The sequence below is a fragment of the Loigolactobacillus jiayinensis genome, from assembly GCF_003946445.1.
Taxonomy (GTDB): Bacteria; Bacillota; Bacilli; order Lactobacillales; family Lactobacillaceae; genus Loigolactobacillus; species Loigolactobacillus jiayinensis.
In genome coordinates, this window is record NZ_RHOF01000007.1 from 1 (window position 1) to 57671 (window position 57671).

Genomic DNA, 57671 nt, shown 5'->3' on the forward strand with positions numbered 1-57671 from the left:
CCGCAGTGCCATTTTCCAAGGCCGCAACTCGTTTTTCAAAAACGTCAGTGGTCGGGTTGGTCAGGCGAGTATAAATATTGCCAGCATCGGTTAAGGCAAAACGGCCAGCAGCTTGAGCAGCGTCCTTGAAGACGTATGACGTCGTTTGATAAATTGGCACAGCGCGGGCACCAGTTTCATCAACGGTTTGTCCGGCGGTAACTTGCAATGTTTCAAAATTTAGTTTTTTACTCATGATAAAGCCTCCAGTTTATTTTTAAAGTTATGTAACGTGGTATCTCAATTCTGGTGCCGCTCGCCTCCTTTTAGATTGTTTTTTAGTGGGCTTTTGCAACAACGCTGTAAATAAAAAGCCGTCGTCCCTATGCTGAATCAGCATAAGGGACGACGGCTATCGCGTTACCACCCAAATTTATATCGACCTCACGATCAATACCTTAAAAAGTACAGTTATATACTCTGCAATGTATCGCTTGCTAACGGTGCGTACGCACTGGCTCCAAGTTCATCTTCATCTGGGCGGTGTTGTTTCTTTCCACCAATCGAAACTCGCTGTAAGCACGTTCCAGACTACTCTTCTTTTCGTTGCCATATATATTAACTTGTGTCTTAAACTATCATCATCTTTTTTTAATGTCAAGCTCATTTTTAAAATTTGTTATTTTATATTAAACTGGTATATCAGACTAATAATGCTGATATAATGGTAATGGTTGGTCTTGATTACGAATGTAACTGTAATTACCAATTTGGCGACCCTTTATGGTAAGAAAAAAGTTTTTTAATTTTTTTTACACTTGACAACAGTAGCTACTTTCTCGTATGCTAACGCTTAATTAATAGTGACGTTGAACAGAAGAGTAGTGACGCTGAGTGAGAACAGTGACCCTTGTTAAGTGGAAAAAGGGCTCGATCGTGTCATGAAGATGAGCTGGGAGTCATCGCTAGGTTAACGCCTGGTGGTCGGTAGCAACCGTTATTTTGCTAGGTATCAACTGGTACTGATCAAGGTATTTTGGCGTGAGTCAGATACGAAATAGGGTGGTAACACGATAAGCGTCCCTTTGTGAATCAATTATGGTTCATAAAGGGACGTTTTTGTATTCAATAATACAGAAACTTTTCCAGGGGAGGATGAGTTGATATGAATCTACAACAAATGCGCTATGTTTTAGCGGTCGCTGCTAATGGTAGCTTCCATGAGGCTGCTAAAGCCTTGTATATTTCGCAACCGAGTTTGTCTCATGGGATTAAACAATTAGAACAAGAATTAGAAGCGCCATTATTTGAACGAACGCGGCAAGGGACCAGCTTAACGACGGCAGGCCAAGATTTTGTTACAAGCGCACAGAAAATCATTCAGCAGGTTGATCATTTGCAGCAGCATTTCGACACTAGTACAACGGAACAACATTATTTTTCTGTGGCTGGACAACATTATGATTTTATTGCGATTGCTTTATGTCGGTGCTGACACAGTACAGTGATTATCGCTATATTCGTGTTTTTGAAAGTACAGCTTTAGAGGTGATCAAGGATGTGGAGCATGAACATAGTGAGCTGGGGATCCTTTTCTTAAATGATTACAATCAGTCGACCTTATTACGGTTATTTGAACAAGATGAACTGGTTTATGAGGAATTGGGTGTGTTCCAAACGCATATTTTTGTCCGAACGGGCCATCCATTAGCCAAAAAAACAGCCATTAGTTTGGCAGACTTAGCACCGTACCCGCAAGTACGTTTTACTCAAGAAGCGTCATATCCAGATCTAGCGGAAGATCCCTTGGAGCCACCTGTAACTGGCGCCGTGATTGCTATTAATGATCGGGCAACGATGAGCCGCATTGTCGCACGGACGGATGCCTATGGTTCTGGTTCGGGTATTTTAGAGGCACCAGGGGAACAAGGCTTGATCATGCGGCCATTGCAACATTCGCCACGCAATCGAATGATTATTTTACGTCGTAAAGGGCACGAATTATCTGAGATCGGACAATACTTTATTACGGCCTTACGAACCTATTTTGCCACGCAACATTCTGGATTATTTAAATAGCGTGATAGAAAATAACTATCCTGCTGCTAAACCGCTAGTGGCCATGGCTACAGCATACTTTTGATCAGCTGTTAACGATATTTTTAGGAACTAAGATAAAAATTAACTATTAGCAAGGCTTTGACACTGTGGTTGAAATTGACTAGCATAACTGGTAATCAAACAGCAACGCAATGCCAAGATGAGTACAACTGAATCAGCGTACAGCGAGTTTCAATCAGTGTAAGGAAACCGGTGATCAGTTGGAAGATGGTCTTGATGCGCGTTTGCTTGTGAGCTTTTTAGTTAGCAAGCAACGGTGACAGTCGTTATTTTGTCGACACTTATTTCATTCAGTGTCCTAAGGTTTTAACTGTGAAGTTAGAACAAACTAAGGTGGTACCACGTGCAGGCGTCCTTTCCGATTTTCGGGAAGGGCGCTTTTTGATTAGCGTGTGTTCGAAAAAAGCGTAAACAGTGCGTATTTCTATTTAACACTGCTAGTTGCAGCGTATTAAGCTATGCGGCAACGTAAGGGAGGTGACCAAATGTATTGGCAAAAGTCCAAATGGTGGTGGCGCTTGGGTATTGGCCTGTTATTGTTGGGTGCTTATATTGGGCTGTACCAACTACGTTTAGCCCAAGCAGCGCCGACTAGTGGCAGCGGGGCCACGGTCACATTAACCAATGTTTCCTATGATTCGACGCGGGAATTCTATCAAGCCTATAACCAAAATTTTCAGAAATATTGGCAGCGTAAAAGCGGCGAAAAAGTAGCTGTAGCAATTTCAAATGGTGGTAGTGGTAAACAAGCCAATACAGTGATCGAGGGTAATCAAGCTGATGTGGTCACTTTAGCCTTGGCGCCGGATATTACCAGCATTCAGCAGGCCGGCTTACTTAAAGCTAATTGGCAGCAACGTTACCCAGATAATGCCGCACCTTATACGTCTACCGTTGTCTTTTTGGTTCGTAAGGGCAACCCGCAGCAGATTCGCGATTGGCCTGATCTACTTAAGCCGGCGGTTAATATCGTCACACCAAATCCAAAAACATCGGGTGGCGCACGGTGGAATTATTTAGCAGCTTGGGCCTATGCCAGTAAAAAATATCACAGTACAGAAAAAGCCCGCCAATTTGTCCGGAAATTATACCAAAATGTGACCGTCCTCGATTCTGGTTCCCGTGACGCCACCACAACTTTTGCTGAAAATGGTCAAGGCAATGTGTTATTAACTTGGGAAAACGAGGCTAAGCTAGTGTGCCAGCAACATCCCGGCGAGTACGAGATTATTACACCTAGCATCAGTATTAAGGCTGAACCTAGTGTTGCAGTGGTTGATTCAGTCGTTGCTCAGCGCAATACAGCAACGGTGGCACAGGCCTACATTCAGCATTTGTATTCAGTTAAAGCGCAAAAAATAGCGGCACAAAACTTTTATCGGCCCACCAATCAAAAGGTAGCGCAAGCATACCGCAAAGAATTTCCGGCGTTGCAATTAGTCACTATCAACGATCCATTATTCGGTGGCTGGGCGAAAGTACAGAAGCAACATTTTGCCAATGGTGGTATTTTTGATCAAATCTACGGAGGGGGCTGACAGCATGCAGCAAACAAGTAAGCGATTAATTCCAGGTTACTATTTTAGCTTGGTGATTACGCTGTTAGGTGTGAGCTTGATCGTTTTATTACCCTTCGCTGCACTGGTCATTTCCGGTTGGCAAGTGGGTGCGCAACAATTCTGGCAGGAAGCAACCAATAGTCGCGTACTTGCTAGTTACTTAGTCAGTATAAAAGGGGCGCTGGTGGCGGCAATTATCAATACTGGCTTTGGTTTGTTGTTGGCTTGGGTATTGACCCAATATGAATTTCCAGGCAAATGGTTGCTGGATAGCTTACTGGATCTACCGTTTGCTTTGCCAACTGCTGTTGCCGGAATTGCGTTGGCTTACTTGTTCTCTGATCAAGGCTGGTTAGGACGTTTGGTCGTGCCCTTAGGCTGGAAAATTTCTTACACTTTTAACGGTATTGTGATTGCAATGATTTTTGTTACCTTACCGTTTGTGGTGCGCGAAATTCAACCAGTATTGGAACAGTTGGATTTCAGCGTTCAAGAAGCAGCCTATACCCTTGGCGGCGGGACTAGTACCATTTTACGGCGCTTAGTTTTACCAGAGATTTTACCAGCGTTAGTTTCCGGCTTTGGCCTGGTGTTTGCTCGTTGTCTTGGTGAATATGGCAGTATTGTTTTCATTGCTGGCAATCAGCCCTATCACACTGAGATCACGCCGCTACTGATCATGTTCAAATTAGAAGCACATGATTATAGTGGCGCTACCGTTTTAGCGTTAGTGATGTTGCTTTTCTCATTTACGTTTAGTTTTATCATTCATAGTTGGCAACGCTGGTTATTACAGCGAAAGGGGTGAGTCAATGCAGTTATTACAAACTAAACCAATAAAATGGCTGCTCTTGGTGTTAGCCTGGCTGTTTATCGGCATCGTATTGGTGTTACCAGTTGGCTTGGTTCTTGTACAAGCTTTCGCCAGCGGCTGGCATACATATCTGACCACAATCAGCAGTCTGGTCACTTTGCAAGCTATTAATTTGACGGTGACGGCTACCTTGATCTCGATCGTATTTAATTTAGTTTTTGGTGTCAGTGCGGCTTGGTTGATTGCCTTTTATGACTTTCCGGGCAAACGACTACTAAATGCGCTGATCGACTTGCCCTTTTCCGTTTCACCAGTTATTGCTGGACTGATTTTTATTTTAACGTTTGGGCGAGGCGGTTGGCTGGCGCCGTTGTTCAGTGCAATTCATGTTCAAATTGTTTTCGCACCGCCAGCTATTTTCTTAACCACTGTTTTTGTCACCTTTCCGTTTGTTGCCCGCGAAGTGATTCCAGTGTTAGAAGCTAAAGGCCGTGAAGAAGAGCAAACGGCCGCCTTACTTGGTGCTAGTTTTAGTCAGATTCTGTGGCAGATTACTTTTCCAGCCATTAAAGCGCCAGTAGCTGGCGGTTTGGTACTGGCGACGGCACGAGCGCTCGGTGAATTTGGCGCCGTGGCCGTAGTTTCCGGCAATATTCAAGGTAAGACGCTGACATTATCGTTGCTGGTGCAAAACTTATATAACGATTTTAAGTTCAACGAAGCTTTTGCAGTGGCAACGATTTTACTGGGTTCAACGATATTAGTGGTTTTGCTGAAACAGCGGTTACTCAAAAATTAGCCGTTTTCGCGATTATTTTGAAGGAGGTCAACCATGTATATTGAATTTAAAGGGATCACCAAACAATTTCAGCAACGACAAGTTTTAAATGATATTAATTTTGGTGTCAAAGAAGGAAGTATCACCGCACTATTAGGTCCTAGTGGTAGTGGGAAGACAACAATCTTGCGCATTCTCGCTGGCTTAGAAACGGCTACAAAGGGCTCGGTGTCAGTGGCGGGACAAGTGGTTGATGAATTAGCACCCCAAGCGCGCGGTATTGGCTTTGGTTTTCAGAATTATGCGTTATTCCGCTATTTAACCGTTTATGAAAATATCGCTTTTGGTTTAAAAACGCAGCATTGGCCAGCAACAAAAATTAAACAACGAGTAACTGAATTATTGGCGCTAACTGAATTAACAGCGTTAGCCCAGCATTATCCGCAACAACTATCTGGCGGTCAAAAACAACGGGTCGCCTTTGCTCGTGCGATTGCGCCGCACCCAAAAGTTTTATTGTTGGATGAGCCATTCGCTGCATTAGATACGCAAATTCGGCGTGAATTGCGTAGTTGGCTGAAACAATTGATTCATCGTGTGGGGATCACCAGTATTTTTGTCACACATGATCATGAAGAAGCGATTGAAACAGCTGACGAAATTGTGGTGATCAATCAAGGTGCTATCGAACAAATCGGTGCACCGACCACAATATATAATCAACCAACTAGCTTGTTTGTTGCTCAATTCATCGGCCATTCAAGTCAGTTATTATCGCCTAACTTACAAGGTTTTAAATTACCGGTTCGGCAGAGTTTTAAAGCTTATATTCGACCTGAACAGGTACAAGTTTTTCGACAAAATGAGCAGCCACCGACTACGGGTACATTAGAGCGGGCGTTCGTTGTCAATACAACCTTCAGCGGCGCAGTTGTCAGCGTGGCATTAAAGTGGCACGGGCAAGCTTTAATGGCTAATCGTTCTCCGTTGCAAGCACCGCTACATCACGGGGAAGCAGTTTTAATTTTTATTCAACAAGCTTTAATTTTTACAGATGGTAAAAGTGAATTACAACGTAACCTACAGCCAGCAGCGGCGTATGCCTTATAAACGGAGATGAAGCGTGTGGAAGAAAAAGTCGTTGAAACGGACTTACTAGTGATTGGTGGCGGTGCGGCTGGTTGTTACGCTGCTCGACACGCCGCCCAATTAAATCCTAAATTACACATCACAATTGTTGAAAAGGCTGATATTCGGCGTAGTGGTTGTTTGGCAGCAGGGGTCAATGCCTTGAATGCCTACATCACTAAAGGCAAAACGCCTGACTTTTACGTAGATTATGCTAAAAATGATGCGGCGGGAATTGTTCGGGAAGATTTATTATTAACGCTAAGTCAGCGGCTAAACAAGGTTACTGCTGAGCTGGAAAAAATCGGCTTAGTGATTTTAAAAGATGAGCATGGCGAGTATGTGGCTCGTGGTGATCGCAATATTAAAATCAATGGCGAAAATATCAAACCACTATTAGCTCGAGCTGTCCGCAAACAACGGCAAATTAAAATCATTAATCATGTGAATATGGTCGATTATTTAGTGGCGGACCAACGAATTTATGGTGCAGTGGGTTTTAGTGTTATCGCGGAACAAGCTTATATTTTCCACGCTAAAGCCGTGATCATTGCCACAGGTGGTGCGAGTGGTTTGTATCGGCCTAACAATCCAGGCTTTTCTAAACATAAAATGTGGTATCCGCCTTTTAACACTGGCGCCGGTTACGCCATGGGGTTACGTGCTGGTGCTGAAATGACCACCTTTGAGATGCGGTTTATCGCCTTACGTTGCAAGGATACGATTGCACCAGTTGGCACAATCGCTCAGGGGGTCGGTGCTAAGCAGGTCAACGCATTAGGCGAAGTTTACGAGCAAAAATATGGGTTGCGGACCTCTGAGCGAGTTTACGGCACTGTGCAAGAAATGCAAGCCGGCCGTGGTCCCTGTTATTTACAAACGGATCAAATTAGTACCGTGCAAGAGCAGGATCTCTATCACGCCTACTTAAATATGTCGCCAGCGCAAACATTGAAATGGTTGGAAGCTAAACGTGGTCCCCGACAGCAGAATGTGGAAATTGAAGGCACTGAGCCTTATATAGTTGGCGGGCATGCCGCTAGTGGCTATTGGGTCAGTACGGAACGAGAGACCACGATCCATGGGTTATTTGCGGCTGGGGATGTTGCCGGTGGGGCACCACAAAAATATGTGACGGGTGCGTTGGCCGAAGGTGAGATTGCAGCAGAAGCAGCAGTCCAGCAATTAGCCCAAACTGATATATCAGAGCCGGACTGTATTGCTCCTCAAGTGACGACAATTTTACAACAGGCACAACGGTATCTACAGCGAACCAGTAGCTTTTACCAGATTCGTGAAATCGAAGAAGGTATGCAAAAAGTAATGGATAGTTACGCTGGTGGGATTGCTACGCACTACGAATATAATGGCCAACAATTAGCTTTAGCTCAAGAAAAAATCATGCAATTGCAGCAATTGATTGAACAAGTAGCCGCAGCTGATATGCATGAATTAATGAGCCTATACGAAGTGCGGGAACGGTTATTGATCTGTCAGTGCGTCATTGCCCATTTAGCCGCCCGTAAGGAAACCCGCTGGCACAGTTTTGCCGAGAATCTTGATTATCCACAACAAGATCCACGGTTTAATAAATACGTTAATTCGGTTTATCAAAATGGTGCGATCCACATTATTTACCGCGATTTAGTCAAAAGGGGGCAACACTATGAGCATCAAAATTGATCGTGACTTGTGCATTGGTTGCGGCCGCTGTGTTGACATTTGCCCCGGTAACTTAATTCAAATGGTTGGCGAGGGCAAGGACCGAAAAGCTGAAATGATGTACCCCGATGAGTGCTGGGGCTGTATTTCTTGTATCAAAGTTTGTCCGGTACAGGCGATTAAGTTTTATCTGGGCGCTGATATCGGTGGTAATGGCGGTGCGTTAATTGCCAAACCAGAACGAACTGTGATCCATTGGTCGATTTATGATCAAGAAAAAGTCACGCAAGAAATCGATATTGATCGACGCAACGCGAATAAGTATTAGCTTGTTTGATTTTTTGGCCTAGTTGAATTAGTAACTATTATAGATACACAAAGGAGCATAAAATATGGATCATTTAGACGAACTAGAAGCGGAGAGTATTTATATTTTCCGTGAAGCTTATAAAAATTTAGGTAAACTCGGCCTGCTGTGGTCGATTGGTAAAGATTCCACGGTATTACTTTGGTTAGTGCGCAAGGCCTTTTACGGGCACACACCGTTTCCGTTTATTCATGTTGATACTAGTTTCGAAATGCCTGAAGTGCTGGAATACCGTGATCGCGTAGCTGGTGAATTAGGGCTAGATTTGATTGTGTACACGAATCAAGATGCCGTTGATCAAGGGATGAATCCAAAATTAGGGCGGTTAATGTGCTGTGGTGCTTTAAAAACCGTTGCTTTGAACCAAGTTGTCAAAAAGTACGGTTTTGACGGTTTGATCGTCGGTGTTCGTCAAGACGAGGAAGGTTCACGCTCCAAGGAACGAATTTTCTCTGAACGGAATCAGCAGGATAAATGGGATTATACCAATCAACCGCCAGAATTATGGGACGAGTTTAAAACTGATTTTCCCAAGGGGAATCATATCCGCGTCCATCCCTTACTGCACTGGACGGAGCTAGACATTTGGGAATATATTCAACGTGAAGGAATTCCGATCATCGATTTATATTTTGCCAAAGATCACTAGCGCTATCGCAGTCTCGGATGTGCACCTTGTACCGGGACCATTGAATCTGACGCCAGCAACGTTAGCGAAATCATTGCTGAATTGAAGCAAACCAAGATCAGTGAACGAGCTGGTCGTGCCCAAGATCAAGAAGACGCCTACGCTATGCAGAAACTACGGCAGTCAGGTTATATGTAACCCAAGCTTAACTTAAAAATTGATGAAAGCAGGATGTTTATGGATAATTCAGAATTACACATCGTTATGGTCGGCCACGTTGACCACGGTAAGTCGACGGTGATTGGTCGGTTACTTTACGATACGAAGTCATTACCTGAAGGGACGATCGATAAAGTTAAACAGATTGCTAAAGAGACCGGTAAGCCATTTGAATATGCTTATTTACTCGATGCCTTTGAAGAGGAACAGAAACAAGGCATTACTATTGACACAACACAACTTAAATTTCACACAGACAGTCGTGAATACGTCATTATTGACGCGCCTGGGCATAAAGAGTTTTTAAAAAACATGATTTCCGGTGCTTCGGACGCTGAAGTTGCTTTTTTGATCGTTGACGCCGCCCGCGGAGTCGAAGAACAAACAAAACGGCACGCCTATATTTTACGTTTACTGGGTATTCGACAGATTTATGTTTTGATCAATAAAATGGATCTAGTTGATTATGAGCAGACACGCTTCACCGCAGTTAAAGCAGAGGTTTCGGCCTTTTTAGCTACGTTACAATTACAAGCTGCTGGGTTTATTCCAGTCTCCGCTTACTATGGTGAGAATTTACTGCAGCGTTCAGCCAAAATGCCTTGGTACACTGGTAAAAGTTTTATCACTACTTTGGACAGTATCCAAGCAAAGCCAACGCCAGTTGATCAGCCGTTACGCTTGCCAATTCAAGATGTATTCAAATTTGACGATCGGCGGATCATTGCTGGCCGAATTGAAGCTGGCGCGCTACAGGTGGACGATAAAATTAAGCTATACCCCAGTGGCCGCGAAACCGTGGTAACTGAGTTTGCCAATTGGGCCCCCGGGATGCGAAAGTTGACGCCAAAGTCGGTCAATCGGTTGGCATTCAGCTACAAGATGAATTTTTCAATCAGCGTGGCGAAATTATCACACGCAGTAGCGACACACAGCAGCCAACAGTCGCTAATGTAGTTCAAACCAATCTATTTTGGATGGGCCAAGCGCCATTAGTTGCGGGTAAAAGTTATAAATTGAAAATTGCCACCCAACAAGTGATCGCGCGCGTATTGAAAATTTTAAAAGTGACTGATGCTAGTACTTTAGCAACGCGTGAAGATGCCACAAAAGTACAATTGAATGACGTGGCGGAAGTTGTTTTTCAAACGGAAACGCCGCTGGTTTATGACTTGTTTACCCAGCAGCAAGTGACTGGACGATTTGTGCTGGTAGATGGTTACGATGTTACCGGTGGCGGAACAATTACGGAACATTACCAAGGCGATACTGAACTAGATGGCGCAATTTTCAGCACGGCTAAGACGGATTATCAATTGAATTTATTTGATCAATATTGCTTAACCGCTGGTGGTCAAGTGGTGACCCGTGAGCATCAGGGTCATTATCAAATTGGTGCTGAATTGCCCCTTAAAGGATCTGGTTATACGTATCCAACTGATTTTGCGATTTTGTTGACTCGTCAAGATCGTGTGTTGATCGTGAATGATGGGCGCTTTAGTGGTGTGCGCGCCTTAAGCAACTACCATGAACAACTGCCGCTGGTCAATCAACGCGGTGCGCGGTTAAATTTATTCACTAAGACAGATTTACCGCAATATTTGATGGAACGTGAAACGCTTAATGACAAAACTAAACCAGCTTTTTATCAAAAATGGCTTGATTTTGACGCCTATCATCAAATTGTGATCGAGGATATCTAGGGAGGCTTTAATAATGGGCTATCAGATAACGTGGGCGGATGCTAAGCTCAACAAAAATGAACTAAGTAAATTAAAGAAAGATGGCTTAGATGTTTTTCAGGATCTACCTGAATTGGTCAAAAAGCCATTTACTGAGATTGATAAAAGCTATTATATGTATTTTAAATTTGCTGGTTTAACCGTACAAAAGCCGCAGGAACAAGGTAACTTTATGCTGCGCGTAAAGATCCCAGGCGGCACGATCAACTTGAAGCAAGCCCGACATTTGGCTGGTATTGCAACTGAATATGGCCATGGCTATCTAGATTTAACCACGCGCCAAGCCGTGCAGTATCATTGGATTCCTTTTGCAAAGCTACCAGAGGTTTTCGCAGGGATCAATGCAGTTGGTTTAACGACACAAGGGGCAGAAGGCGATATTACCCGGAATGTGATCGACAATCCATTATCCGGGATCGACCCTAACGAATTATTCGATACGCGGCCAGCTGTTCAACGGGTGCATCACTTATTCCAAGGAAACCGCGACTATTCTAATTTACCGCGGAAGTTTAAGATTTCAATTAATAGTAATATCTATAATGCCGGTAATGCGGAAATTAACGACCTAGCATTTGTCCCAGCAACAAAAAGGATTAATGGCCGCACAGTTAAGGGCTTCAATCTAAAAGTTGGTGGCGGCTTAGGGATGCGGCCGTACCTTGGCTTGGGGCTTAATATTTTTGTGACGCGTTCGCAGGTTGCCGCAGTCGCTGAAGCTGTGGTCAAGCTTTACCGTGATAACGGGTATCGGCGCAGTCGTACCAAAGCGCGGTTGAAATTTTTGATTCAAGATTGGGGCGTTGCTGAGTTTGAAGCCAAATTACGTGAGCAACTACCTAAACTTGCCACGGCTGGTGATAGTGCAGTGGTTGGTTGGTCCAACGGTACTGCGCTAGGCATTCATCCGCAAAAGCAAGCTGGGTATTATTATGTCGGTGTTAGTGTACCCGCTGGCCGAATCAGCGCTGCGGATTTCAGGGCTTTTGTTGATTTGGCGGCTAAGTATGGCCGCGATGAGCTACGTTTTGATCATGGTCAAAATCTATTGATCCCTTGGATTGCAGCTGCGGATTTAGCAGCAGTTAAGGCGGCGCCAATTTTCAATAAATTTTCTTATCAGCCACACAATTTAGTTGATTTTGGCACAACTTGTACGGGTGCTGAGTATTGTAACCTAGCCTATACCCATACTAAAGAAATTTTTACCCCGCTGTTGGCGCAGTTAGACCAGAAATTTAGTTTTAGTCAACCAGTCCATATTACCTTGACTGGTTGCGGCAACGGTTGCGCGCATCGCAGTATTGCGGATATTGGCATTGAAGGCTTAACGGCAAAGACTAAGGACGGTCAGCGTGCAGAAGCTTTTAAAATTGCCGTCGGTGGCAGCTTATTGGATGGTGGTCACTTTACCGAGGTTTTAAAAGGTAAATTATTCACGACTCAATTATATGGTGCCTTAGCAGCGTTATTAGCTGACTATCAAACTCAGCAATTACCGGACGAAACTTATTACGCTTACTTTCAGCGCTTAGGTGTGGCCCATTTTCAAGCAATTTTAGATACTTATTTAGCCCAAGCTGCTTAAAGGAGAACTAGATGAAAATTAAAATAATTTATACCAGCTTAACTGGTAACACCCAAGAAGCAGTGGAAGTTTTAAGTGATGCGTTAACGGCTAAAAAAATCGAAGTTGAAACTTTTGATAGTGAAGATGGTATCGAAGTAGCTGATTTTTTCACTGAGGCGGACGCCTATGTGTTAGCCACATTTACCGACGAAGATGGCGTTGTGCCGGATGGCATTATTGATTTCTATGATGATATCGCTGATTTTGATCTGACCGAAGTACCCATTGCTGTTTTAGGTACTGGTGATACTAGTTACGTTGATTTCTGCCGTGCAGTCGAGTTATTAGCCGAACAATGTCAGGCCAGTGGCGCACAAATTACCGTGCCATTATTAAAAATTGAATTAGCCCCAGAAGCTGAAGATGTTGCGGCAATAGAAAAATTTGCCGAACAGTTAACACAGCAGGTGGCCGCAAGATAGGGGGATGTAGGGATGACCCAAGGTATTCTTTATGTATTACATGGTCGGCGCAATAAAGTGCCACAAGCTAACCTAGCATTATTGCGAACGTTGCGGCAAGAATTACCATTGCCACAAGCACTAGGATTTTTAGAAGGCGAGCAGCAAACCCTAGAAGCTGCGTTTACTCAATTACAACAGCAAGTTGATGAGGTGATCGTAGTGCCCGTTTTGCTATTTGCTGCAACCCATGTGCGGCAAGACTTACCACAACGCTTGCAAGCTATTCAACAACCTAATGTGACGGTGACGCTACTGGAACCGTTGGCGACGACTAACGCAATTTTTGAGCACTTACAACGACAATTAATTGGCGCCTGTCAGCAAGCACCGCAGCGGCCGGTTCTATTAATTGCCCACGGGACACCGCATTTTGCGGAACCTTACCGGCAATTGCGCCAGCTCGCTAGTAAATTACAAGCGACGGTAGCAGTACCAGTGAATGCCGCTAATTATATTGGTGATCACCGTTTCACTGAATTATTAGCAACACAAGGTGAGCCGCCAATCGTGCAGCGTTTATTTTTAACTGATGGCCGCATTGCCGGCAAAATCAAACAAGCGATCCAGCAACAGGTTCCGACAGCACTATTTTTACCAACGTTAGAAAATCAAGCTGCTGTGAAGCAGGCAATTTTAGAACGATTGACGGCAGTCCGTGTGCTGGAAAAAGTTTAAGCAAAACAAAAAAGAATCCGTTTTTGGATTCTTTTTTGTTTGCTGCATATTAATCTGTGGCTTTAGCGCTGAAACGACTCTTAATGACACCGACAATTGCGGGAATTAATGAAATAACCACGATGCCGATGATGATTGCTGAAAAGTGAGCTTTAACAACCGGAATATTGCCGAAGAAGTAACCTGCACCGCAGCAAAGTGCAACCCAAGCGATGCAAGCGATGAGGTTATAGCGAATGAAGCGCCGATAGGAAAAGCCAGAACCAGCAGCAACAAAAGGAACAAAGGTACGAATAATCGGCATGAAGCGCGCCAAGATAATCGAAACGGCGCCATGTTTGTCGAAGAATTCTTGGCCTTTGGCGAGGCTATCCTCGTTAATGAAGCGACGGAACCAACGAAAACGGGAAAGAATTCGTTCAGCATTATGGCCAATCCAATAATTAGATGAGTCACCGCCGACACAGGCGATTAAAAAGATAGCAACAAAGAACCAAATATTTAGATGATATTCTGGATTAGCAGCTAAGGCACTGGCCGCAAACAACAAGGAATCACCTGGTAGAAACGGTAAAATAACGGCACCAGTTTCGATGAAGATAATTGCAAATAAAATAAAATAAGTTGAGTTACCAAAAGTATTAACAATTGTAATTAAATGACTATCGATATGCAAAATAAAATCGATCAACATGCTCATAACTTCGTTTTCCCCCAATTTTAGGTCAAATCTGTTATGAGTGTAGCAGAAAAAACTTAGACTGTCTGCATTTTTTGAATTTATTTAACTTTTCGCAAGTGAAAACTTGCAAAAATATTTTTTAGGGAACATAATAAAAAATAAGGTAAGCGATTAGTAGGATTTAAATTAACTTGTTACAATTAGCGACTTATAAAGAAGGTAGAGCAAATGAATTATATTGTTGTTGGATTATTTGCATTTTTTGGTGGCGGGTGCCGGTATTTACTAAGTAGTTGGTCGACGACATTTCCCTGGGGAACACTAATTGTTAATTTAGTTGGTTGTTTTGTGCTGGTGTGGTTGACGCAGTACTTAGCGCAAATCTTACCATTATCGGAACGTTTGGTATTAGGCGCCGGGACTGGCTTTGTTGGTGCTTTTACCACTTTTTCAACATTTAGTTTAGAAACGATTAAGTTTATTCAAACCCAGCAATACTTGGCGGCAGCACTTTATGTCGGTATCAGTCTGGTTGGTGGCCTGGCGTGTGCGAGTGCTGGTTTGTTGGTTGGTCAGCTAGCACATCGACGGGAGGGTGCTCATGATTAATTTTGTTTTAGTTGGTGGCGGCGCTGCATTAGGTGCTTGTGCACGATATCATTTAGGTGAACTGGGTAAACGCTATCTCTCAGTTAACTTTCCGATAGTGACCTTATTTTTAAATATCAGTGGTAGTTTTATTTTAGCCTATCTTTTCGGCCACAACCTAGCGACACCGCTGTATTTATTTTTAGGGACAGGAATTTTAGGTGGGTACACAACTTTCTCAACCTTTAATTCAGAAATGGTTTTGCTGTGGCAGCAACATCGCTATCAAACAATGCTATTGTATTGCGGCAGCAGCTATTTATGCGGATTGTTGGCGGCAATTGCCGGGTTATGGTTGGCAACAATTAAATGAGCAAGCTCTCATCTGATTTTTACTAGAATATTATCTGAATTTGTTATGATATCCCTTACAATAGGAGCTTGGGGGGCTTATCCATGTTTAATCGACATAATATCTTATTCATTTACTTAATATTTCTCGGCTTACAGTTTGTCGCTATCGATTCATTTTGTCCAAATGTACCAGTCGGCGATAGTTCAATCGCAATCGTCGGAGAAAGTGATGATGGTAAGGCCGGTAATAGTGGCAGCAGTGGTAAAGCTGGAAATAGTGGTCGGCGTGGTCGTTCAGGCCATTCGGCAGCAGTCATTCAGGCGGCTAAGCAGCACACTAATGAATTGCAACAACAAGTGGCTGAACTGGATAAAAGGCAACTATCAGTTAAGGGGCTGGCGATGATGGTCTTTGGCTTAGAGGCGATCTTGACTTTACCGTTAGTTGTTTTTGGGGTGATGAGTCTCAACTTAGAGGCCAAACAAGCCCGGCGACGTGAACAAAAGGCATTGACGGCAACTGATTTTGAAAAAGCATATATGTGATCATTTTGCAGAAAAGTTTGGCTATAGGAGTCAAACTTTTTTTATTAAGTTAGGCGAACGTACGTTTAAAAATAAGTCGTTTTGTGCTATGCTTTGTACAACTATTTTAGCGGACAGTATTATGTGTAGGAAGGTGCGGCTTTGACAACAATTAAAATTTTAGCGCTGGCTTTAGCGGCAGATCAGCCCAATACATTTACATTGACACAATCCTTTTGGCAGCATCGCTATCGGGTACAAACACAGGGCTGGTTAGCTAAATTTGAACAAGCCGGCTTGTTACAACAAGCGACTGCGCCTATGCTGAGTTTACAGCAAAAAACAGTAGCCCAATTAAAACAATTATTACGAACCTATCATTTAAAAGTTAGTGGCCGTAAAGTTGACCTACTAAACCGGCTACAAACAGAATTAACGGCAGCTGAGTTGGTTAGACAATGCCCGCAACAATTTTACCGCTTAACTCCAGCTGGAATTGAGTTAGTACAACAGCATCGATCTGTTCAGTGGCTACATGACTATTATGTGGCTGGAATCATCGATTTTACGGCAGCAAAGCGGACTCAGTTACCAACTGATTTGACCCTTGATGCCACCTTGGCCTGGTTACTTGATGCGGCACAGGTGCAAGCGCAGCAACAAAGCAATTGGCCGCAAATTTACTATGTCGCTCATATACGGTTTCAAATTGCTTGGCAAAGACAGCATGTTGGAACAGCGTTGAATGCGCTGTTAGATTGTATTTATTTAAAGCTGGCTGGTGTTACACAGGTAGAAAAAGCAACGCGTGCAACATTAGATTGGCAGACGACGGCCTATAAAGTTGAGCCTTTTTATAATTACATTCTGCAACAGATCATGCATGACTATCATATGACGACTGATGATATCAGCAGCGCTTTTGCTCAACGTTGTCAACACTTAGCCGTACCCCACAAATTATTTAGCGATAGTGAGATGCAACAATTGCTACTGTGGGCTTTAACTGGACAAGATCAGTTAAGTCAACAATTGTACCAGACTAAAAAAGCTAGGTATGAGGGCGCTGTCAGTTAGGCGCAGAACATGGTACAATAAATGTAGTTACAAACCGGTTTTTTGGTCATTTAATTGTATAGAAGGGGCGAAGCATATGTTTAAAGAAAAGTCGACTAAGTCACAGGTACCTGCTTGTCATGCCATGCATGGTCATCATTATTTATTAGAACATCCCCAATTATTGTTGCCATTAGCGGTTATTCATGTGGTTCCGTTAGCACTTTTTATTCATGGTGCTTTTAAATATGCGACCTTGCGTGAAAAGCGTAAACTAGAACAAGAACGGACTAAACAAGCCAAATATGAGGCAGAAAATGCTTAGTCAGCAAAGTGAGGCCGGTGCGTGTGAAAAGTAGAGCCAATAAGTTTGTCGTTTATTTTTTTATGTATCTATTACCGCTAGCATTGTTTGATTTTTTTTGGATCGTAATGTTACAAAAGGCAGTGCGTTTAGGCTATCGCAATGATTTGTTGCAGATTCAAATGAATAGCTTTGAAATGTTACTTACGGCTTTGATCGTTGCAGTAGTTTTTAATTATCTATGGCAGTATGTGGTTAAGGGCGTCGCTAAGCAACATCAGGATCAGACACCTGATCATCTTGGTGGACTGTTGAAGGGGTTCTTAGGTGTGCCCGGGTGGCTTAATTTATTGGTGGCAGTGATGATTGCCTTTGTTTTAACAATTATTGTGCCACGTCATTTAGTTATTATTGAGATTCGTAGTTGGTTAGTCTTATTGTGTGCTTATGGTGCTATCGGATCGTTTTATAATGGCCAAGATGATTTGATCCATATTGTGAATGGGGTCGAACGTTGGCCTGGTGACAATCATAACGTCTAAATTCAGGTAAGTAAGGGGAAAATATTGTGAATAAATACTATCAAATCAGCTTTTATTTTAATGGTGGCGTTCGCGCTAGCTATCATCAGCAATACGATTCAGTTGAATTAGCGCAACAGGCAATCAACTCGGTTTTTAAACAAAAAGAATTATTACAGATCGATGGTAGCGTCATTGATACTGGCAAAGCGCTTGGTTATGCCATTACACCGGCTAATACGGTGACGCCAGATGAAGTAGTTATCTGGGATATGCTTTAATTAAAAAAGCTCAGGTAAAACTGGGCTTTTTTATTTGCTTCATTATTAAAAGTAAACGTTTTACATGCACGCGAATACGTGTTACAGTCATACTGTAACACTATTAGTTACAATATAAAAATGATTTTGAAAAGAGGTTAAAAGGTTGGCAAATTATACTTTTTTACAGCCGTATACTTTTCGCTCTGGTGTGACATTAAAAAATCGCATCGTGATTCCACCAATGACAGAAACAATGAGTTTTCATGATGGTAATGTGACCAGCGATGAGTTGAATTATTTTAGTATTCATACTGGTGGGGCGGGAATGTTCATCACGCCAGTAGCTAACGTTAATGCACGGGGCAAAGGCTTTGAGGGCCAATTAAGTGTTGCTGGCGATGAGTTTATTCCCAGCTTGACACGAGTTGCGCATACTATTCAGCAAAATGGCACCAAAGCCATTCTACAAATATTTTCGGCTGGGCGGATGAGCAATAGTCAAATTTTGCGTGGTCAACAACCAGTTAGTGCCAGTGCAATCCCCGCACCGCGACCACATTCAGAAACACCACATGCGTTGACTGAAAGTGAAATTGAACAAACTATTAGTGATTTTGGTAATGCCGTACGGCGCGCAATCAGTGCTGGTTTTGATGGCGTTGAATTACATGGCGCGAATACTTATTTATTACAACAGTTTTTCTCACCACATTCTAATCAACGGACTGACCGTTGGGGTGGTAGCTTGGAACATAGAATGCTTTTTCCGATTGCTGTTATTCAGTGTGCACAACAAGTTATTGCTAAATATGCCACTAAGCCATTTTTACTAGGCTATCGTATTTCGCCGGAAGAAGTTGAAAAACCAGGTATTCGAATTGCGGATACGTTAGCTTTTATCCATGTTTTACGGGAACAAAAGCTAGATTACTTACATGTTTCCATGGGGAACGCTTGGCGCACATCACTAAATGATAAAAGTGACCCGCAACCCTTGATTGAAAAAATCAAGGCTGTCACTGGGACACAGTTACCCTTGATTTCAGTCGGTAATTTACAAACGCCAGCGGATGTTGAGAAGGTCATGGCTGCTGGTATTCCGTTAGCGGCGCTTGGTCGTGAAAGTTTAGCCGAACCACACTGGGTTCAGAAAGTACAAGCTGGTGAAATTGATCAGCTACGCTACGAAATCAGTGCAGCTGATTGTGCTGAACTTGGAATTCAGCCGCCATTCTGGGCTTTTTTAGCAAAATTGATGGGGCATAGTGGCCATAGTACTAGTCAACGCCAACAGGATGCAAAGCATTTAGATAAAATGTTTAGTTGATGTTTCCACTAGCTTTTACCGTGGCTTTCTTGTATGATAATACACATAAGGTGGCGATGAAATGCTTAGAAAAACAAAGAATTTTCTTAAAGCAAATGGGTACCATTATAAGAAAAAATATCTTTCGCCCTTAGTCGCGCCGGAAAACTATTACGTTTTGAAGTTCGGCAAGAATCATTTGAATAATCGTTATATCGTTCAATACAGTTATACTTGGACCGGACGAATGAAAGTAACTCAGATCGATTTGCGCTTGCACGGGCAAAAACGGCCACGAGTTTTCGCAAACGAGGCGCAGCTATTAAGTTATCTAAGGAAACATTTGAAATGATAACTGAGGGCACCCAAACTTTAGATGAAGAAGTCAGCGTTGAATTAGTCGCTGGCTTTTTTATTAGCGCTTTTAAGTAATTGAGTAACTAATTTAACAATTTTTTTGTTATTTTTTGGATTATAAAGGATAAAAAGGTCAATTTTGAAAAGCCATTAGCTATGGTTAAGTAAGTGTTTTCTTTTACTTGCTCAGATTGTAATAAAGTTGTCATACACGGGTAATTGCGTTGTAATTTCAATGCTTTATGATAGGGATTGGTGAAAGTGATAAAAAAATATTAAGGGGTACACAAATGACAACAATCAGCAAACAAAAATTAGTTAAGGGTGTCACTGCCGGCATCATTGGTATCGCAGGTGCAACTCTGCTTAGCGTTGCCACAACTTCAGATGTAGAAGCCGCTACAACGGGAACCGTTACATACGAACCCGGCGCAACGACTGTTTGGGATAATTCAAATACACCATCACCAATTCGTTATTTGGTGAAGGATCAAACAGTTAATATAGAAGGCCAAAAACAACAAGCTGGCGAAACTTGGTATAATATTGGAAATAATGAATGGGTACCAGGCAAGTATTTAAATGTGACTGAAGATGGCAACACAGCTCAGGCACAGGCTTCACAGGCGCAAGCACAACAAGCTGCTGCGGCAACGACAACAACGACTGCTGCTGCAGCAACAACTGCTCCGGCTGCGACAACAACAACGACAACTTCAAGCAGTAGTGCTGTTCAAACAGCAATTAATGCTGCTAAGTCACAAATTGGGGTCCCTTACGTTTGGGGTGGTGCAACGGCAGGTGTTGGGCTGGATTGCTCTGGGTTAACACAATATGCATTAGCACAAGCTGGTGTTCAAGTTGGACATAATACTGTTGCTCAGGAAAGTGCTGGCCAAAAAGTATCCGTTAGCCAATTACAAGCTGGCGACCTTGTATTCTGGGGTAGTGCTGGAGCCACATATCACGTTGCCCTTTATATTGGGAACAATCAATATGTAGCTGCACCACAACCTGGTCAAAGTGTTGAAATTGAAAGTATTAGCAGTTACTACATGCCATCATTTGGTGTACGTGCCCTTTAAGTAACTGATTAAAAACGTGTATGGCGTACTTAGCTTCTTTTTGGCTTTGTATTAATTCTAAGTTAATCTAGGTACACGTTGAAAAAAAGCATTCGAAAATAAAGAAGGCCATGACATGATCCACTTATGCCATGGCCTTCTTTTATTGCACTTATATTTCAATTTGCGAGTTATTTTGTTATTTTTGTAATATTTTTGTAACGTTTTCGTCATTTTTATGGCATAATGGAGCTAACCTAAAATAGCAGGTACTAATTTAGGTAATATTAGTGATAACTTACTTTCCGTTAGTTGAAGTAGAGTGGAGGAATTAACATGCTGACGCAGCGGCGTGAATTGAAAAATAAGCAACATAAATTATTGGTTTATTTAGCGGATCTATATACGCAGCACAGCACAAGTGGCGCTGATCAAGCGCATCAAGTGGGGGCTGCGGTCGCAACCTGCCAGATCTGTCACGAAATAAAAGTACTACACGAAATCATTGATGAGATCACTGCGGAGTTAAAGCAGACAGAAGCACCGCAGCCACGGCGTAAGCGCCGGCGTACGGTGAAGGTTGATAGCCGCTTCTCGGTTTTTTGTTTATCAACTAAAAATGGTAGTAATTATTTTGTCCGCGCGGCTAACTTAGCAGCGGCAATGGATTTAATTGTGCGGCAAGGCAAGCAGGTTGTTGCGTACACAACGGTTGGGGCTAATTTCTATACTGCAATTGCTTTAACTAATCATGGTGAACTGAAAAATATTGCGCAATTATTGCAAAAAAAGCCTGACTTTCTCGGCATTATTGCGGTCCGCTCATTACAAGAAACACCAGCAATGACTTATTGAGACTTGACAAACATGAAAATACAAGTAGAATTAAGCTAATTATCCGGTAAAACAATGAAAAGATGAGTAAGTCGATAACTGATTTTTTAGCGAGTCTCAGTGAGTGTGAGGAGACAAATCTGGCCGACTGAAGATGGTCTTTTTAAAAAGCGTCAGCGAGTGGTAACACAAGGTGACGATGGGTGCGCCCATTATAGCGCCAGGGTATTAGTTTTTGGTACCTGATAAGGCCATCACTATGAAGTGGTGGTAAAACTAGGTGGTAACACGAATGCATTGGCGTCCGTCCTAGAATCGTATAACGATTCAGGCGGGCGTCTTTTTTTGTCTAGAGATATTGAGCAAACCAGTGGCTAAAGTAATAAACAGGAGGAATTTTTATGAGTGCAGTTATTAAATTAGAGCATATTGATGTGACCTTTAAAAGTAAAACACGGACGGTGCAAGCCGTTCATGATGTTTCATTATCGGTTGAAAAAGGTGAAGTTTACGGTATTGTTGGTTATTCTGGTGCCGGTAAGAGTACATTGGTCCGTGTGATCAACTTATTGCAGCGGCCAACTAAGGGCCAAGTTGAAGTTAACCAGCAAGATTTATTAGCTTTAAAACCAAAAGCCTTACGTCAGGCACGCAAAAAGATTGGTATGATTTTCCAGCATTTTAATTTAATGAATGCACGGACAATTGCTGACAACGTAGATTATCCATTGAAAAGTTCAAAATTAACTAAGGCGCAGCGCCGGGCTAAGGTTGCTGAATTATTGGACCTAGTTGGGTTATCCGATAAGAAGAATGCCTACCCAGCACAACTTTCCGGTGGGCAAAAGCAGCGGGTCGCGATTGCCCGTGCCTTAGCTAATGACCCCGAAATTCTGATTTCTGATGAGGCAACCAGTGCATTAGATCCTAAAACCACATTATCTATTTTGGAGTTATTGCGTAGTCTTAACCAACGCCTAGGGTTAACTGTTGTTTTGATTACGCATGAAATGCAGGCGGTTAAAGAAATCTGTCAAAAAGTAGCAGTGATGGAAAATGGCCAGATCATTGAGCGTGGGGACTTGCTACATGTTTTCAGTCAACCACAAAAACAATTGACCAAAGACTTTATTAATACGGCAACACAAATTGAACAAGCTTTAGGCAAGGTGTTACAACAACCGGCAATCAAGCACTTACGATCAAATGAGCGCTTGGTCCAGCTTTCTTATATTGGTGATAGCACAGATCAACCGATTATTACTGAATTGTACAAACGTTATTTAGTTACTGCCAATATTTTATTTGGCAATGTGGAAATCTTACAAAACACACCTGTAGGCAACTTGATTGTAACGTTAAGTGGGACGGAGAAAAATCTAAATGCGGCCACTAGTTATTTGCGTCAAGCTCAGGTCAATGTACGTGAAATTAAGGTTGGCCGTGATGTAATTCCATTAACGAAAAAAGAACACGCATAGAATTTAAAAGTAGAAAAGGAGTCTTTGTTATGGTAGCTATTTTTGCGCATTATTTCCCCAATGTGGTTGGTATTAGTGATGAATTTGTTCAAAGTACTTGGGAGACTATTTATATGGTTGTTGCAACCGCAATTATTGCTGGTATTATTGGTATGTTTCTCGGCGTTGCTTTGACCGTGACGGAGCCAGGACATATTTTGGCACAACGAACGGTTTACAGTGTTCTAGATAAATTAGTCAATTTATTCCGTTCAATTCCATTTATTATTTTGTTGGCCGTCATTGTGCCCTTTACTCGATTATTAGTTGGTACTTCGATTGGGACCACAGCCGCAATTGTGCCACTAGTTTTAGGTTCAGCACCGTTTTATGCACGCCAGATTCAGAATGCGTTGGTTGAAGTTGACCCTGGTATTATTGAAGCTGCTGAATCGGTTGGTTCAAGCCCACTAGAAATTATCTTTCGTGTCTATTTAAAAGAAGGTTTATCCGAAATTATTCGTGTTTCAGTAGTGACACTGATCAGTGTGATTGGCTTAACCGCGATGGCTGGCGCAGTTGGTGGTGGCGGCTTAGGTAATTTAGCCATCAGTGTCGGCTACAATCGTTTTCAAAATGATGTGACCTTTATTTCGATGATCATTATTTTGTTAATGGTTTTCATCGTACAAGTCGTCGGCGACTTTTTTGCCCGTAAAACGGCCCATTAAAAATACTGATATCAAAAGCAGGTATTGCCAATTATTTCAAAGGCGATATCTGTTTTTTTGGTCGAATGATGTTGGCGCTATTTGTTATACTAAAGGCAATGATAATGTAGCTTAGCGAATGATAAAATTAGTAACACCGATTGCGAACGTATGTTTATTTTTTGCTAAATGTGCTAAAATTAAGACATTAATCAATCAATGATGGGAGTGCTTTTTTTGAGCCTAAAATTTGTCTATGGACCAGCGAGTACAAATCGACGAGCGGCTTTGGTTAGTCAGTTAGCACAACAAATGCAAGCTGATCCAGAAGGTCATTTTTTTTATATCGTACCCAATCATATTAAATTCAGTTCTGAAGTTGATATTTTAACCGCGCTAAAGCAACAACAAAATAGTGCGGATCCAATTTTTGCAGCTAGTCGCTTACAGGTTTTCTCGTTTACGCGTTTGGCGTGGTACTTTATGAAAAATACCCCCTATTATCAAATTCCGCGGATTGGAACGGCGGGCCTGAATATGTTGGTCTACCAAATTATGGCGGATTTAGGGGACCAGTTAACCATTTACCGTGGTGAATTGGCGCAACCTGGTTTTGTTGCGCAATTAGTCAGACAATTATTGGCTTTAAAGTCTGGTTGTGTGACGGCCAGTGATTTACAAGAAATTGCGACTCAATTAAGTGAAGAAACAGATCTAAGTGCTAAAACCCATGACTTAGCGTTGATCTATGAAAAGTTTGAGCAGACGTTACAGGGAAGCTATATTGAGAATACTGATTTGTTGAATGAGTTAAGCCAATATTTGGAACGTCAAGATTTAAGCCACACTTATTTCTACATTGAAGGTTTTACACAATTATCAGCACAAGAAAATCGCCTATTGTTAACGTTAATGCAAAAGGCAACGCAGCTGACGCTTAGTTTGACCTTAGATCAGCCTTATCGACAAAAAGCACCGGAAAAACAAAATCTCTTTTTTCAATCTGGCCAACTTTATCATCAGCTTTATCAGGTGGCACGGGGCTTGCGAGTGGCTGTGCTTAAGGATGAACTGGTGACGCAAACGCGGGTGGTGCCGGATTTAATTCATTTAGAGACTTATTGGCGGCGTTCCAATGCTGGTAGCAGTAAGCTGCAAGCAGAAGCGCTACAAAATACTAAAAGTATTCAAGTGATCCAGGCAGATACGCGGCAAACCGAAATTCGGCAAGTGGCCACACAAATTCGGCGAATGGTTGCGTTGCAGGGCTATCGTTATCAGGACTTTTTAGTATTGACACGCCATTTAGATGCTTATGAAACAATTTTAGCACCGACGTTTAAGGAATTTGATATTCCGGCTTTTGATGATTTACAGCATCATATGACTGACCATCCGTTAGTTGAATTGATCAATGCATTGTTTGCAGTAAAACAACATTATTATCGCTACCAAGATATGATGCGTCTATTAAAAACAGAATTATTAATCCCGCAAGTGGCGGGACAAACGATGACTAATCAAGCTTATCGTCAGGCGGTCGATCTCACCGAAAATATGGTGTTGAAGTATGGTTTTGCCGGTAAGCAATGGTTGCGAAAAGAGGATTGGCAATTCTATCGTTTTGAGGATCAGGATTTTGGTACTGAGTCAACTAAAGACAATGATAGCGCGGCGCAGGTCAATTTAATTCGCCGCTTTATTCGTGATACCTTGCCACCTTTCTTTAAAAAATTAGATCACGCGGCTGACGGTCAAGCGGCGGCACAGATCATCTATAATTTTTTGATTGAGCAGGGTGTGGTAACACAATTACAGGCTTGGCGGGAGCAGTCATTGGCCACCGGTGATTTGGTGCAAGCAGCTGAGCCGGAACAAACGTGGCAGATTTTTTGCACCATGTTGGACGAATATGTCACTATCTTAGGCGCGGTGCCATTCCAGGCGACTGATTTATTGGCATTATTACAGGTTGGTTTTGAAGGTGCTAGTTACTCCCAAATTCCGTCAACTCTGGATCAAGTTCTGATTTCTGAATCAGGTATGGTGCAAACTGCAATGCGTAAAGTTGTTTTTATGATTGGGAGTACTGATCAAGTGATGCCGGATCGAATCGTCAGTGACCATTTGTTATCCGACAATGATCAGGAACAACTAAAAGATTATCTAACTGACGGTGCGTACTTGGCAGATGACGCGGTTACCCAAATGGCTAACGAACCGTTCCTGAATTATACGGCTTTTCTTGCGGCGCGTGAGCAGTTAATTTTCACTTATCCAGTGAATGATGATAGCAACGTTTTGAAGCGGTCGCCGTATGTGGAACGTATTTTGCAGCATTTCAAACTTAAAGAGCAAGTGGGACAAACACGGCCGGAGATCACGGATAACAAAATTGCACCATTTGTCGGCTCTAAGCGTAGTACCCTAACCCATTTGATTCAAGTGAGCCGTGACGCTATGGCCCAGAAGACACAATTGCCAGCAATTTGGCTCTACGTTTATCGTTTATTGCGTAAAGACGGCGGCTATGGGGTACTGACTGAGTGTTTATTGGCCAGTCTGAATTACCGCAATGTGCCGCAAAAATTACGACCAGAGATCGTTGCGGCTTTATACGGTAAGACAATCAATACTTCAATTTCCAAGCTAGAAGAATTTTACCAAAATCAGTACGCTTATTTCCTGAAATACGGTTTGAAATTACAGGAACGCGATATTTTTGAATTGTCGCCTGCCAGCGCTGGTGAATTTTACCATATGGCTTTAGATCAATTATTGAAGCGAGTGCAGGCTCAAGGTCAGCAATTAACGGCGCTTTCTAATAGCGAAGTGGATCGCTTGATCGATAGTATTTTATTGGAGATGTCGACGTTACCGCAATTTCAAATTCTTGCCAGTTCCAGTCGAATGGCTTATTTAGCGCGGCAGTTGACAGCCACAATTAAACAAGTGGCTCATGCGTTGCAGCATCAAGGACAGCAAACTAAGATGACGCCATTACGCACCGAGGTTTTATTTGGTCATGTCGGCAGCGACGATGGCTTAGCACCATTGCAATTTAAGTTACCCCATGGTCGGCAAGTTAAGGTACGTGGAAAAATTGATCGAATTGATCAAATGGTACTTGGTGATACACACTATTTGGGCATTGTTGATTATAAGTCGGGCACACATGATTTTGATTTTCGTGATGCTTATTATGGCTTGGCGTTACAAATGTTAACGTATTTGGATGCCATGATGAAAAATTCAGCCACGCTGGCAGATGTGCCAACCGTACAAACGAAGCCAGCTGGTGCCTTATATTTACATTTACAAAATCCCAAACTAAAGTTAGCTGAAGTGCTGAGCAAAGGTTTTGATGATGCTTTATTGACCAAAAATAAATACCAAGGCTTCTTATTAAATGACGAACCGTTATTAGATAATTTAGATCATGAGTTGAATGAACGAACCGGCTATTCTAAAATCTATCCATTATATAAGGGCAAGGCCGGTTATTCGGTTAAAAGTAGTCAGTTAGTCACAGAGTCAGAATTAGCCCTTTTATTGGCTCACGATGAAGCGATGATCAAAGCGGCTGCGCTGGCGATTTTCTCGGGTGAGCTCGATTTAAATCCTGCTAAATGGCCAGATAATAGGACAGCACTACAATATTCACCATTTAAGCCGATCATGCAATTTGATGCGATGCTACCGGAAAATAATTATCATCAACTGAAAGCATTGGATCGTGCGGCGGTTTTGGCGATGCTTAAGGCTGAACAAGAAAGTAAAGGGGACAAATAATGAGTGCTAAGCAAACACACTTCACGACGAATCAGCAACATGCGATTGACGATGCAGGACGTAATATTTTAGTGTCAGCCTCCGCTGGTTCAGGTAAAACAACGGTCTTAGTTGAGCGTGTGATCCAAAAAATCTTACACAAAATTGATGTTGACAAATTACTGATCGTCACCTTTACTGAAGCGGCTGCTAGTGAAATGCGTGAGCGTATTCAAACTGCTTTACAGCAAGCCTTGATCAACAGTGATGAGCCACAGCAACGGCAATATCTAAGTCAACAACTTAGTCAATTACCAGTGGCTCACATTAGTACATTGCATGCCTTTTGTTTACAAATGATCCAGCGTTATTATTATGTGATCGATTTAGATCCAGTATTTCGCTTGTTAACTGATGATACGGAGACGGTGTTATTACGCGAGGATGTTTGGTCTGATTTACGGGAGCAGCTATACCAAGATCAACCAGCTTTTGCTCAACTAACGGCTAATTTTTCTAGTGATCGTAGTGATGACGGCTTAACTGATCTGGTGATGCGCTTGTATGACTTTGCTAATGCTAATCCTGAACCTGATCAATGGTTGGCACAGTTGGCGCAAGCTTATCATTTAACGACCACCGAGCCGACGAAAGGCCAGTTTTTTGAGCAACAATTGTTGGCTATTTTACAAGAAGAGTTAACACAAGCGCAGCAAGATCTAAAGAGTGGCCAAGCGGTTGCTGAGGAGCAACAGTTGGATAAGTTAGTGACTTGTTTAGATACTGATCAGCAGCAGGTTGCAGCTTTATTAGCGCAATTAAAAACGACTTCTTGGAATGAGTTACGCCAGCAATTTTTAGACTTTAAGTGGCAACGCGCACCATCACTAACAAAATTAGATGAGCTTGCCAAGGCGGCTAAAAATACCGCTATGGATTTTCGTAAGCAAGCTAAGACGCGCGTGGCCGCATTAGGCACGGATTACTTTGGCTTAACTGCCGAACAATTAGTCCATGTGATGGGTCAAGCTGAACAATTAGTTAAGCAATTAGTTGAAGTGGTTACAAGTTTTGGTCAGGCTTTTCGTGCCGAAAAGCAGCGCCGACATTTGCTGGATTTTAGTGATTTGGAACATTTTACCTTGGCTATTTTAACCGCGGACAACGCCAGTGGTGTGCAAACAAGGACTGCGCTGCAGCAGCAATTTAACGAAGTATTGGTTGATGAATATCAGGATACCAATCGCTTACAAGAAGAAATTTTAACCACTGTTGCTCAGGCTGAACCCGGGAACATGTTTATGGTGGGGGATGTTAAACAATCGATTTATGCGTTTCGGTTAGCTGATCCCAGCCTTTTCTTGCATAAGTATAACCAATTTGCACAGATGGATAATCCGAATCAGCGCATTATTTTAGCGGAGAATTTTCGCTCAGTCGCAAATATTGATGATTTTACTAATTTAGTTTTTAGCCAGTTAATGGATGAAACGGTTGGTGAGATGGTTTACGATGATAGTGCTAAATTAGTGGCGGGAGCTAAATACCCAGCTGATACTACTGTAACTGCAGAGCTGTTAGTTTATGAGGCTGATACGGCCACAACGGATGACGATACTGCTGCAGTACCTGAACAATTTATTTTAGATGATAAGGCGCAAGGACAGGCGGCTTTAGTTGGTCAACGCATTCAGGAATTAATGGCCACTGGGGAAATCTACGACCGTAAAAGTGGTGAAAAACGAAAAATTCGTTATCAGGATATTGCTTTATTAACGCCAACCCGCAAAAATAATTTGATCATTGTCGATTGGTTTAAGCGTTTAGGAATCCCGGTTGTTGTGACTGGTGCGCAAAGTTATTTTCAAACCACTGAAATTCAAATTATGATGGCCTTATTAAGTGTGGTCGATAATCCCTATCAAGATATTCCTTTAGTTAGTGTCCTGCGTTCACCAATTGTTGGTCTTGACGAAAATGAATTGGCGTTTTTGCGGATCAACCGGCGGACAGGTGACTATTATCAAGCTGTACTTGATTTTCAACAAAACTTTTTGCCAATTGCAGCGCCAGAGTTCCAACAAAAACTGTACGCTAAGGTCGACCGTTTTCTTGGTCAGCTAAATCAATTTCGTGAATTGGCACGTCAAAATCAGTTGGTGACGCTAATTTGGACTATTTACAACGAAACTGGTTTTCTGGATTATGTTGGTGGAATGCCAGCTGGTGCGCAGCGGCAAGCTAATTTACATGCGCTTTATGAACGCGCCCATACCTATGAAGCAAGCAGTTTCAAAGGCCTATTTCAGTTTGTTCGTTTTATCAAGCAAATGCAGGAGAAGGACAAAGATTTAGGTGAAGCACCGGCTAAAGCGATAACCGATGCCGTTTCAGTGATGACGATACATGGTAGCAAGGGATTAGAATTCCCAGTGGTTTTCTTAATGGACGCCACGCATCAATTTAACCAGGCTAATTCGCGGGGCCAGTATGTTTTGGATGATCGCTTCGGTATTGGCATTACCTACTTAGATCCGGAAAAGCGAATTGAAATTAATTTACCGCAGAAAAAGATTGCCCAAACGCTGACACAACGACGACAATCAGCTGAAGAAATGCGCTTATTGTATGTTGCGATCACGCGGACGGAGCAACAATTATTTGTCGTTGGCAGTTATCCAAATCGTGAAAAGGCGATTGCAACTTGGGAAAAGGCGTTTCAAAGTCAGCATTTAGTGTTAAATGCGAGTCTACGCAGTAGCGTTAATAATTTTATGGATTGGTTGGGAATGTGCTTGATTCGCCACCCGAAGTTTGAGCAACAATTATTGACGCAAACCAATCAATTTAAGGGCTTAGACAATGATAAAACGCAATTTAAGGTACGTTTCTATAGCGCCACTGACGTGTTACCAGCGGAAATGACAACAGCAGTGGATAAAACGAATTGGCCGGAGAAGTTTGCACTGGCGGCGCAGCAGGGTGATTTTACTAGCTTAAATGTGGACCAGCTTGATCAAGTTATCAATTTACGTTACCCATTTCAAGCCGCAACTGAAACCACTGCCTACCAAGCAGTTTCTGAAGTGAAACGATTATTTGATGATCCCACTAATAGTGAAATGAATGCCTTAATTGTTGATGCTGACGAAAAGACACAAGGCGTTCATCGATATGTGGCGCAAGACTTCGCAGTCCCACAATTTATGCAGACAACGACACAAGTACCACCAACTGCGGTCGGCACCGCAACCCATTTAGTGCTTCAGGAAATTGATTTACACACACCGCCAACTGCTGCTAGTATTACGGCATTGATCAAGCGTTTAGTGGCGAAGAATATTTTGACGAACACAGTCGCGGAAAAAATCAAAACCGCTAATATTCTACGGTTCTTTGACAGCGATTTAGGCCAACAGCTGTTAGCGCAGCCAGATCAACTCGTCCGGGAAGCACCGTTTTCACTTTTACTACCAGCAACTCAATTATTTACTGATTTTGCGGCTGAAGATCCAGCACAGATCCTAATTCATGGGATTATGGATGGCTATTTAGTTACACCAGAACAAGTGATTTTATTTGATTATAAAACGGACTACGTTCCACAAACTAACGCAGCGGCAAAAGTGCAACAGTTGAAACAGCGGTATGCCGGCCAGTTGAATTTGTACGCTGCGGCATTGTCCAGAATTCTACAGCGGCCAGTGACCCACAAATATCTTTATTTACTGGCGAGTGGCGATTTACTAGCTATTTAAGGGCGATAAAAAAGCAACTAACAGGAACTAGCGTCAAAAACTAGCGTGTTCCTAATTAGTTGCTTTTTAATTATGAATTTTTCTGTTGTAGGTTGATGCTGATCGTACCGATTGATTCTTTGTTACTTGGATTAGTGCCAATATATTCAACGGTGCTAGTCTCATCCTTTAGCGTTAAACTAACGACAGCAGTGACTGTTTTACCAGCGGGAACTGCGGTTTTAGCTTGCGTATTTTCAGTGGCATAATCAGTTTCGCTTTGTTGATAACTAGCCGCTGGGGCGCCTTCGGTTAATTTGGTGCCATCCTGCTGGAAATCGCCATATTGTTGTAAGATAGTTGCCGGTGTTAGAGCAGTTTTGCTCTTGTTTTGGAAGGTATACGTGAAGAGGATCACCTTACCACTACTATCGTCGCTGACAATTTGGATCTTACTGAATTTTAATTGGAAATCTTTAGTGTTTAATGTGTTACCTGAGGCGTAAGTATTGTTAGCAGCCTGATAAGCTAATACGTCCTTTAATGAGTCAGGTTCCTCACCATTAAAATATTTTTTCGCCAGTTGTTGTGCTTCGGTATTTAAATTCAGAAAACTTTTTGAGTAGCTACTATTATCAGCGTTTTGAATATTGCTTAGCAAGCTACTACTAGTTTTGCTGTAATGCAATAACGCTTTAGTTAATTTGGGTTGCGTACGGTTACGTTTTAAATCAGTATTGAGCTGGTCAATACTTTGCGTAGCGGTATCAAGTGCATCACTCAATTGGTTGCTAGCACTTTTTGATTGCTGATTAACTAGCGTGACTGGTTTCATGGTAGCATCAGTTAAAGCAACGTACTTACGCTGTAATTCATAGGTAGACATATTACGACTAGTACTAGAAGATTGTGCTGCATTGCCGTTACTCGATTCTTGTGAATGGCAACCAGCTAGTAATAATGTGGCACTTAATAAGGCCATTACCGTTAAACCAATTTTATGCATAAAAAATTCCCCCACAGATCATCTTTTAGTCCATTTTAGCATCTATTACTGATAGTTGGGGTAATTTTTTGCCTTTCGTGTGCTAAGCAGGTATTCTAAAATAGATAGGATCAATTGAGGTGATGAAAATGCAAGCATATAAAAAAGTTGGTTTGGTAGCGGCAACTGTTGGGACAGCCTTGTTGACAACGTCACTGATTGCTTATCCAAAAGCAGCTCAACAGCGGCAGCAGCGGGCTGATGTCATTATTGTGCCTGGTCACCCGGCTACCAGAACAGGGCAGGAGACGCCGGTATTGAAGTCGGTGCTGGATCAGGCGGTTAAGTTATATCGGCGCGGCTGGGCCTCATATATTTTAGTTTCTGGAGGTGCGATCCATACGCCGGCGGTTGAAGCTGACGTCATGGCGCAGGGCTTGATTCAGCGCGGCATTCCCCGTGCAGCAATCATTCGGGAACGGCACGCACGACATACCGGTGAAAATTTTGCTTTGGCGCAACCGTTATTAGCTGATTTACAGTTGACACGTGCGATTATCGTGACGGTACCTTGGCATATGCGCAAAGCTAGTTTTTATGCTCGTAAATATAGTATTCGGCATACGATCAGTGTAGCGCCGGCACCACGGCAAGTAACCGAATGGCAGCAGGCTAAGTACTATGCGACTACTTATGCAAAAATGCTGCTTCAAATACCGCTAGCTTATGAATTTAAAACTAAAAAATGAGCCGCAACCATTACTCGGTTTGCGGCTCTTTAAGCATTACTTTAAAATTGTAAGGTTAAATGTTGACGTCCCTTGGCAGTTAGGTGATTATCTTTAATCAGTCCCAGATTCTGTGCGCTGCGGTGAAGGCAAGCGCGGAAAGAGTTGTGTTGTAGGATAATTGGATTAAAAGTACGGTCATTGATGGCCTGCAGATGCTTTTGTAAGTCAGTTTTTTGCATTTTACCGTCGCTTCCTTTCTGCTATTTAGGCTTAGATTCAGTATAGCGAGAACAAGCCTAAATCGTCAAACAATATGCTAGTGGTGGGGATGCGTCATTGCGGCGAGATCGACCCAGCGGGCAAAATCAGCGGCACTAACAGCACCGGAAGCTAAAGCGGCTGCGCGTAACGTGAGTCCTTGTTGTTGTGCAGCTTGTGCAATTTTAGCGCTTTGTTCATAGCCAATGTGCGGTGTCAAAGCAGTGACCAACATTAGCGAGTTCTCGACTAGCTCTTGCATCCGCGGTGCATTGATCTGTAAACCTTGGACTAACTTTTCGGTAAATGACTGCATTGAAGAGGTTAGTAGGTCAGTCGATTCCAAGAATGTCGCGATGATGATTGGTTTGTATACATTCATTTCAAAATTACCTTGGCTGGCAGCAAAGTTGAGTGTTGTATCGTTGCCCATAACGCGTGCTACCACCATGGTTAGTGCTTCAACTTGGGTAGGATTGACCTTGCCGGGCATAATTGATGATCCCGGTTCATTGGCGGGGATCGTAAATTCTCCATAGCCGGCGCGTGGGCCACTAGCTAAGAAGCGAATATCATTACCTATTTTCAATAAATCACTAGCTAGTGTACGAAGACAGCCGTGAATTAGATTAAGGCCACTATGATGGGCTAAACCCTGAAACTTGTTTGGTGCGACGACAAAAGGAATTTCGTAAGTGGCAGCCAGTTTGGCGATGATTTTTTGGTCGAAGCCAACGGGTGCATTTAGGCCGGTACCAACTGCTGTGCCACCCAATGGTAATTCAAGCAGGGTGGGCATATTCTGTTCTAAATACTGCTGATCATGGCTCAAGGCACTGATCCAGCCACTAATTTCTTGACCGACCGTTAGTGGTGTAGCATCTTGTAAATGTGTGCGTCCGATTTTAACCACTTCAGCGAAATCTTTTTGTTTGTGCTGTAAGGCAGTGATCAGTTCTTGTAATATTGGTAAAAGTTGCTGGCAGGCCTGATAGGCAGCAATCATCATCGCTGCTGGGAAAGCGTCATTGGAACTTTGCGCGTGATTGACATCGTCATTAGGTGATAGTACCAGCTCAGACTGGAGTTGTGCGGCATAATGGACAATAACTTCATTAACGTTCATATTTGTTTGCGTGCCGCTGCCGGTTTGGTAGACGACCAAAGGAAAATCAGCGCGGTGATCAGCGCTTAATAATTGATCGACAGTCTTAGTAATTAACGTTGCTTTAGCCGCGCTAAGTTCGCCTAATTCAGCGTTGACCTGTGCCGCCGCTTTTTTGATTTGTAATAACGCAGTAATCACGGGATAAGGCATCAGCCCGCCAGTTTGAAAGTTCTGTCGACTACGTTCAGTTTGTGCACCCCATAAAGCTGTTTTTGGAACCTTGACGGGACCTAGAGAATCATGTTCAAGCCGAAAGTCACTCATAAATTTAGCCTCCATTATTGATGATAAATTCATGATGAACGCTTTGGTCGTTACCGTCAAGCTAAGTTGTATTTGAAAAGGTAAATTTGTAAATGTCCGCTAAGCTTTGCGGGAAAACCCTGCTGTTATTTGGCACCACGAATCGGTAAAATAGAAGTGAATCCATTCAAGTGAGGCCTCAGGCGATGTATGAAGAATTGAAGCAAAAAATTATTGCGGCGAGTCAGGATCTAGGTATTGATAAAATTGGTTTTACCACAGCGGCGCCCTTTACAGAGATGGCGGCAAGTTTAAAAGCACAAAAGGCGGCTGGTCATACTAGTGGTTTTGAACATCAGGTGTTGGCGGAACGGTTATACCCTGATCAAATATTCGAGCAACCGCAGTCAATTATTGCGATTGCGTTAGCTTATCCCAGTAAAATGCAACAAAAAGCACCCCGTGATCGAACCCAACGGCGTGGTAGCTTTGCCCGGGCGTCGTGGGGCGAGGATTATCACTTTATTTTACGCGATAAGATGCAACAATTAGTGGACTTTATTCAAGCTAGTGCCGATACACAGGTGCGGTTTAAACCAATGGTCGATACTGGTGAGTTAAGTGATGTTGCTGTGGCACAACGCGCCGGACTTGGTTTTATTGGGCGCAACGGGTTATTGATCACTGAAGAATTTGGCTCATTTGTTTATATTGGCGAGATTATTACTAATATTCCCTTTGCTCCGGATACACCAGTGGAAAATCAATGCGGTGCTTGTACCCGCTGTATTGACTATTGCCCGCCACAGGCACTGATGGGGGATGGACGGTTAAATGCGCAACGCTGTTTGTCCTATCAAACGCAGACTAAAGGGATGATGGCTGAAGAGTTTCGGCCGCAAATTCGTAGTGTGATCTATGGCTGTGATATTTGTCAGTTAGTGTGTCCTTTTAATCGGGGTAAGGATTTTCACCGGCACGCGCGGATGGAACCTGAGGTAGAAGAAGTAACGCCGGTGTTACAATCGATGTTGACCATTTCCAATAAGGAATTCAAGCAGCGTTTTGGTCGTTTAGCTGGTTCTTGGCGGGGTAAAAAACCACTACAACGCAATGCAATCATTGCTTTGGCCAACGTTAAGGATCGTAGCGCGGTACCACTTTTATTAGAAGTTATCGAAAATGATCCACGACCGGTGATTCAAGCAACGGCCATTTGGGCAGTGGCTGAGTTGGCACAGCATAATAAAGCGGCGTTACAATTGTTTTTCCAAGAGCAACAAGCAGTAAGCACGGATGAAGTTGTGCAACAAGCGTTAGCTACCGCTTTAAGCAAGCTACAAGCACAATTGGACTAAATAGTACTAAATGTAGTCAAGAAAGCACTTTTTTAGTTTGCTAAAATAGATAGTGGAAGCGGAAACACGCTAATTGAGTATCAGGGTGTTATTCTGAGGTTGAAATCATAGTGGGAGGGTATAAGGTGACGCAGAATGATAGTTATGCTTTTGCTCAAATCTCTACCGAGCAAGATGTTAATGATCGAGTCGCTAGCTTATTGGAGCAGACATTACAGCAACAAGCGCCAACCGCTACGTTGCAACGTTTGCCTTACCTCGATGATGATTATCTAACTGCGATTATGACCTATTATCAGCAAGCAGTTCAAACGATGACTGTAACGGGGCCACTGAAAATGCCGGTTACCGCGCGTTATGGTGTTTTAGCCGGTGGGAAAACGGTGGTTATCGATGTTCAAAGTCTGCTAGGACCACAACTAATTCCTGAAATTGCTCGCAGCCCATTGACCGCAACCAGCTTTGGTCTGGGTGAGTTAATGCGTAAAACACGGACAACCCAAACCACAGACTATATTTTTGTTAACTTGGTGAATATAACTAATGATATTGGTGTAGGTGCCTTGGAAGCATTAGGGGCCAAGCTGACCGATGATCAAGGCCGACCAATTCATGGTGGTGGTAAGATTGGTCGGCTGCAGCGGATCAATGTGGCGCCGTTAAGTAATTGGCAAGGATTACATTATCATTTCTATACCACTGAATCAGCACGCGGGCCGTTGTTAGGTGCAACCGGCATTACTTATAGGAATGTAGCGTTGACTGGTGCTAGTCCAGAAATTGCCCAAGTGCTGGAAGCACAGGTACAACAATTTAGTGATCAAGTGGTAGCCGCTAAGTTTACCGATTGTCGTACCACAGCAACGGCAGGTTTAGCTGGTGGTTTAGGCTATTGTTTCCAAACTTTTTTTAAGCAAGTATCGTTTACTGATATGGCCACAGCATTTATTCAGGATACGGCGAAAATGACTTTAGTTCAGCAGACAGCGTACTATTTTGTTAGTGCTCATAATACTAGTTATCGTAGATTATTAGCTCAGTTTAATAAGCAGGTGCTTGTTTTGACGGATACAGCTGAGATCACGCTGGGGGCTAATGAGGTTGTTTTAGCTAAATATCCCCGTGATATTAATAATCATAATCAAATAAAAGTTTTTACAGCAGCCTTAAAGCAGGCTTTACAGTTGATTTATTTCCGTCAAATTTAGAAGCGAGAGGTGTCGGTAATGGTAGTGAATGGGACAACAAAAAAGCCTGAACGTATGATTCAAGAGTATGTTCCGGGTAAACAAGTGACGTTGGCGCACATTATTGCTAGTCCAGATAAAGATATTTATGCAAAATTAGGGCTAGATGACGATAATAATGCGTTGGGTATTTTAACGATCACACCTAGTGAAGCATCGATTATCGCCAGTGATATTGCAACTAAGGCTGGTAATGTGAAATTAGGTTTTATCGATCGTTTCAGCGGTTCTGTTGTTATTTGTGGCGATGTTTCTGATGTTGAATCAGCGTTGACACAAGTGATTGAAAAGTTGCATAGTATTCTTGATTTTTCGATACCGGCGATCACCCGTACTTAAAATAAAACTAAAATTAAATTATGACCATTCAAGTAATCCAAAGGAAACTAGTGAAACTCTAGTGCTGTACCCGCAACTGTAAGATGGACAATGCATATAACCACATTAATTTGGAAGGATATGCGGCGGTTGAAATCAAGTCAGGATATTTTGGTGAATGGATGTGCTAGCTTTTCCGGGAGTAGAAAAGCCGCAGCGTTTATTTGAGTTTATAAAAAGACGCAGCGGAAATCCCTCCGTTGCGCCTTTTTTTATCCTAATGTGTCTGAATCTGTTTACGATACTGGCTCGGTGAGGCGCCCACTGCCTTTTTAAAAGTTTTACTGAAATAGCTGGTTTGGGAAAAGCCAAGGCTATGCGCGATACTATCGACTGACCAAGTTGAATCTTGTAACAAAATTCGAGCGCGATCAATTTTCTTGTTATTAACGTAGTCGACAAAATTGATCTGCATTTCTCGTTTGAATAGCTTGCTTAAGTAGTAGCTGGATAGGAAAACGTGTTCGGCAACTTCATCAAGACTAATAACTTCATTGAGATGTTTATTGATATAGTCCAACGCCTTTTTGATTTCTGGTTTCACCGACTGTGTGGCGTGTTTAGTGTGGTGCTGTTTGGTAATTGAAAAATCAATTTTAGCAACCTGTTGTTTGTGATCAGCTGGTGCCGGGCCTATTTTGGCTTTGATTTTTGCGGGGACAGGGGCCGGTGCATCGACCTCAAAGGTACCATTAACAATATTTGATAAGTAATTGTTAATGATGATTTTCAGCAATTCCGCGCCAGATTTAATTTTACTTGGCTTAACAGTTGGTAAGTTAGCATAAGCTGCACTGAGAATCGGATCTTTGTGCCAATCCGTTTGCTCATTTAAAATGGGTTGGAACTCTGAGGTGTCATCAACCTTAGCTTGGCCACAAAGAATATAGCCGACGACCTGCTCATCTAACTTGATGGGATAAGAAAAGTCAATCAAACCAGCGTGGCAAATATATGGCTGTGATTGCTTAGCTTGAACGGCGCGCCGGCCACCAAACATATCACAGTTTTGACAAAGTTGTCGTGTTTTTTCGTTATTGCGCATTAACTGACAAAAAGGGGTGAAGCCATAGCCGTAAGTTAGTTCGTCACCACGCGTATCAACAAGAATCGTGGGTAGACCTGTTGCCTCAGCAAATTCACGTAAAATCTTATCGAGGATTTTCTGATTGTTACCAAAATAATTTTCCGGCTCGAGCATCTGATTACCTCCAAAATATTTTGTAAAAAAATAATTTACAATTAGCAATAAACAATAAATATAATTTTAAGTATAGTCTGAAATTGATAGTTAGTAAACCTTGACTGCAAGCGCTTAAGATAAATGTAAGTGTTTTTTTGCAGTGCAAGATAATACTAATTATACACTATCATTTTTTTGACAAAGCCCAGAATTCGGCAACAATGTCGCATTCTTTTTTTTTATACTAGAGTTTGTAAACAGTTACATTCCAATCTGAGGAGGAATCGTTATGCAACAAGAAGCTTTAGGCTTAATCGAAACACGTGGTCTCGTCGCGTCGATCGAAGCAGCTGATGCAATGGTCAAGGCAGCTAATGTCGAATTGACTGGTCAAGAAAAAATTGGGCAAGGCCTGATCACGGTTATGGTACGTGGTGATGTCGGTGCCGTTAAGGCCGCTGTCGATGCTGGTGTTGCGGCTGCAGAAAATGTTGGTGAAGTTGTTTCTAACTACGTCATTCCACGTCCACATACAGATGTAGAAAAGATTTTACCAACGCCAGGTGCAGTTGGTGATGGCGACGTCAACGTTGAAAATGATTAGTGATCGTTATGAAAGATGAATCTGAAATTATTGACCGCGTGATGGCGCGTATCTTAGCCAATAAGCCAGTATCTACTACTAAAGAAGATACGGCGAGCACGGAAAGTGAGGCCAGTAGCTTGGCGGCAGAAGGCAAAGCATTAACTGAATTTGTTGGTACCGCACCAATCGGTGACACGATTGGGTTAGTTATCGCTAATGTTGATACTGAATTAGCAACTGCAATGGGTTTAGATCCTAAATATCGTTCAATTGGTGTTATCTCGGCGCGGACTGGTGCTAGTCCCCAAGTGATGGCCACCGATGAGGCGGTTAAAGCAACTAATACAGAAGTTATTTCTGTTGAAATGCCACGTGATACTAAAACTGGTGCTGGTCATGGTTCCTTAATTACCATTGGTGGCGAAGATGTCTCGGATGTTCGGCGGGCCGTTGAAGTTGCCTTAGCTGCAACACCAAAGATGTTTGGCGATATTTACGCTAACGATGCTGGTGATATTGAAATGCAATATACTGCGCGTGCAAGTTACGCTTGTAACAAAGCATTCAATGCGCCACTTGGCCGTGCTTACGGACTGGTTTGTGGGGCGCCGGCTGGTATTGGCGTCATTATGGCTGATGTAGCTGCTAAAGCCGCTACAGTGGACATTATCTCTTATGCTTCACCTAGCAAGGGTACTAGCTTGTCAAATGAAGCCATGATCCATATTAGTGGTGATTCTGGTGCCGTTCGGCAAGCTGTAATTGCTGCACGCGAAGTTGGAATCAAGTTGTTGAGTACGATGGGTGCTGAACCAAAAAATCAACATCCTTCGTATATTTAATTGATAGTCATTTAAAAGAGCCATTATTTTAGGAGGTGGCAATTTGAACAATCTTGATCAATTAGCAAATAAAAAATTGACGGAATATGTTGGTAAAGCACCAATTGGCGATACGATTGGTTTAGTTATTGCTAACGTGGATCAGCAGATTTTGGACAATATGCATCTGGATAAAAAGTATCATTCATTAGGAATTTTAGGTGCGCGGACTGGTGCTGGCCCACAAATCATGGCCGCTGATACGGCTGTTAAAGCAACTAACACTGAAGTCGTTGATATTGAATTACCACGTGATACTAAGGGTGGTGGCGGTCACGGATCTTTAATCGTCTTTGGTGGCGATGATGTATCTGATGTCCGTCAAGCTGTTAGCATTGCGCTAGAAGATGTTAAACGGACTTTTGGTGATGTTTATGGTACCGATGCTGGCCATTTGGAATTCCAATATACAGCTCGGGCAAGCCAAGCTGTCCATAAAGCTTTTGGCGCACCATTAGGCAAAGCATACGGCTTAGTCTGTGGCTCGCCAGCTGCTATTGGTGTTGTAATGGCTGATGTTGCAGTCAAAACAGCAGCAGTTGAAGTTTTATCTGTTGCTTCACCAGCACATGGTACTAGTGTTTCTAATGAAGCCATGGTTCATATTACCGGTGATTCTGGTGCCGTTCGGCAGGCAGTTATTTCTGCTCGTGAAGTTGGTAAGGTATTATTAGCTAACTTAAGTGGTACTGAACCTAAGAACGACTTTCCATCATATATTTAATTAAGTGTTATCTAAAAGTTGTAATTCTGTGATCATTGTTTGTTGGTTACTTCAAAAATGATAGCGTAGTTATAAATATAGCTAATATCAGGTTTAACTTGTAAGTAAGCAATTACAGATCAAGGAATTTATCCTAGTTTTAGAAGGAGGAAGCATACTTGAAACGTCAAAAAAGATTTGAGGAATTAGAGAAGCGGCCAATTCATCTTGACGGGTTTGTAAAGGAATGGCCTGAAGAAGGATTTATCGCCATGATGGGTCCTAACGATCCCAAACCGTCAATTAAAATCGAAAATGGTGTTGTCACCGAATTAGATGGTAAGAAACGCGCAGATTTTGATTTGATCGATTTATACATTGCCAAATATGGGATCAACTTGGATCGGGCTGAAGAAGTCATCCAAATGGATTCCGTTAAGATTGCTAACATGTTGTGTGATCCTAATGTTAGTCGGCAAGAAGTCATCGATGTTACCACTGCCTGCACACCAGCTAAATTGGAAGAAATCATCAGTAAATTAAACTTTGCTGAAATGATTATGGCAGCCCAGAAGATGCGTCCACGGCGTACACCAGCTACACAAGGCCATGTTACCAATATTCGTGATAACCCAGCCCAAATTGCTGCTGATGCCGCTGATGCTGCATTGCGTGGTTTCCCTGAAGAAGAAACAACAACTGCGATTGCTCGTTATGCGCCATTAAACGCCATTGCGATCACAACAGGTGCTCAATCAGCTCGTCCAGGTGTTTTGACTCAGTGTTCAGTTGAAGAAGCAGCCGAATTAAGTCTAGGCATGCGTGGTTTCACTGCATATGCTGAAACAATTTCTGTTTATGGGACTGACCCTGTCTTTACCGATGGTGATGATACACCTTGGTCTAAAGGATTCTTAGCTTCATGTTATGCTTCACGTGGCTTGAAGATGCGCTTTACTTCCGGTTCTGGTTCTGAAGTTATGATGGGCTACGCTGAAGGCAAATCAATGTTATATCTTGAATGTCGTTGTATCTTGATCACCAAAGCTTCCGGTGTTCAAGGTTTACAAAACGGTGGTGTTAGTTGTATTGGTATCCCTGGTGCCGTACCATCTGGTATTCGTTCAGTACTTGGTGAAAACCTTGTCTGCATGATGGTCGACCTAGAATGTGCTTCTGCTAATGATCAAGCCTTCAGTCATTCTGATATGCGCCGTACAGAACGGATGATGGGTCAATTTATTGCCGGTACTGATTACATTTCATCCGGTTATTCGACCACACCTAACTACGATAACGTCTTCGCTGGTTCTAACGTTGATGCACATGATTATGATGACTACTACGTTTGGGAACGTGATTTAGCAGTTAATGGTGGCTTACATCCTGTTCAGGAAGATGACATTATTAAGGCACGTAATTACGCTGCCAAAGCCGTACAGGCTGTCTTTGAAGATTTAGGCTTACCCGCTATCAAAGATGAAGAAGTTGAAGCAGCAACTTACGCTGATACCTCTAAAGATATGCCAGATCGTGATATGGTTGCCGATATGAAAGGTGCTCAAGATATTCTAGATCGCGGCATTACTGGTGTTGATATTGTTAAAGCATTAAACAACCATGGTTTCACTGATGTTGCAACTGCCTATTTGAACTTGCTACGTCAACGCTTGGCTGGTGACTTCTTACAGACTTCTGCTATTTTTGATGAGAATTGGAATGTTATTTCCGCCATCAACAATGCTAATGATTACAAAGGTCCAGGCACTGGTTATCGTCTTTGGGAAGACAAAGAAGAATGGGATCGGATCAAAGACCTTCCATTTGCCGTCGATGGTAAGAACGCTAAATTGTAATCGCTGGTTGCGTATTGCGTAATTAAGCATTGTTTACGGAAAAGGCCGTTTATCGGTCGATCCAACCTACTTAGTTGAAGGAGGAAATAACATGGCAGAAATTGATGAGTCATTACTGCGTGCCATCATCAAAGAAGTTTTGCAAGAAGTAGATACAAACGAAACTAAAATTGATTTCAGCGATAAAAATGGTAGTGGTGCTGCGACAGCAGTAGCCGCTAAACCAGAAGCTACTGATGCGCCTAAACCACTTTCTTGGTTCAAACATGTCGGCGTCGCTAAACCAGGTACATCTAAGGACGAAGTGGTCATTGGGGTTGAACCTGGATTTGCTGAACATTTAACTCATACATTGACTGGTCTGGATCACAAAGAAGTGCTCCGTCAGGTCATTGCTGGGATTGAAGAAGAAGGTCTGCATGCACGTGTCGTTAAGGTTTACCGGACTGCCGATGTTTCATTTGGTGGTGTTGAAGCAGATCATTTATCTGGTTCAGGAATTGGGATTTCAATTCAGTCTAAAGGGACAACTATTATTCACCAAGTTGACCAAGAACCTTTGTCTAACTTGGAATTATTCCCACAGGCACCAGTAATTGATTTGCCAACATACCGGGCAATTGGTAAAAACGCCGCTAAGTATGCGAAAGGCGAATCACCAGTACCTGTACCAACTGTCAACGACCAAATGGCGCGGGTGCAATATCAAGCACTTTCCGCACTAATGCATATTCGGGAAACTAAATATGTTGTTATTGGTAAACCAGCTGATGAAATTCAAGTAACGTTTGATTAGGAGGCGTTAAAAGTGGCAGAAATGGATGAATTAGTCAAAAAGATCATGGCCCAGATGCAACAGCAAAACGATGCGCCGACAACGCAGTCAACAACTGCTAGCGCACCAACAACCGCACCTACAAAAGAATTGGATGCATCAGATTATCCGTTATTTTCCAAGCATCCTGAATTGATCAAGTCACCAAGTGGTAAAGGTTTGGATGAAATCACTTTGGATGACGTTATGAAAGATAACGTTAAGGCTGACGATTTACGAATCACTAAAGAAACACTGCAATACCAAGGCCAAATCGCTAAAAACGCTGGTCGCCCCGCTATTCAGAAAAACTTTGCACGGGCTGCGGAATTAACTGCAATTCCTGATGAAAAGATTTTGGCTATGTATGGTGCTTTGCGCCCATATCGTTCTTCTAAACAAGATTTGGAAGACATTGCCAAAGAATTAGAAACTAAGTATAACGCACCAATTTGCGCAGCTTGGTTCCGGGAAGCAGCAACTAATTACGAAAGCCGTAAGAAGCTAAAAGGCGACAACTAGCACATACGAAAAAGGCGTTCTCCCATTAGCTTAATTTGGTGATCGATAGGCATTTTAACTATCGATCAGCAGTAAGCTTGGAATCTGTCTTTTTTGGTCATGTTTACGCTGACATAGTTGTAAAATGTTGGCGTGAATGCGTTAGTTTGTTACTGAAACGAGATTTTTATGTTAGGCTGATCTTGATTTTTGTAATGGTCCGTTCCGTTAAGCTGATAATAGCTGGGAAAGGACTTTTGCAATTAATCAAGGTTTACTAGCATGAAAATCAGGTTTAAATTCTGAGTAGGAGGAGTTCTCATGGAAAAAGTAATTGGTGTCGATATCGGGAACTCATCAACTGAAGTTGCTTTAGCCAATGTTGATACAGATGGTTCAGTTGAATTCATCGCTTCAGCTATTGCCGAAACGACCGGAATCAAAGGTACGTTGCGCAATCTAATTGGGATTCGCAGTGCGCTAAATGGTGTCTTGCATAAGGCTCATTTAGAAATGACCGACGTAGATTTGATTCGGGTCAACGAAGCAACACCAGTTATTGGTGATGTCGCAATGGAGACCATCACAGAAACCATTATTACTGAATCAACCATGATTGGACATAATCCGCGGACACCTGGTGGCTTAGGCTTAGGTATTGGTTATACAATTAACATTGTTGATTTGATTAAGCAAACGGATAAGGAACGTGGCTATATTGTTCTGATTCCGCGCAGTGTCGATTTTGCTGATGCTGCTAAGTTGATCAATATGTACATCGGTTGTGGTTATAAAGTCACCGCCGCCGTAATGCAAGGTGATGATGGTGTCTTAGTTGATAATCGTTTGGATACTAAAATTCCGATCGTCGACGAAGTTGCCTTTCTTGACAAGGTACCGGTTGATATGTTGGCTGCTGTTGAAGTTGCTGAACAAGGCCGCGTTATTTCCGAATTATCGAATCCTTACGGGATCGCAACAGTTTTTGGTTTAAATTCCGAGGAAACGAAGAACATTGTACCAGTTGCGCGGGCCTTGATAGGCAACCGTTCGGCAGTTGTCATCAAAACACCAAAAGGCGATGTTAAAGCGCGGGTCATTCCAGCTGGAACATTAGAAATTCATGGTGATAATGGTCGAACTGAAAAGGTTGGTATTTCCGATGGTGCAGATAAGATCATGAAGGTTATTTCCAGTTTCAAAACGATCGATGACGTTACTGGTGAAGCAGGCACCAATATTGGTGGTATGTTGGAGCGAGTACGGCAAACGATGGCAGAGTTAACTGGTAAACAATTAAATGAGATTGCCATTCAAGATTTACTAGGGGTCAATACCTCCGTACCAATCAACGTCAAAGGCGGGTTAGCTGGTGAGTTCTCAATGGAACAAGCTGTCGGAATTGCCTCGATGGTTAAGTCTGATCGGTTACAGATGTCACGAATTGCCAAAGAAATTGAAAAAGAACTCAACGTTAAGGTCGATATTGGCGGTGCCGAAGCTGAAGCTGCTATTTTAGGTGCTTTAACGACACCAGGGACTACCAAACCAATAGCTATTTTAGATCTTGGCGCTGGTTCAACCGATGCTTCAATTATCAACAAGGAAAATAAGATTGTGGCGATCCATTTAGCCGGTGCTGGCGATATGGTGACCATGATCATCAATTCAGAGCTTGGTTTGGACGATACTTACCTAGCAGAGGATATCAAGCGCTATCCGTTAGCCAAAGTGGAAAACTTGTTCCAATTGCGGCATGAAGATGGCTCGGTACAGTTTTTTGAAAAGGCTTTGCCGGCTGATATTTTTGCTAAGACAGTGGTTGTTAAACCAACTGGCTATGAACCTATTCCTGGTGAATTATCGATTGAAAAGATTCGTATTGTTCGGCAAACAGCGAAGAAACGAGTCTTTGTAGCCAATGCCATTCGGGCTTTGCAACATGTTAGTCCAACTGGTAATATTCGCGATATTCCATTCGTTGTCATCGTTGGTGGCTCAGCGCTTGATTTCGAAATTCCACAGTTAGTAACTGATGAGTTGTCTCATTATAACTTAGTTGCTGGCCGGGGTAATGTACGATCAGTCGAAGGGCCACGAAATGCTGTGGCAACTGGCTTGATTTTACGTTACGCCGATGAAGTAAGGGGGTAAGCTAATGGCAGTTAAACCTGTGATTGTAATCGCAAGCGGGAATGATGACCAACGCTTACAACCGTTGCTTCATGGTATTGAAGAAGAACAGATCCCATATGATATTCGTCCCTTAGAGACAGAGGGTTCATTGGCGCGTATTGCGCATGAAGCAGCAATTGCTTCACCGCTATCGGTAGGTATTGCGTACGATCAACAGCATATTGTTGTTCATTACAAAAACTTACCGGAAGCTGAACCACTATTTAATGAGACTTGGGGCGATGTTCAGAAGTTACGGGCACTTGGTGCTGATGCTGCACGTTTGGTCAAGGGTGTACCGTTTAAAAAGATAGAGGGAGGAACCGGCAATGAATGAAGCACTTGGCATGGTCGAAGTTATCGGATATGCCTGTGCCGTTAGCGTCGCCGATACAATGGTAAAAACTGCAGCCGTTGATATTCAAGGCTTGCAGCGCGCTAAAGGTTCTGGCTGGCTCACCATCAAAGTTACAGGTTCGGTTTCAGCAGTAGAGGCTAGTGTGAATGCTGGTACAGCACAGGCACAGCGTAATCATCTTTATGTTGCATCCAAAGTGATTGCTCGTCTGGGTACTGGCCTTGATTCAACTTTCCTGCCGCAACCGAAGCCACCGGTGACGCCAACACCAACGCCAGTAACATCGGCCGCACCGACAGTAGTGATCCAACCCGCTAGTGTAGCCAATTCGGTAGCATCAACGAGTACGAGTGCTATCGCTGAACCAAGCTCTGCGACGGCAACGTCAGCGGCTAATTCAGCGGCACCCAAGGCTACAGACCACTATACGTGTAACTTATGTAAAGATCCTGCTTGCCCACGCAAAAAAGGTGAGCCGCGCGCTTCATGTATTCATTTTAATGAAACTGAAGCTGAGCAAAAAAATAATTCAACACACAAAAAATAAGCTGCTTGCTAAGCCGTTTTTAGCAGCAACAAATTTTAAACAATAATCAGGAGGTTGTCATTATGAACAACGCATTAGGTATGATCGAAACAAAAGGTTTAGTCGCAGCAATTGAAGCAGCAGATGCTATGGTCAAAGCAGCTAACGTTAGCCTAACTGGTTACGAACGGATTGGTTCCGGTTTAGTTACAGTTATGGTTCGTGGTGATGTTGGTGCCGTTAAGGCTGCCGTTGATGCTGGTACTTCATCTGCTGAACAAGTCGGCGATGTTTACGCTTCATACGTTATTCCTCGTCCACACAGCGATGTTGAAAAGATTTTACCAAGCAGCACAGAAAAATAATTTAGATAAAAGCGGTGTATTGACTTATGAATGAAGAAGAATTACGTAAAGTTATTCGCAGAATTATTAAAGAAGAGACAGAACCAGGGATTCCAGTGGCTGTTTCTAACCACCATGTCCACTTAACTGAAGCGGATTACAAGGTCCTCTTTCCCCATGAAGAAATTTCACCGCGGAAATGGCTGACACAACCTAAAGAATATGCAGCTAACCAAGTGGTCACAATTGTTGGCCCAACTGGCAATGAAATTCAGCATGTTCGGGTTATGGGTCCATGTCGCAAACATTCGCAAGTTGAATTAGCACGGTCTGATGCCCGTACATTAGGTATCAATGTACCAACTCGTTTGTCAGGTGAACTTGATGGTACACCATCGATCAAAGTTAAGACCAACGACGGTGAAATCACGATTCAAGGTGTGATTGCAGCTAAGCGTCATATCCACATGAGTGATAAGGATGCAGCACGTTTTGGCGTTAAGTATGGTGAAACTGTTGAAGTTGCCATCGAAACTGATGGTCGGCGGACGATCTATGATGATGTCATTGCACGGCCAAATCCAGACTTTGTTTTGGAAATGCATATCGATGTTGACGAAGCCAATGCCGCATGCGTTGGACCTGGTACAGTTGGACATATCATTCCCAAAGACAAGCGAATCTAATCATTAAATGAAGAGGTGTACTCAGATGCAGACAGGAAAGAAACAGTGGTCGCTAGATACCACAAATCAAACATTGAAAGAGTTTGCTAAATTAGTCAATGGCGATAAAGCCGCCCGTAAAGTGCGCAAAAATGAGCCTTTGAAGGTTGGTGTGGATCTAGGAACATCTTCAATTGTTTTAACTGTTTTAGATCAACATGATCAACCCTTATATGGGGCATTTGAGTACGCCAAAGTTGTTCGTGATGGCATTGTTGTGGACTACATTGGATCAATTCAGATTTTGAAGCGATTAAAAGCGCAGGCCGAAAATGTGTTAGGCCAGACGTTAACCAGTGCTTGTGGGGCCATTCCCCCGGGTACTGGGGAAAATAGCGCTAATGTGGTGGCTAACGTGATTGAGGCTACAGAAATGGAAGCTAAGGAAATTGTTGATGAACCAACTGCGGCGGCGAAGTTTCTTCGCTTAACGACAGGTACGGTTGTTGACATTGGTGGTGGTACAACTGGTATTAGTGTCTTTAAGCAAAAGCGGTTAGTTAAGGTTGTTGATGAACCAACTGGCGGCTCGCATATGACATTGGTTCTAGCTGGCTATCATCACATTCCAGCGGACGATGCAGAACTCATGAAGCGTGACCCCAAGAAAGATAGCGCTAATTTCCCGATTATTCGGCCGGTTGTGGAAAAAATGGCGACAATTACTAAGAACGTAATGGCCACACAATTAGCTGAGCCAGTAATCGTGGTTGGTGGGGCGACTAATTTTAAAGATTTTGTCAAGGCCTTTAGTCATACATTAGGTCGTTCTGCCCTGAAACCTGCCTTTCCACAATTTGTAACACCACTAGGCATTGCCATGTACGATAAATAGAAATTTATTAGCGCACTGAGCTAATAAACAACCGTATTCAGTGAAGTAGAGCCATGTTTCAACTAGGCGGTTTGAGCCGTAGTTGAATGGACATCGCCCGAAACATAGAAGTTTATTAGCGCACTGAGCTAATAAACAACCGTATTTGTGAAGTAGAGGTGGTTGCGATGAATGAAGAACTCATCCAGCAAGTGCTGGCACGTTTAAAAAAACGCCAACAACAGAAGATCGATTTTTTCTATCAATCCGATCAGCCAGCACCAAGCGCAACAATCTATTATGATTACGCTAGCGTCACCGTTCAAAACGTTTCCCTTCCCTTGATTCGTGATCTTTATCGAATGGATACGACTAATCCTTGGGTACAGTGGTTATTGACTGGCCTTGGGTATCGTGTACAGATCACGTTAGCGGTTAGTTTTAAACAACTAGACTTTATCCCGTTACCAATGTTGACTGCGTGGGCCCTGAAGTTTAGGACTTATCAGCAACAACCAATCGTTGCGTTCGAGCAAACACAGATCACACGGCGTGACTTAGTTTTATTACCACAAAAAAGTGTTGTGCTAAAAACACATGCACAAAAAATTACAATGTTGGGGCAAGAAGAATTGGTCAAACGCCAGCTCGTCCTCCAAGAAAGGTCGAATCGCACATGTATATGGGAAAAGTAGTCGGTAGCGTGGTTTCCTCACAAAAGGATCCTTCGTTGATTGGCCGCAAATTAATGATCGTGCGCCAAGTTGATAGTAAGGGTAACCCGATGAATCGTGAAGAGGTTGCTGCGGATACGGTTGGTGCTGGTATCGGTGAATATGTTTTGATGGTTAAGGGTGCCGGTGCGCGCCATAGCTCAAAAGAAGATATGCAGCGCGACGTAATGGATGCAGCAATTGTTGGGATTATTGATCGTTTTGATCAGTGATGGATAGGGATGTGAATAATGGCAATCTATACTAAAACCGGTGATAAAGGCAGCACAAGTCTGTTTGATGGCGGCCGCGTTAAAAAGTATGATCTACGGGTTGAAACCTATGGGACTTTTGATGAGTGTAACGCTCAAATCAGTGTTGCTGAAAAATATTGCCAAATGCCTGAAAACAAAGAATTACTGAAACAAATTGAATACAAAATGTTCTTTCTCCAAGGTGAGATTGCAACTCAAGATACTGATAAATTCTACGGTAAAAGTCAACGAATCGAAGCAGAAGATATTCATCTGTTAGAACGGACGATTGATAAATATACCGCTGAATTACCACCAGTTGATACCTTTATTTTACCGGGTATGAGTTTGGCGGGGGCGCAGCTACATGTTTGCCGAACTTTATGTCGGCGAGCAGAGCGTCGGTTGGTTCAACTAAGTGAGACGGTTAAGTTCCGTCCTGAAGTTGAGCAATACGCTAATCGGTTATCTGATTTTATGTATATCATAGCGCGAGCGGAAGATCATTATGCGCAGCAACAGAAATTGGTTGATGAAGTTGTTAAACGCTACCGCAAAGCAATTGAATCAAAATAGAAACGAAGTGAGTCAGAGTGAATACAGAAGAAATTCGTCGAGTTGTTAAAGCCGTTTTGGCAGAAACTAACGCCGAACGTTTCTTTACTCGGCAAAACATGCAGCGGGTATTTGATGTTGCTGAGGCTAAGGCTAACGAGCTAAAAGTGGGCGTCACCATGTGTGTCGCCGATGAGGCTGGCAATGTGCGCATGATGTACCATATGCCTAATGCAAACATGGTATCACGGACTTTAGCGCCTAAAAAGGCATGGTCAGCGATTGCTATGAAAGAACCGACAATGCAGATTGGTCCCGATATTCAACCAGGTGGACCACTTTACGAAATGAGTGGTAATCTCGATGGCCGTTTGGTTTCATTTTCTGGCGGTATTCCATTGACTTGGAATGATAAAATTGTGGGTGCCGTCGGTGTTAGCGGTGGCTTAGTCGAAGAAGATCAACTGATCTGCGAAACAGCAGTCAACGCATTTTTCAAAGGAGACAAAGATAATGGCTAGTTTAGAAGAGCAAATTAGAAAGATTTTAGCAGAAGAATTACAAAGTGGGGCAACTGATAGTGCTCCAGCCGCTACTAACGGCGATCATGGTGTTTTCAAAACAGTTGATGAAGCAATTGCTGCGGCTAAAGCAGCACAAGAACACTTTGCTGACTGCACAATTGAAACTCGTGAAAAAGTTATCGATGCAATTAAAGAAGGCTTCCGGCCACATATCCAAAAAATTGCTGAAGATATTCTTGCCGAAACCGGTATGGGTACAGTTGAGGCCAAAGTTGCTAAGCTGAATAATGCTTTGTACAACACCCCTGGTCCTGAAATTTTACAACCAGAAGCTGAAACTGGTGACGGTGGTCTGATTATGTACGAATACGCACCATTTGGTGTTATTGGTGCAGTCGGCCCATCAACGAACCCTGCTGAAACAGTTATTGCCAATGCAATTATGATGTTAGCAGGCGGTAACACATTGTTCTTCGGTGCTCATCCTGGTGCTAAAAACATCACGAAATGGACGATTCAAAAATTAAATGAATTCGTTGAAAATGCAACTGGTTTAACTAACTTAGTTGTTACATTGGAAACACCATCGATTGAATCCGTTCAACAAATGATGCAACATCCTGATATCGCTTTGTTAGCCGTTACTGGCGGCCCTGGTGTTGTCCATCAAGCCATGATCAGTGGTAAGAAGACAATTGGTGCCGGTGCTGGTAACCCACCTGCAATTGTTGATGCAACAGCTAATCTTGATTTAGCCGCACATAACATTATTGATTCTGCTTCATTTGATAATGATATTTTATGTACTGCTGAAAAAGAAGTTGTTGTTGAAGCTTCTGTTAAGGATGAATTAATTCGTAAAATGCAGGCTGAAGGTGGCTTCTTAGTCACTGATCCAGCTGACATTCAAAAGCTAGTTGACATGACGATCACAGCTAAAGGGACACCAGATCGTAAGTATGTTGGTAAGGATGCAACCTTCATTATGGATGCAGCCGGTATCAGCTATACTGGTAAGCCAAAAGAAATCTTGTTGGAAGCAAAAGCTGATCATCCATTAGTAACAACAGAAATGTTGATGCCAATCTTACCAGTTGTTTGTTGCCCTGATTTCGCTAGTGCCTTGAAGACTGCTGTTGTTGTTGAAGGTGGCAATCATCATACTGCTTCAATTCATTCCGAAAACTTGCCGCACATCAATCAGGCAGCACATCGGATGAACACATCGATCTTCGTTGTTAATGGTCCTACTTATGCCGGCACTGGTGTTGGCCATACTGGGGCATCAGCATTAACAATCGCTACACCAACTGGTGAAGGTACGACTACAGCTAAGTCATTCACTCGTCGTCGTCGTTTGAATTCACCGGAAGGATTTTCACTGAGAAGCTGGAGGGATTAGTATGGAAAAAATTTCAATTCCAACTACGATCTATTCTGGTGACGATAGTTTGACCGTGTTGCAAACAGTCAAACAATCAGCAGTCCTGTTGGTTTGTGATCCATTCTTACCAGGAACACCTGGGTTGAAGTCGATTGAAGGCCAGCTTGATAGTAGTAATCAAGTCACGATTTTCTCTGATGTTAAACCTAATCCACCATTGACGAATATCATGGCTGGGGTCGAGGTCTTTAATCAGGTTAAACCACAAGTTATGATTGGTGTCGGTGGCGGTTCTGCAATCGATACAGCCAAGGCGATTCGTTTCTTCGGTGAAAAGCTGAATAAATGTGAAGTTAAATGTTTTATTGCTATTCCAACAACTAGTGGAACTGGCTCTGAAGTAACGAACACAGCGGTGGTTTCTGACGAAAAAAATGCCACTAAAATGCCAATTATTAAAGATCATTTAACACCAGATATTGCATTGCTTGATCCACGTTTGGTTATGAGTGCACCTGCTAGTGTTTCGGCTTTTTCTGGGTTAGATGTTTTGACCCATGCTTTAGAATCATTAGTTGCCGTCGATCCTGGCGCTAACGTGATTTCAACGGCCTTATCAGAAGAAGCTGTTGACATTATTGTGCATAACTTAGTCACTTGCTATCAACATCCTGATGATTATGAAGCACGTAAAATTGTGCATGAAGCATCGAATGCTGCTGGGATCGCCTTTAATACAGCTGGTCTAGGGATTGCTCATTCAATTGCTCATCAATTAGGTGCGCAGTTCCATATGCCACATGGTTTAGCTTGTGCCATGATGTTGCCATTAGTGATCGAATTCAACGCTCAAGATCCTAAAGTTCGCGCAAAGTATTGTAAAGCTGCAGTTAAGGCTGGCATTGGTAATGCTAACTTAAGCCCACGCCTAGAGGTTAAACGCCTGCAAAATACGATTTATAAGATGATGGATCAAATGAGGTGCCCACGGACTTTGAAGGCCTTCGGGATTGACCCAGCTGAAGCTAAAGCAAAAACTGATGTCGTTGTTAAAGCAGCACGGGCCGATGGTACCTTCCCTGGTAACCCAATCGTTCCAACAGACGAACAGTTAGCAGCCGTTTACCAAGCAGTGATTGGTTAAAAATCAAACGGCGGTTAAACTAACTGCCGAACCTGTATGGAACAGAGGAGGGTTATGTTTATGGATGCCTATTTAGGTGAGTTTGTTGGCACCATGATCTTGATTATTTTAGGTGCCGGTGCTGGTGCCAGTATCAACTTGAATAAAGCTTACGCTAAGGGGCAAGGCTGGTTGTATGTGGCCTTTGCTTGGGGTATGGCCGTTGCGTTTGGTGTCTATGTGGCTGCATCTTTTGGTGCACCAGGACATTTAAATCCGGCCTTTACCATTGCCGCAGCTATTTCTGGGATGATCAAATGGTCACAAGTAATAGGATTTATTGTTGCACAAATGTTGGGGGCATTTGTCGGCGCAGCAATCGTTGTTATTCATTTTTATCCCCATTTCAAAGCTAGTAAAAATGAAGCAGAAGGTAACACAGTTGGTATTTTTGCGACTAAGCCAGCTATCAACAATCCAGTTTTTAATTTTCTAAGTGAAGTTATTGCAACTTTTACGTTTACTTACATTACGTTTAATCTTGGTAATTTTACAACTGGCTTAAAACCATTTATTGTTGGCTTTGTTATCTTTGCAATTGGCGCCAGCCTAGGTTCGACCACTGGATATGCATTAAATCCAGCTCGTGACTGGGGTCCACGGTTTGCTTATACAATTCTACCGATTCCACACAAGACAGTAGCGCATTGGGAATATGCGTGGGTGCCAATGTGTGGCCCAATCGTTGGTGCAGCAATTGCCGCATTCTTGTTTAATCTACAGTAATTAAAATGTGGGGTATCAGGGAATTTAGCTCAAATCTAGTCTAGATTGGTAGCAACCAATCCTCTCTTAGTGAGCAACCTGAGCCTCACGTTTTTTATTTAATAAAATTTTGAGGTGATTCGATGTCTAAAAAGGTTATGGCGATTAATTGTGGTAGCTCATCGCTAAAATTTAAATTATATGAAATGCCCGCCGAAACAGTAATGGTCGAAGGGGTAATTGAACGTGTTGGTAAAGATGATGCAATTTTTAGTTACGATTATCAAGGTAAAAAGCACGAAAATGTACAACCGGTAGCTGATCATGATGTTGCCGTTCATTTGGTATTAGATACATTATTAGCAGAAAATATTATTGCTGATTACAATGAAATTGCTGGTGTTGGCCATCGCGTTTCCAATGGTGGTCGTTACTATAGTGACGCCACAATAATTGATGCCGATGTTGAAAAACGAATCGATCAACTAAGTGTATTGTCACCTTTACACAATCCAGTTAATTTGGTTGGGATCAAGGCCGTTGAGTCTGCATTACCACACGCCAAAGAAGTTGCTGTTTTTGATACAGCATACCATCACACAATGTCAAAAGTTAATCAAATTTATGGTATTCCGTATAAGTATTATGAAAAAGATGGCATTCGGCGGTATGGTTTTCATGGCCCAAGTCATAAATATATTGCCTTAAAGACAGCTGAATTATTCCCAGAAAAAAGCCAAAAAATCATTTCATGTCATATTGGTAACGGTGCTAGTATCACCGCTATCAAAGATGGCAAATCGGTGGTTAATTCGATGGGCTTTACGCCATTAGCTGGTTTGGTTATGGGTACACGCAGTGGTGATATCGATCCACAAATTATTCCTTATCTAGAACAGCAAGAAAATATGTCGGCGCAAGAAGTCAAGGATATGCTAAATAAGCAATCTGGTTTACTGGGCTTATCGGGTATTTCTAATGATGTACGTGATTTAGCTAAAATTGCCGGTGACGAATCTGATGCGCGGCACGAACGAGCTGATCTTGCCTTAAACGTTTTTGCACATCAAATCCAATTTTACATTGGTGCCTATGCCGCTGAATTGAATGGTGTAGATAGTATTGTCTTTACAGCTGGTGTTGGTGAGCATTCTGCCTTAGTACGCCAATTAGCTTGTCAAAATCTCGGCTATTTAGGGGTTAAAATTGATGATCAAAAAAATGAAGCTAATGCACTGTCAATTGAGACATCAGATAGCACAACTAAAGTATTAGTTATTCCAACTGATGAAGAAATTATGATTGCACGTGATGTTATGCGGGTAGCACAGTTATAATTTTTGCGAGTCTACATTGTAACCCAGTGTAGGCTCTTTTTGTACTATTTTGTGATTAACACTATTTTGCACTAAATGAGTATTAGCTGAAAGCGCTATAAAATATTATATTTTTTCACTGTTAGATAGTGTATGATGAACTTATCCGCTATAACAAGGAGGTGGACGATCGAATTTTGATCGTTAATTTATGAAGAAACCAATTTTTGTTGGGGCCATTGGCTGCGGTAAAACAACACTTTGCCAGCGACTACAAGGAGCGGCCCTTGATTATCGGAAGACACAAGCGGTAGAATTCTATCAGAACATGATCGACACACCAGGTGAATTTGTGGAGCATCATCAGCTCTATAATGCATTGACGGTGACGGCAGCTGAAGCAGATGTAATTGTTTTATTACAGAGTGTCAGCGACCGGCGGCAGACTTTTTCACCTGGTTTTGGCAGCATGTTCCCGAAACCAAAAATCGGCATTGTGACCAAGATTGACTTGGCTAAGGATCAGAAGCAGATCGATTGGGCGATGCAGCAGTTACGGATTGCTGGCGCAAAAAAGATTTTCTCAATTTCGGCTGCTGATGGCAAAGGCGTTCAAGCGATCATTGATTATCTTGGTATTAGTCAATCACAAACGGCATAATGCAGCACAATATAGGAGGACATTATGGTTAGAATTTATACAAAAACAGGTGACAAAGGACAGACGCGGATTATCGGTAAGCGAGTTGTTGATAAGGATGATGTACGGGTCAATGCTTATGGTTCCGTTGATGAATTGAATTCTTGGGTTGGCTATACTGATAGTCAATTGACAGAAAAAACGGCAGAATTACATGCCGAATTACAAGAAATTCAGCAGTTGTTATTTGATGCTGGTACTGATCTAGCGACACCAGCTGATGATCCTAAACATGATTACATTTTTGACGCTAAGTCGACTAAATGGTTGGAAGGCAAAATTGATCATTACACCGAAGTGGCACCGCCAGTTCAAAAATTCATTTTACCTGGTGGTTCACAAGTAGCTAGTGCGTTACATGTTGCACGGACAATCACACGACGGGCTGAACGTGAAGTTGTTTCTTTACAAGGAACAGCAGAAATTAATAAGGATGTGCTGGTTTTTATCAATCGTTTATCTGATTATTTCTTTGCGGTAGCGCGTTATGCCAATGTTTTAGAAGGTACTGAAGACGTGCTGTATCGTAATAGTCGGCCGGTATTTAGGTAGGCTAAGCCCGTTTATCATATTTTGTCGTCTTATCATTATATTAAATATTGTTCACTTACCCGCTGGCCGTTACAAGGTTGGTGGGGTGCAGTATAATGAAAGTGTTATGGTTACAGTTTGATTGGAGAGGAGTATTAAGCAAATGAAGATTCGGAAACTAACCACCGTGGCTGTTTTGCTAGCCTTATGTGTTGTTGGGGCTAACGTTAAGCTAATGGGCTCAATTGCCTTAGATTCCTTTCCCGCCTTTTTAGGTGCACTATTATTCGGGCCATGGGTCGGGGCTTTTCTAGGGGCATTTGGTCATTTGATATCATCAATGTTATCGGGGTTTCCGTTAACAATACCGATTCATCTGATCATTGCCGCTTTGATGGCGATTTGTATGGCCGTGTTTGGTTTTATTCGGTTACGGCTAGGTAAATCGCGCTGGTATAGTATTTTATTAGCTGATGTCTGTGGTTATTTGATCAACGTCCCACTGGATTTATTATTCTTGTATCCATTGATGCATCAAGCGGTAATTGCGTTGTTTATTCCGTTGACCATTGCCACTGTGGCTAATTTAGTGTTAACAGAAGTCGTTTATGTGGCTTTACCACAGCGAATCAAGTCGTTAAGCTTTCTTGGGGTGACAAGATGAAGGTTGCACA

63 protein-coding genes and 1 riboswitch (1 of these 64 running past the window's edge) are annotated in these 57671 nt (G+C 42.6%); of the genes, 57 read left to right on the forward strand and 6 right to left on the reverse strand.

The features are described 5' to 3' along the window. Window positions 1-235, reverse strand: a 235-nt coding sequence (locus EKM80_RS02960) for a PLP-dependent transferase (RefSeq protein WP_164509491.1), incomplete at its 3' end; no start/stop codon positions are given. Between the two features lie 909 nt (window positions 236-1144). On the opposite strand from EKM80_RS02960, the gene EKM80_RS14990 reads away from it, so the two are divergent. The 14 genes from EKM80_RS14990 to EKM80_RS03020 all read left to right on the forward strand — a co-directional run bounded on the left by EKM80_RS14990 (window position 1145) and on the right by EKM80_RS03020 (window position 13766). Then, window positions 1145-1474, forward strand: a complete 330-nt coding sequence (locus tag EKM80_RS14990; RefSeq protein WP_225418796.1) for a LysR family transcriptional regulator — start codon at window positions 1145-1147, stop codon at window positions 1472-1474. Next, window positions 1462-2058: a substrate-binding domain-containing protein gene (locus EKM80_RS02965; protein ID WP_225418797.1), complete on the forward strand. Its 597-nt coding sequence runs from the start codon at window positions 1462-1464 to the stop codon at window positions 2056-2058. The genes EKM80_RS14990 and EKM80_RS02965 overlap by 13 nt, the downstream gene beginning before the upstream one ends. A 527-nt stretch (window positions 2059-2585) precedes the next feature. Continuing rightward, a complete protein-coding gene (locus EKM80_RS02970; RefSeq protein ID WP_125551638.1) occupies window positions 2586-3638 on the forward strand; it encodes a sulfate ABC transporter substrate-binding protein in 1053 nt (350 codons plus the stop codon). A gap of 4 nt (window positions 3639-3642) precedes the next feature. Next, entirely contained in the window at window positions 3643-4467 is an 825-nt protein-coding gene (gene cysT, locus EKM80_RS02975) for a sulfate ABC transporter permease subunit CysT (protein ID WP_125551639.1), read from the forward strand. 4 nt (window positions 4468-4471) lie between these two features. Then, on the forward strand, window positions 4472-5272 hold the full coding sequence (locus tag EKM80_RS02980) for a sulfate ABC transporter permease (protein ID WP_125551640.1): 801 nt from the start codon (window positions 4472-4474) through the stop codon (window positions 5270-5272). 33 nt (window positions 5273-5305) lie between these two features. Beyond that, window positions 5306-6361, forward strand: coding sequence for a sulfate/molybdate ABC transporter ATP-binding protein (locus tag EKM80_RS02985; protein WP_125551641.1), 1056 nt, complete (start codon window positions 5306-5308; stop codon window positions 6359-6361). A gap of 15 nt (window positions 6362-6376) precedes the next feature. Further along, entirely contained in the window at window positions 6377-8062 is a 1686-nt protein-coding gene (locus tag EKM80_RS02990; RefSeq protein WP_386699246.1) for an adenylyl-sulfate reductase subunit alpha, read from the forward strand. Then, entirely contained in the window at window positions 8046-8369 is a 324-nt protein-coding gene (locus EKM80_RS02995; protein ID WP_125551643.1) for a 4Fe-4S dicluster domain-containing protein, read from the forward strand. The genes EKM80_RS02990 and EKM80_RS02995 overlap by 17 nt, the downstream gene beginning before the upstream one ends. 64 nt (window positions 8370-8433) lie before the next feature. Beyond that, window positions 8434-9057 carry a sulfate adenylyltransferase subunit CysD gene (gene cysD / locus EKM80_RS03000; protein ID WP_225418798.1) on the forward strand — a complete coding sequence of 208 codons (624 nt, stop codon included), beginning with the start codon at window positions 8434-8436 and terminating at the stop codon, window positions 9055-9057. Window positions 9058-9273: 216 nt separating this feature from the next. Beyond that, entirely contained in the window at window positions 9274-10212 is a 939-nt protein-coding gene (locus EKM80_RS14995) for a GTP-binding protein (protein ID WP_225418799.1), read from the forward strand. A 20-nt stretch (window positions 10213-10232) separates the two neighbouring features. Then, the gene (locus tag EKM80_RS15170) at window positions 10233-10958 is read left to right on the forward strand and encodes an elongation factor 1-alpha C-terminal domain-related protein (protein WP_386699250.1); all 726 of its coding nucleotides are present in this window, start codon (window positions 10233-10235) and stop codon (window positions 10956-10958) included. 13 nt (window positions 10959-10971) lie between these two features. Next, window positions 10972-12585 carry a nitrite/sulfite reductase gene (locus tag EKM80_RS03010; protein WP_125551644.1) on the forward strand — a complete coding sequence of 538 codons (1614 nt, stop codon included), beginning with the start codon at window positions 10972-10974 and terminating at the stop codon, window positions 12583-12585. Between the two features lie 11 nt (window positions 12586-12596). Beyond that, complete coding sequence (locus tag EKM80_RS03015; protein ID WP_125551645.1) at window positions 12597-13049, forward strand: flavodoxin domain-containing protein; 453 nt, start codon at window positions 12597-12599, stop codon at window positions 13047-13049. Between the two features lie 12 nt (window positions 13050-13061). After that, a complete protein-coding gene (locus tag EKM80_RS03020) occupies window positions 13062-13766 on the forward strand; it encodes a sirohydrochlorin chelatase (RefSeq protein ID WP_125551646.1) in 705 nt (234 codons plus the stop codon). A gap of 49 nt (window positions 13767-13815) precedes the next feature. Here the strand turns inward: EKM80_RS03020 and EKM80_RS03025 are convergent, their stop codons facing one another. Next, window positions 13816-14466: a VTT domain-containing protein gene (locus tag EKM80_RS03025; RefSeq protein ID WP_125551647.1), complete on the reverse strand. Its 651-nt coding sequence runs from the start codon at window positions 14464-14466 to the stop codon at window positions 13816-13818. A 210-nt stretch (window positions 14467-14676) separates the two neighbouring features. Between EKM80_RS03025 and EKM80_RS03030 the strand changes: the two genes are divergently transcribed. The 15 genes from EKM80_RS03030 to addA all read left to right on the forward strand — a co-directional run bounded on the left by EKM80_RS03030 (window position 14677) and on the right by addA (window position 31319). Continuing rightward, window positions 14677-15057, forward strand: coding sequence for a fluoride efflux transporter FluC (locus tag EKM80_RS03030; RefSeq protein ID WP_125551648.1), 381 nt, complete (start codon window positions 14677-14679; stop codon window positions 15055-15057). Then, window positions 15050-15409, forward strand: coding sequence for a fluoride efflux transporter FluC (locus tag EKM80_RS03035; RefSeq protein ID WP_125551649.1), 360 nt, complete (start codon window positions 15050-15052; stop codon window positions 15407-15409). Before EKM80_RS03030 ends, EKM80_RS03035 begins: the two co-directional genes overlap by 8 nt. A gap of 83 nt (window positions 15410-15492) precedes the next feature. After that, the gene (locus EKM80_RS03040) at window positions 15493-15936 is read left to right on the forward strand and encodes a hypothetical protein (RefSeq protein ID WP_125551650.1); all 444 of its coding nucleotides are present in this window, start codon (window positions 15493-15495) and stop codon (window positions 15934-15936) included. Between the two features lie 141 nt (window positions 15937-16077). After that, window positions 16078-16992 (forward strand): SAP domain-containing protein, encoded by a 915-nt coding sequence (locus EKM80_RS03045; RefSeq protein ID WP_125551651.1) that lies wholly within the window; start codon window positions 16078-16080, stop codon window positions 16990-16992. 76 nt (window positions 16993-17068) lie between these two features. Then, window positions 17069-17296, forward strand: a complete 228-nt coding sequence (locus EKM80_RS03050; RefSeq protein ID WP_125551652.1) for a hypothetical protein — start codon at window positions 17069-17071, stop codon at window positions 17294-17296. Window positions 17297-17319: 23 nt separating this feature from the next. Continuing rightward, window positions 17320-17817 carry a hypothetical protein gene (locus EKM80_RS03055; protein WP_125551653.1) on the forward strand — a complete coding sequence of 166 codons (498 nt, stop codon included), beginning with the start codon at window positions 17320-17322 and terminating at the stop codon, window positions 17815-17817. Window positions 17818-17843: 26 nt separating this feature from the next. Continuing rightward, complete coding sequence (locus EKM80_RS03060; RefSeq protein ID WP_125551654.1) at window positions 17844-18077, forward strand: hypothetical protein; 234 nt, start codon at window positions 17844-17846, stop codon at window positions 18075-18077. A gap of 145 nt (window positions 18078-18222) precedes the next feature. After that, complete coding sequence (locus tag EKM80_RS03065) at window positions 18223-19386, forward strand: NADH-dependent flavin oxidoreductase (protein ID WP_125551655.1); 1164 nt, start codon at window positions 18223-18225, stop codon at window positions 19384-19386. A gap of 61 nt (window positions 19387-19447) precedes the next feature. Then, on the forward strand, window positions 19448-19717 hold the full coding sequence (locus tag EKM80_RS03070) for a hypothetical protein (protein ID WP_125551656.1): 270 nt from the start codon (window positions 19448-19450) through the stop codon (window positions 19715-19717). A 295-nt stretch (window positions 19718-20012) separates the two neighbouring features. Continuing rightward, window positions 20013-20807 carry a C40 family peptidase gene (locus EKM80_RS03075; RefSeq protein WP_125551657.1) on the forward strand — a complete coding sequence of 265 codons (795 nt, stop codon included), beginning with the start codon at window positions 20013-20015 and terminating at the stop codon, window positions 20805-20807. A 315-nt stretch (window positions 20808-21122) separates the two neighbouring features. Further along, window positions 21123-21641 (forward strand): hypothetical protein, encoded by a 519-nt coding sequence (locus EKM80_RS03080; RefSeq protein ID WP_125551658.1) that lies wholly within the window; start codon window positions 21123-21125, stop codon window positions 21639-21641. A gap of 380 nt (window positions 21642-22021) precedes the next feature. After that, on the forward strand, window positions 22022-23101 hold the full coding sequence (locus EKM80_RS03085; protein WP_125551659.1) for a methionine ABC transporter ATP-binding protein: 1080 nt from the start codon (window positions 22022-22024) through the stop codon (window positions 23099-23101). 29 nt (window positions 23102-23130) lie between these two features. Beyond that, on the forward strand, window positions 23131-23811 hold the full coding sequence (locus EKM80_RS03090; RefSeq protein WP_125551660.1) for a methionine ABC transporter permease: 681 nt from the start codon (window positions 23131-23133) through the stop codon (window positions 23809-23811). A gap of 216 nt (window positions 23812-24027) precedes the next feature. Continuing rightward, window positions 24028-27582, forward strand: coding sequence for a PD-(D/E)XK nuclease family protein (locus tag EKM80_RS03095; protein ID WP_125551661.1), 3555 nt, complete (start codon window positions 24028-24030; stop codon window positions 27580-27582). Next, the gene (gene addA / locus EKM80_RS03100) at window positions 27582-31319 is read left to right on the forward strand and encodes a helicase-exonuclease AddAB subunit AddA (RefSeq protein WP_125551662.1); all 3738 of its coding nucleotides are present in this window, start codon (window positions 27582-27584) and stop codon (window positions 31317-31319) included. Before EKM80_RS03095 ends, addA begins: the two co-directional genes overlap by 1 nt. Window positions 31320-31389: 70 nt before the next feature. On the opposite strand, the gene EKM80_RS03105 is transcribed toward addA, so the two are convergent. Next, the gene (locus EKM80_RS03105; protein WP_125551663.1) at window positions 31390-32304 is read right to left on the reverse strand and encodes a DUF5067 domain-containing protein; all 915 of its coding nucleotides are present in this window, start codon (window positions 32302-32304) and stop codon (window positions 31390-31392) included. Window positions 32305-32432: 128 nt separating this feature from the next. On the opposite strand from EKM80_RS03105, the gene EKM80_RS03110 reads away from it, so the two are divergent. Next, on the forward strand, window positions 32433-33032 hold the full coding sequence (locus EKM80_RS03110) for a YdcF family protein (protein ID WP_125551664.1): 600 nt from the start codon (window positions 32433-32435) through the stop codon (window positions 33030-33032). 41 nt (window positions 33033-33073) lie between these two features. Here the strand turns inward: EKM80_RS03110 and EKM80_RS03115 are convergent, their stop codons facing one another. Further along, window positions 33074-33253, reverse strand: coding sequence for a hypothetical protein (locus EKM80_RS03115; protein ID WP_125551665.1), 180 nt, complete (start codon window positions 33251-33253; stop codon window positions 33074-33076). Between the two features lie 77 nt (window positions 33254-33330). Continuing rightward, entirely contained in the window at window positions 33331-34704 is a 1374-nt protein-coding gene (locus EKM80_RS03120) for a class II fumarate hydratase (RefSeq protein WP_125551666.1), read from the reverse strand. Window positions 34705-34889: 185 nt separating this feature from the next. Between EKM80_RS03120 and queG the strand changes: the two genes are divergently transcribed. From queG to EKM80_RS03135, 3 genes are all read left to right on the forward strand, one after another. Beyond that, window positions 34890-36041 (forward strand): tRNA epoxyqueuosine(34) reductase QueG, encoded by a 1152-nt coding sequence (queG, locus tag EKM80_RS03125; RefSeq protein WP_125551667.1) that lies wholly within the window; start codon window positions 34890-34892, stop codon window positions 36039-36041. Window positions 36042-36166: 125 nt separating this feature from the next. Then, on the forward strand, window positions 36167-37249 hold the full coding sequence (locus tag EKM80_RS03130; RefSeq protein WP_125551668.1) for a glycerate kinase: 1083 nt from the start codon (window positions 36167-36169) through the stop codon (window positions 37247-37249). 18 nt (window positions 37250-37267) lie between these two features. Then, window positions 37268-37627: a BMC domain-containing protein gene (locus EKM80_RS03135; RefSeq protein ID WP_125551669.1), complete on the forward strand. Its 360-nt coding sequence runs from the start codon at window positions 37268-37270 to the stop codon at window positions 37625-37627. Between the two features lie 40 nt (window positions 37628-37667). Then, a riboswitch (cobalamin riboswitch) is annotated at window positions 37668-37778 on the forward strand. 105 nt (window positions 37779-37883) lie between these two features. On the opposite strand, the gene EKM80_RS03140 is transcribed toward EKM80_RS03135, so the two are convergent. After that, window positions 37884-38867, reverse strand: a complete 984-nt coding sequence (locus EKM80_RS03140; RefSeq protein WP_125551670.1) for a PocR ligand-binding domain-containing protein — start codon at window positions 38865-38867, stop codon at window positions 37884-37886. Between the two features lie 271 nt (window positions 38868-39138). Between EKM80_RS03140 and EKM80_RS03145 the strand changes: the two genes are divergently transcribed. The 24 genes from EKM80_RS03145 to EKM80_RS03260 form a co-directional block, all read left to right on the forward strand. Then, entirely contained in the window at window positions 39139-39453 is a 315-nt protein-coding gene (locus EKM80_RS03145) for a BMC domain-containing protein (RefSeq protein WP_003677132.1), read from the forward strand. A gap of 8 nt (window positions 39454-39461) precedes the next feature. Continuing rightward, on the forward strand, window positions 39462-40277 hold the full coding sequence (pduB, locus tag EKM80_RS03150; protein WP_125551671.1) for a propanediol utilization microcompartment protein PduB: 816 nt from the start codon (window positions 39462-39464) through the stop codon (window positions 40275-40277). Window positions 40278-40320: 43 nt separating this feature from the next. Next, window positions 40321-41040 carry a propanediol utilization microcompartment protein PduB gene (pduB, locus tag EKM80_RS03155; protein WP_125551672.1) on the forward strand — a complete coding sequence of 240 codons (720 nt, stop codon included), beginning with the start codon at window positions 40321-40323 and terminating at the stop codon, window positions 41038-41040. Window positions 41041-41198: 158 nt separating this feature from the next. Continuing rightward, window positions 41199-42875: a propanediol/glycerol family dehydratase large subunit gene (locus EKM80_RS03160; RefSeq protein WP_125551673.1), complete on the forward strand. Its 1677-nt coding sequence runs from the start codon at window positions 41199-41201 to the stop codon at window positions 42873-42875. A 91-nt stretch (window positions 42876-42966) separates the two neighbouring features. Next, on the forward strand, window positions 42967-43671 hold the full coding sequence (locus EKM80_RS03165) for a propanediol/glycerol family dehydratase medium subunit (RefSeq protein WP_125551674.1): 705 nt from the start codon (window positions 42967-42969) through the stop codon (window positions 43669-43671). 12 nt (window positions 43672-43683) lie between these two features. Then, window positions 43684-44211 carry a diol dehydratase small subunit gene (locus EKM80_RS03170; RefSeq protein WP_125551675.1) on the forward strand — a complete coding sequence of 176 codons (528 nt, stop codon included), beginning with the start codon at window positions 43684-43686 and terminating at the stop codon, window positions 44209-44211. A gap of 300 nt (window positions 44212-44511) precedes the next feature. After that, window positions 44512-46344: a diol dehydratase reactivase subunit alpha gene (locus EKM80_RS03175; protein WP_125551676.1), complete on the forward strand. Its 1833-nt coding sequence runs from the start codon at window positions 44512-44514 to the stop codon at window positions 46342-46344. A gap of 4 nt (window positions 46345-46348) precedes the next feature. Further along, entirely contained in the window at window positions 46349-46702 is a 354-nt protein-coding gene (locus EKM80_RS03180; protein ID WP_125551677.1) for a glycerol dehydratase reactivase beta/small subunit family protein, read from the forward strand. Further along, a complete protein-coding gene (locus EKM80_RS03185) occupies window positions 46695-47270 on the forward strand; it encodes a BMC domain-containing protein (protein ID WP_125551678.1) in 576 nt (191 codons plus the stop codon). Before EKM80_RS03180 ends, EKM80_RS03185 begins: the two co-directional genes overlap by 8 nt. Window positions 47271-47329: 59 nt before the next feature. Next, window positions 47330-47614 carry a BMC domain-containing protein gene (locus EKM80_RS03190; RefSeq protein WP_318531431.1) on the forward strand — a complete coding sequence of 95 codons (285 nt, stop codon included), beginning with the start codon at window positions 47330-47332 and terminating at the stop codon, window positions 47612-47614. A 26-nt stretch (window positions 47615-47640) separates the two neighbouring features. Continuing rightward, entirely contained in the window at window positions 47641-48279 is a 639-nt protein-coding gene (pduL, locus tag EKM80_RS03195; protein ID WP_125551680.1) for a phosphate propanoyltransferase, read from the forward strand. Between the two features lie 25 nt (window positions 48280-48304). After that, window positions 48305-49153, forward strand: a complete 849-nt coding sequence (eutJ, locus tag EKM80_RS03200; RefSeq protein WP_125551681.1) for an ethanolamine utilization protein EutJ — start codon at window positions 48305-48307, stop codon at window positions 49151-49153. A gap of 167 nt (window positions 49154-49320) precedes the next feature. Then, window positions 49321-49827: a PduM family microcompartment protein gene (pduM, locus tag EKM80_RS03205; RefSeq protein WP_125551682.1), complete on the forward strand. Its 507-nt coding sequence runs from the start codon at window positions 49321-49323 to the stop codon at window positions 49825-49827. Beyond that, window positions 49809-50078, forward strand: coding sequence for a EutN/CcmL family microcompartment protein (locus EKM80_RS03210; protein ID WP_125551683.1), 270 nt, complete (start codon window positions 49809-49811; stop codon window positions 50076-50078). Before pduM ends, EKM80_RS03210 begins: the two co-directional genes overlap by 19 nt. 18 nt (window positions 50079-50096) lie before the next feature. Further along, window positions 50097-50675, forward strand: a complete 579-nt coding sequence (locus EKM80_RS03215; protein WP_125551684.1) for a cob(I)yrinic acid a,c-diamide adenosyltransferase — start codon at window positions 50097-50099, stop codon at window positions 50673-50675. A 17-nt stretch (window positions 50676-50692) separates the two neighbouring features. Further along, entirely contained in the window at window positions 50693-51175 is a 483-nt protein-coding gene (locus EKM80_RS03220) for a GlcG/HbpS family heme-binding protein (protein WP_125551685.1), read from the forward strand. Beyond that, window positions 51168-52580: an aldehyde dehydrogenase family protein gene (locus EKM80_RS03225; protein WP_125551686.1), complete on the forward strand. Its 1413-nt coding sequence runs from the start codon at window positions 51168-51170 to the stop codon at window positions 52578-52580. Before EKM80_RS03220 ends, EKM80_RS03225 begins: the two co-directional genes overlap by 8 nt. A gap of 1 nt (window position 52581) precedes the next feature. Continuing rightward, window positions 52582-53706 (forward strand): 1-propanol dehydrogenase PduQ, encoded by a 1125-nt coding sequence (locus EKM80_RS03230; RefSeq protein WP_125551687.1) that lies wholly within the window; start codon window positions 52582-52584, stop codon window positions 53704-53706. Window positions 53707-53760: 54 nt separating this feature from the next. After that, a complete protein-coding gene (locus tag EKM80_RS03235) occupies window positions 53761-54471 on the forward strand; it encodes an MIP/aquaporin family protein (protein ID WP_263853727.1) in 711 nt (236 codons plus the stop codon). A gap of 122 nt (window positions 54472-54593) precedes the next feature. Then, window positions 54594-55787, forward strand: coding sequence for an acetate/propionate family kinase (locus EKM80_RS03240; RefSeq protein WP_125551689.1), 1194 nt, complete (start codon window positions 54594-54596; stop codon window positions 55785-55787). Window positions 55788-55977: 190 nt separating this feature from the next. Then, the gene (locus tag EKM80_RS03245) at window positions 55978-56427 is read left to right on the forward strand and encodes a EutP/PduV family microcompartment system protein (RefSeq protein ID WP_164509492.1); all 450 of its coding nucleotides are present in this window, start codon (window positions 55978-55980) and stop codon (window positions 56425-56427) included. Window positions 56428-56451: 24 nt separating this feature from the next. Beyond that, complete coding sequence (locus EKM80_RS03250; RefSeq protein ID WP_125551690.1) at window positions 56452-57018, forward strand: cob(I)yrinic acid a,c-diamide adenosyltransferase; 567 nt, start codon at window positions 56452-56454, stop codon at window positions 57016-57018. A gap of 142 nt (window positions 57019-57160) precedes the next feature. Continuing rightward, the gene (locus tag EKM80_RS03255) at window positions 57161-57661 is read left to right on the forward strand and encodes an ECF transporter S component (RefSeq protein WP_125551691.1); all 501 of its coding nucleotides are present in this window, start codon (window positions 57161-57163) and stop codon (window positions 57659-57661) included. Continuing rightward, window positions 57658-57671, forward strand: the start of a protein-coding gene (locus EKM80_RS03260) for a pyridoxal phosphate-dependent aminotransferase (protein ID WP_125551692.1). It continues 1069 nt past the right edge of the window; the window shows 14 of its 1083 coding nt (coding positions 1-14); it begins with the start codon at window positions 57658-57660; its stop codon lies off the right edge, out of view. Before EKM80_RS03255 ends, EKM80_RS03260 begins: the two co-directional genes overlap by 4 nt.

Excerpts from the sequence above, each read along its gene's own strand:
- EKM80_RS14990 (WP_225418796.1), top strand. The coding sequence starts at position 1,145 with ATGAATCTACAACAAATGCGCTATGTTTTAGCGGTCGCTGCTAATGGT.
- EKM80_RS02965 (WP_225418797.1), top strand. The coding sequence starts at position 1,462 with ATGTCGGTGCTGACACAGTACAGTGATTATCGCTATATTCGTGTTTTT.
- EKM80_RS02970 (WP_125551638.1), top strand. The coding sequence starts at position 2,586 with ATGTATTGGCAAAAGTCCAAATGGTGGTGGCGCTTGGGTATTGGCCTG.
- cysT (WP_125551639.1), top strand. The coding sequence starts at position 3,643 with ATGCAGCAAACAAGTAAGCGATTAATTCCAGGTTACTATTTTAGCTTG.
- EKM80_RS02980 (WP_125551640.1), top strand. The coding sequence starts at position 4,472 with ATGCAGTTATTACAAACTAAACCAATAAAATGGCTGCTCTTGGTGTTA.
- EKM80_RS02985 (WP_125551641.1), top strand. The coding sequence starts at position 5,306 with ATGTATATTGAATTTAAAGGGATCACCAAACAATTTCAGCAACGACAA.
- EKM80_RS02995 (WP_125551643.1), top strand. The coding sequence starts at position 8,046 with ATGAGCATCAAAATTGATCGTGACTTGTGCATTGGTTGCGGCCGCTGT.
- cysD (WP_225418798.1), top strand. The coding sequence starts at position 8,434 with ATGGATCATTTAGACGAACTAGAAGCGGAGAGTATTTATATTTTCCGT.
- EKM80_RS14995 (WP_225418799.1), top strand. The coding sequence starts at position 9,274 with ATGGATAATTCAGAATTACACATCGTTATGGTCGGCCACGTTGACCAC.
- EKM80_RS15170 (WP_386699250.1), top strand. The coding sequence starts at position 10,233 with ATGGGCCAAGCGCCATTAGTTGCGGGTAAAAGTTATAAATTGAAAATT.
- EKM80_RS03010 (WP_125551644.1), top strand. The coding sequence starts at position 10,972 with ATGGGCTATCAGATAACGTGGGCGGATGCTAAGCTCAACAAAAATGAA.
- EKM80_RS03015 (WP_125551645.1), top strand. The coding sequence starts at position 12,597 with ATGAAAATTAAAATAATTTATACCAGCTTAACTGGTAACACCCAAGAA.
- EKM80_RS03020 (WP_125551646.1), top strand. The coding sequence starts at position 13,062 with ATGACCCAAGGTATTCTTTATGTATTACATGGTCGGCGCAATAAAGTG.
- EKM80_RS03025 (WP_125551647.1), bottom strand. The coding sequence starts at position 14,466 with ATGAGCATGTTGATCGATTTTATTTTGCATATCGATAGTCATTTAATT.
- EKM80_RS03030 (WP_125551648.1), top strand. The coding sequence starts at position 14,677 with ATGAATTATATTGTTGTTGGATTATTTGCATTTTTTGGTGGCGGGTGC.
- EKM80_RS03035 (WP_125551649.1), top strand. The coding sequence starts at position 15,050 with ATGATTAATTTTGTTTTAGTTGGTGGCGGCGCTGCATTAGGTGCTTGT.
- EKM80_RS03040 (WP_125551650.1), top strand. The coding sequence starts at position 15,493 with ATGTTTAATCGACATAATATCTTATTCATTTACTTAATATTTCTCGGC.
- EKM80_RS03050 (WP_125551652.1), top strand. The coding sequence starts at position 17,069 with ATGTTTAAAGAAAAGTCGACTAAGTCACAGGTACCTGCTTGTCATGCC.
- EKM80_RS03070 (WP_125551656.1), top strand. The coding sequence starts at position 19,448 with ATGCTTAGAAAAACAAAGAATTTTCTTAAAGCAAATGGGTACCATTAT.
- EKM80_RS03075 (WP_125551657.1), top strand. The coding sequence starts at position 20,013 with ATGACAACAATCAGCAAACAAAAATTAGTTAAGGGTGTCACTGCCGGC.
- EKM80_RS03080 (WP_125551658.1), top strand. The coding sequence starts at position 21,123 with ATGCTGACGCAGCGGCGTGAATTGAAAAATAAGCAACATAAATTATTG.
- EKM80_RS03085 (WP_125551659.1), top strand. The coding sequence starts at position 22,022 with ATGAGTGCAGTTATTAAATTAGAGCATATTGATGTGACCTTTAAAAGT.
- EKM80_RS03090 (WP_125551660.1), top strand. The coding sequence starts at position 23,131 with ATGGTAGCTATTTTTGCGCATTATTTCCCCAATGTGGTTGGTATTAGT.
- addA (WP_125551662.1), top strand. The coding sequence starts at position 27,582 with ATGAGTGCTAAGCAAACACACTTCACGACGAATCAGCAACATGCGATT.
- EKM80_RS03105 (WP_125551663.1), bottom strand. The coding sequence starts at position 32,304 with ATGCATAAAATTGGTTTAACGGTAATGGCCTTATTAAGTGCCACATTA.
- EKM80_RS03110 (WP_125551664.1), top strand. The coding sequence starts at position 32,433 with ATGCAAGCATATAAAAAAGTTGGTTTGGTAGCGGCAACTGTTGGGACA.
- EKM80_RS03115 (WP_125551665.1), bottom strand. The coding sequence starts at position 33,253 with ATGCAAAAAACTGACTTACAAAAGCATCTGCAGGCCATCAATGACCGT.
- EKM80_RS03120 (WP_125551666.1), bottom strand. The coding sequence starts at position 34,704 with ATGAGTGACTTTCGGCTTGAACATGATTCTCTAGGTCCCGTCAAGGTT.
- queG (WP_125551667.1), top strand. The coding sequence starts at position 34,890 with ATGTATGAAGAATTGAAGCAAAAAATTATTGCGGCGAGTCAGGATCTA.
- EKM80_RS03135 (WP_125551669.1), top strand. The coding sequence starts at position 37,268 with ATGGTAGTGAATGGGACAACAAAAAAGCCTGAACGTATGATTCAAGAG.
- EKM80_RS03140 (WP_125551670.1), bottom strand. The coding sequence starts at position 38,867 with ATGCTCGAGCCGGAAAATTATTTTGGTAACAATCAGAAAATCCTCGAT.
- EKM80_RS03145 (WP_003677132.1), top strand. The coding sequence starts at position 39,139 with ATGCAACAAGAAGCTTTAGGCTTAATCGAAACACGTGGTCTCGTCGCG.
- pduB (WP_125551671.1), top strand. The coding sequence starts at position 39,462 with ATGAAAGATGAATCTGAAATTATTGACCGCGTGATGGCGCGTATCTTA.
- EKM80_RS03165 (WP_125551674.1), top strand. The coding sequence starts at position 42,967 with ATGGCAGAAATTGATGAGTCATTACTGCGTGCCATCATCAAAGAAGTT.
- EKM80_RS03175 (WP_125551676.1), top strand. The coding sequence starts at position 44,512 with ATGGAAAAAGTAATTGGTGTCGATATCGGGAACTCATCAACTGAAGTT.
- EKM80_RS03180 (WP_125551677.1), top strand. The coding sequence starts at position 46,349 with ATGGCAGTTAAACCTGTGATTGTAATCGCAAGCGGGAATGATGACCAA.
- EKM80_RS03185 (WP_125551678.1), top strand. The coding sequence starts at position 46,695 with ATGAATGAAGCACTTGGCATGGTCGAAGTTATCGGATATGCCTGTGCC.
- pduL (WP_125551680.1), top strand. The coding sequence starts at position 47,641 with ATGAATGAAGAAGAATTACGTAAAGTTATTCGCAGAATTATTAAAGAA.
- eutJ (WP_125551681.1), top strand. The coding sequence starts at position 48,305 with ATGCAGACAGGAAAGAAACAGTGGTCGCTAGATACCACAAATCAAACA.
- pduM (WP_125551682.1), top strand. The coding sequence starts at position 49,321 with ATGAATGAAGAACTCATCCAGCAAGTGCTGGCACGTTTAAAAAAACGC.
- EKM80_RS03210 (WP_125551683.1), top strand. The coding sequence starts at position 49,809 with ATGTATATGGGAAAAGTAGTCGGTAGCGTGGTTTCCTCACAAAAGGAT.
- EKM80_RS03215 (WP_125551684.1), top strand. The coding sequence starts at position 50,097 with ATGGCAATCTATACTAAAACCGGTGATAAAGGCAGCACAAGTCTGTTT.
- EKM80_RS03225 (WP_125551686.1), top strand. The coding sequence starts at position 51,168 with ATGGCTAGTTTAGAAGAGCAAATTAGAAAGATTTTAGCAGAAGAATTA.
- EKM80_RS03230 (WP_125551687.1), top strand. The coding sequence starts at position 52,582 with ATGGAAAAAATTTCAATTCCAACTACGATCTATTCTGGTGACGATAGT.
- EKM80_RS03235 (WP_263853727.1), top strand. The coding sequence starts at position 53,761 with ATGTTTATGGATGCCTATTTAGGTGAGTTTGTTGGCACCATGATCTTG.
- EKM80_RS03240 (WP_125551689.1), top strand. The coding sequence starts at position 54,594 with ATGTCTAAAAAGGTTATGGCGATTAATTGTGGTAGCTCATCGCTAAAA.
- EKM80_RS03245 (WP_164509492.1), top strand. The coding sequence starts at position 55,978 with ATGAAGAAACCAATTTTTGTTGGGGCCATTGGCTGCGGTAAAACAACA.
- EKM80_RS03250 (WP_125551690.1), top strand. The coding sequence starts at position 56,452 with ATGGTTAGAATTTATACAAAAACAGGTGACAAAGGACAGACGCGGATT.
- EKM80_RS03255 (WP_125551691.1), top strand. The coding sequence starts at position 57,161 with ATGAAGATTCGGAAACTAACCACCGTGGCTGTTTTGCTAGCCTTATGT.